This window comes from Terrihalobacillus insolitus, from assembly GCF_028416575.1.
In the GTDB taxonomy this organism is placed as follows: Bacteria; Bacillota; Bacilli; order Bacillales; family Amphibacillaceae; genus Terrihalobacillus; species Terrihalobacillus insolitus.
Genome location: NZ_JAMQKB010000007.1, coordinates 57,672 through 115,342, shown reverse-complemented (window position 1 = coordinate 115,342; position 57,671 = coordinate 57,672). Strand labels below are relative to the sequence as shown.

Sequence of the window (57,671 nt, the reverse complement as noted above, 5' to 3'; positions counted from 1 at the left end):
TAAATTTTTCAGATTGTCATCTAATTGTTTCGTTAAATTTACCGAAAAATCTTCCTCATTTGATCTTGTGGACCCCTTTCCTTTTTTCATACGAGATCTTAACAAGGCCATCATCCTCCGCTGATAATTAGTCCTTCTTTTGTTTCCCTATTCATGGTGCTTTTATACAGAAGGTGAGAAATGAACGCAGGAGAATTCTCACTCGAAAACGATAGAAAAATAAAAAGAACGAACTGTTATCTGATTAGCAGTTCGCTCTTTTACAATTGCCTATTTTAAATTTTTTACTTCTTCCCAATAATATACAAGTGTTTCCATTCCTTTGTTAAAATTGTCCAATAGAAAGCTTTCATTTGGCGAATGAAGTTTGTCCTCTGGTGTTCCAAAACCGAGTAATACAATTGGGATGTTATATATGGATTCAATCCACTCTACAACTGGAATCGAACCGCCCATGCGAACATATACCGTCTCTTTCCCAAACGCCCGACTATAGCTTTTAGCAGCCTTTTCGATTAACGGGTGATTCGGATCCACCTTGTACGCTTTTGCGGATAATGGTTCCCGCTTCATTTCAAGCGTAACACCTGATGGAACATGTTTTTGTAAATGATCGATGACCAATTGTTGGATATGGTTAGGATCTTGACCTGGCACAAGGCGACAGGTTAACTTTGCTGTCGCAGAAGAAGGAATGATCGTTTTCGTTCCTTCCCCTTGATAGCCACCATACACTCCATTAACCTCAAGGGTTGGGCGTGCCATCGTGTGTTCCTTTGCCGTATAACCTTTTTCTGAAACGGTTTCGGTAATTCCAGTTACCTTTTGATAATCTTCTCCTGGAACGTCTGCAATGAAACGACGCTCTTGTTCGGTTATGTCCTCTACCCCGTCATAAAAACCTTCCACAGTGACTTGTTCCTCTTCATTTTTTAACGAATGAAGAAGATGACTTAAGGAAATGATTGGATTGCGGACAGCACCGCCATACATACCTGAATGAAGGTCTCGGTTTGGCCCTTTCACCGTAAACTCTAGACCTGTAAATCCTTTTAGACCATACAAGATGGTGGGTTGGCCATCTGCTACCATACCTGAATCCGAAATAATAGCAAAATCAGCTTCAAACTGCTGTTTCTTTGTTTCCAAGATTTCGTATAGGTTTTCGCTACCGATCTCTTCCTCTCCCTCGATACAAACTTTTACATTGATGGGTAGTTTTCCTTCTGTCTTCATGTACGCCTCAAATACGGCCATATGCATAAAAACTTGCCCCTTATCATCACTTGCCCCACGAGCATATAGTCTTCCATCCCTCACTTCAGGCTGAAACGGTTCACTATCCCACAGTTCAAGTGGATCCGCTGGCTGTACGTCATAGTGCCCATAAAATAGTGCAGTAGGTGCTTGTTTCCCTGCACCATTATATTCCGCATAAACGAGCGGATGTCCTTTTGTCTGTTGTATTTCTACCTGATCAAAACCGATTTCATTTAAGTAGTCGGCAACAAAATTTGCAGCCTTCTTTACATCCTCTTTATGTATACTATTTGTACTAACACTTGGTATCGAAAGAAAAGCATTTAACTTTTCAATTAATGGATCCCGATTTTTTTCTAAGTATGTTAAAACGGATTTTGTCACTGCACGCACCCTTTCTTTTGATCGATCTTTTATCATTGTAGCATTATTTTCCTTCTAATTAAAACTGGAGCGTCTGCCTGTACGACTTTCGCATAGCTAATAAAAGACAGGGTGCTATATGTTCAGCCCCTGTCTTTTACTAGTTATGCCATTGCTTGCTTTAAATCTTCTATTAAATCTTCACTATCTTCAATCCCGACAGAGACTCGAATCAAGCCATCTGTTATGCCTAGCTCTTCCCTGCGATCTTTCGGTATCGAAGCGTGTGTCATTTTGGCCGGAACAGAGATTAAGCTTTCCACGGCTCCAAGGCTTTCTGCTAATGTAAAATAGTTTACCCGCTGGAGAACCTGTTCCGCTTTATCCGCACTTCCAACATCAAACGAGACCATCCCACCGAATCCAGTTGCCTGCTGTTTCGCGACATGATGACCTTGATGGGTTTCCAATCCTGGATAATAAATGTTACTTACCTGTGGATGATCTTGCAAAAATGCAACTAGATCCTTTGTATTTTGTTCAGTTGCCTCCATTCTTAAGCCAAGCGTCTTTATTCCACGTATTAATAGCCATGAATCCTGTGGCCCAAGCACTCCACCAACTGAATTCTGGATAAAATGCAAGTCATTAGCAAGTTCATCTGAATTCACAACAACGAGACCCGAGACAACATCACTGTGTCCACCAATGTACTTTGTTGCACTATGAAGTACAATGTCAGCTCCTAGATCAATCGGTTGCTGCCAATATGGTGTAGCAAACGTATTGTCTACTATTACATAAAGATTGTGTCTTTTCGCTATTTCAACCATTTTTTTTATATCTGTAATTTTTAATAGTGGATTTGTTGGTGTCTCAATATAAAGTGCCTTTGTGTTCGGCTTAATTGCTTGTTCTACTTTTTCTGGATCACTTGTATCAATAAAATCATGGTCTAGATTGAAACGATTTAGGACACTTGTCATCAGGCGGTATGTTCCACCATAAACATCATCCGTCATAACAACGTGATCACCAGAATCAAATAGCATCATGACAGATGTAATCGCAGTCATCCCAGAGCCAAAAGCAAATCCTGCTTTTCCATTTTCAAGTTCCGTGATCAGCGTTTCAAGTGCATGACGCGTTGGATTTCCTGTACGTGAATATTCGTATCCCCGGTGCTTACCAGCGCCGTCCTGTTTGTACGTACTAACCTGATAGATTGGCACAGACACAGCACCAGTGCGCTCATCACCAGTAATTCCAGCATGGATCATTTTTGTTTTAGCTTTCAATTATACTCCCCCCTCATAAATGCGTTTGCTTAAGTAGCGTTCACTACTGTCAGGAAAAACGGTCACAATGTTTGTCCCTTTTTGGGCCTGTTTCGCTTCTTCTAATGCTGCAAAAAAAGCTGCCCCAGATGAACTCCCCACAAGCAGTCCTTCCCGCTTGGCAAGTTCTTTCACATAATCAAAAGCAACCTCATCAGGGACAGTATGAATCGCATCAAAATAAGTTCGGTCCATGTAATCTGGCAAAAATTCCATCCCGATTCCTTCTGTTTTATGTGATCCTGATTCACCACCAGCAATAATCGACCCCTCAGGCTCAACAATCACTGTTTTAATTTGTGTATTTTTTTCTTTTAAATACTTTGCTGTACCCATGAACGTTCCGCCTGTACCTGCACCCGCAACAAACACACCAACATCACCTTTTAAATCGCCCCAAATTTCTGGTCCTAGCGTTTTGTAATAGGTGTTCGGGTTAGCAGGATTTGAAAACTGCTGTGGAGCGTAGCTATTCGGGATTTCCTTCAAAAGTTCTTCCGCTTTTTGAATGGCACCCTTCATACCGTCCTCTGTCGAAGTATGGACGATTTGTGCTCCTAATGCTTTCATTAGCTCCTGCTTTTCAATACTAAATTGCTTCGGAACACAAAAAATAACATTGAGGTTTTGATTTAACGCCGCAAGTGCTAAACCAATACCAGTATTCCCAGCGGTCGGCTCGATGATTGTCCCACCATTCGAAAGCTTACCTGTTGCAAGTGCATCCCGAACCAGTTCTTGACCGAGCCGATCTTTAATACTTCCCCCAGGGTTGTAGAATTCAAGTTTGGCGAATAGACGAACCCCCTCTGGTAGGGGGAACTGGGTTAATTCCATCAGTGGTGTATTTCCGATTAACTCTTTCACATTTCTAATAATAGGCATATTGGTTTCCTCTTATTCCGCAAAAACTTGGTGCCATTCATCTTTACCTTCAAGCATTTCTTTTGCTATTTCTTTTGCACCTTCTAAGCTATGATTTGCAGCCCAACCACACTGAACTTCATTACACGCAGGAACCTCATCCGCTTCTAGCACATCCTGTAATGTTTTTTCTAACGCCTCAACGATGTCATCATAGCTAGAGTTATTTAATATAGCCAAATAGAATCCTGTCTGGCAACCCATCGGACCAACATCAAGTACATTGTCTATATGATTTCGAATGTTTTCTGCCATCATATGCTCAATCGAATGTAATCCAGGCATATCCATATGTGCCTTGTTCGGTTGTTTAAAACGAATGTCATACTTATAAACTTTGTCTCCGCTTTGTCCAGTTGTCACACCAACTAATCGAACATAGGGTGCCTTCACCTTCGTATGATCAAGGTTAAAACTTTCTACGTTCATTTTTTTTGCCATTATCCATCCACTCCTTTAGCGGTTGTTCTCGACCTTCTACTATGCCGACATTTTGAACACGCATTTTATATTATGCTGTTTTTTCTGCTACCATTAACCAAACAAAATCATTCATTTGTTTAAACGTAACATAAAAACCGTTAGACTCAAAAAGATTACGCAATGTATCAATCGTTGGGTAATACTCTCTTTGTAAATCCTCGCTTAAGTTTTGATACCCATTTTTATCAGCAAGTTCTATTGCTGCTTGTTTTGCTTGTTGTGATTCAAAGGCAGTATCGGCAAAAACGATTCTTCCACCTGTTGGTAACAACTCATTAAAATTTTTTATAGCTACATTCTTTTCTTCGTCTGTAAGGTGGTGAAAGGCATAGGTGCTCGTCACAGTTGAAATCGGCACCCCAACTTCAGGAAAATGAAGAAAGTCCCCATTCTCAATCCTGAGATTGGGAAACTTTGCGGCAGCCAGTTTCCGCATCGCACTCGATGGTTCAATACCGATTACAGTTGCACCACGATCCAGTAATCGTTTTGATAGGTTTCCTGTACCTATGCCAAATTCCAAAACATTCCCTGTCGAATGGTTTGCAACCTCTGCTAAGATTGTATCATATTTATCAAAAACAGCTTTATACTCTGGATCATGCCCTGTTACACTTTCGTCATAAGAAGTTGCCCATTCTTCAAACAAATCAACAAACTCTCGACCCATTTATCATCAACTCCATTTTTTTAATTCATACTAATACACTATGTTTTATCGGATTTTATGATAATAAATATATCACAGGAAAGCAATAAATTCAATTTACACGGCGAGTTGTTTCTGTTGATTTTGCATATACACGGCGAGCCAGAAAAAAATACCTTTATTGCGGTTATGATGAACTTTTCTTTGACCAAATACACGGAATTGTCCTTCACACGGCTATGAATCACTTTTCTTTGACCAAATGCACCGGAAGTGTCCTTCATCATGGCTATGAACCACTTTTCTTTGGACAAATGCACCGGAAGTGTCCTTCATCTCGGCTATGAACCACTTTTCTTTGACCAAATGCACCGGAAGTGTCCTTCATCATGGCTATGAACCACTTTTCTTTGGACAAATGCACCGGAATTGTCCTTCATCTCGGCTATGAATCACTTTTCTTTGGACAAATGCACCGGAAGTGTCCTTCATCATGGCTATGAACCACTTTTCTTTGGACAAATGCACCGGAAGTGTCCTTCATCGCTTTTATGAGCCACTCTACACAAAAAAGTGAGCCTTAGCATTCTTTGCTAGGGCTCACTTTTTAAATACTATTCTGTTTCTGGAAAGATTCGTTCAACCATGTCGCCAAACTGTTGAAAAAAGCCTTCAACAGGATTGCCATTGTCTACGTCATTGACATAGTTATTCGTTAAATTAACGAAATCTGGATTTGTGGATACATATACGTTGTCAATGTCGTTATCCACAGCTTTTACAGCATCCGTAATTTGGGATTTTATTTTATCGCTGACATCATTATTTTGACCTGTGTTATTTTGCTGTGCGTCTGCATCCATTTCTGCTGCAACGTACGCATTATTTTCCGTTGTTAACACATACGCGTTATCTACGCCTTTGACGTTTTGGGTAATGCGTTCTGCTGCTCGATCAGAAACGTCATATTGTTGATTTCCTTGATTTTGCCCTTGCCCTTGCCTTTGGTCTTGATTCATTTGATTACCAGTGTTATTACCTGTATTTGTTCCATTACCGATGTTGTTTCCATTTCTACCATTACCGATATTGTTTCCATTTGTTCCATTACGGTCTTGCATATGCCCTTGATTGTTTTGCTGGTTATCTGTTAGTCCTCGTTGTTGATTGTTATCGTCGCCAGGAAAATCTGTTGTTCCATTGAATCGTGCTTGTTCTACATTATCGTTTAAATCATTTCCACCTTGACCAATTTCATCTGCGTTTTGACACCCTATAAGAGTAAGGGAAGCAGCAATAGTCAATCCAATTGTTTTCCACATCATTGATGTAACCTCCTTTTAGTTGTGGTTAGTTGTAGTATGTTTCATGATGAACAGTTTATACTAAAAAAAGGATGGATGAACCGTTCAAAAGTGGATGGTTTATCGACTTATTGAACAAGCATTTTTTTCCGTAAAGTTTTGGTACGATCTAAGAAAAGTTACCATTCATGACTATACTTTTTCGTTACACACTAAAAACAACTCCCTTGAAAGGGGTTGTTTATAAATGTATATTCCAGATTACGACAAAGCATTGTACTTTACACTATGGGGGCAATGGGACGATCTCTTAATCCTCATGGTACGTACAAATGATGATCTGTTATCAAAAAAAATTGAGGTTTTTCTTCACTCGTTTCACTACAAAAATGATGAACAGGCTGTAATGCACGCTCATGAGGAACTACTCCAATATATTGATCATGCTATGGCCTATACACCAGTAGCAACGATGGAGGTTTAAATGACTTGCATAGAAAAAACCGCCACAAATGGCGGTTTTTTCTATGCAAGTTATGGTCTTGGATAATTTTGAATGAGAGGATGAAGGTGAAGCTCATCTATTTGCATGTGCTTTGGTGCACTTGCCATGTATACAACGGCTTCCGCAATGTCTCCTACTTTTAACCAATCCGCTTTTTTTTCTTCCCCTTGTTTCGTATCGGCAAAATAAGTATCCACCATTCCAGGGTTAATCGTACCAACACGAATTCCATCTTTTCTCACCTCTTGTAGAAGTGAGCCCATAAATCCTTGTACAGCATATTTCGTGGAAGTGTAAAGAGTTCCCTTGTCAGCGATCGTATACCTCGCCACGTCAGAAGATACCGTAATAATCGTTCCAAACTGCTGTTTTTTCATAATCGGAAGAACAGCTTTTACACAAAGGAAAACTCCTTGGACATTTATCTCAAATGTATTTTTCCATTCTTCGACAGTGACATCCTCTACCTTTTTAAACATTCCAATTCCAGCATTGTTTATTAAAATGTCCACACGGCCGTATGCATTTTTTGTAGCTTCTACAACATGGTCAACTTCATTTTCCTTGGCAACATCTGAACGAAACGCAAGGATATTCCCTGACCCTTCTTTTTCTATTTCGTCCTTTGTTTTAAAAATATCCTCTGAACTTCCCAAGATGGCTAAACGAACCCCCTTAGAAGCGAGCTGTTTCGCAATTTCCTTTCCGATCCCTCGTGACGCACCCGTAATAATAGCAACTTGGTCATTTAACATCCTACCATCCTTTCTCGTTGTTATTTATTTGGCTTTACTTCCGTTTCAATGTTTCGATATGAAATTTCAAATAAATCTCTACGACGATCACGAAGTTGCCGCACCGTTCCCGATTTTCGCTGTCTTCTCAAAATTTCTAGATCTACATCCCCAACAACGACGGTTTCTACATTCGGGGTCGTTTCTCCGATAATTCCGTCACGAGCAAATTCGAAATCAGACGGGGTGAAAATAGCTGATTGGCCGTATTGAATATCCATGTTCTCTACTTGAGTTAAATTCCCAACCGTACCTGCAATGACGGTGTACACCTGATTTTCTACTGCACGCGCCTGTGCACAATAACGAACCCTTAAGTATCCTTGTCGATCATCCGTACAAAAAGGGACAAAAATAATATTGGCTCCTTGATCGACTGCGTATCTAGATAATTCAGGAAACTGGATGTCATAACATATTTGAATCGCTATTTTTCCGCAGTCTGTATCAAAAACCTTTACGGTGTCACCTGGCTGGATCCCCCACCATTTTCTCTCATTAGGGGTGACATGAATTTTGTACTGCTTTTCAATTGTTCCATCCCTTCTGAATAAATAAGCGATATTATAGACATGGTCATCCTCTTCAACAAAGTGGGATCCTCCTACAATATTTACGTTGTATTTGACAGCTAAATGCGTAAATAATTCAATGTAGTCCTCTGTGTATGCAGCAAGTAAACGAATGGACTTAGACGGCACCTTCTCTTCCAAAAAGGACATCAGCTGTGTCGTGAAGATCTCAGGAAAGACTGCAAAATCAGATCCAAAGTCATAGGCAACATCTACATAGTATTCCACTTGACGAGCAAATTCCTCAAACGATTCAATATTTTTCATCATATATTGGATCACCGTAATCCGAACGGGATAGGCTGTCTTAAAATGCCGCTTCGATTTTGCTCGATAATCGATATTATTCCATTCCATTAATGTAGCATATTTAGCCGACTGCTTGTCATCAGGCAAATAATTTGGGTTGATGCGCATTACGGTAAAACCATTCATAATTTGAAAGGTTAGTACAGGATCAAAAATATTCTTACTCATGACTTCTTCCACATATTCCCTGGGGCTCATTTTTCGTTGATATTGATAATAATTAGGAATACGACCACCAATAATAATACTTTTTAAATTCATTTCACGGGCAAGTTCTTTTCTCGCATCATATAGTCTTTTACCAATTTTCATCCCGCGAAACTCAGGGTCAACCATAACTTCAATGCCATACAAATTGTAACCTTCCGGGTCATGGTTTGTTATATAGCCCTCATCGGTAATATCATCCCATGTATGCTTATCATCGTATTCATCAAAGTTAACGATAAGACTTGAACAGCTTCCGATGATGACTCCATCATATTCTACACAAAACTGTCCCTCTGGAAACAACGCTATATGACTTTCGAGATGTTCTCGTTTCCATGGTTCCATGTTTGGAAAACATTGCGCTTGCAAATCCAATAATTGTTTAATGTCATTATGACCAATATTTCTTACCATTAGTTTCTTTTCAAATTGAGTTAAATCCAATTTAGACATTTATGATCCCTTCCAGCTTTGTTATTTCCTATTATTGTACTGTACCTTGCACTAATTGTTCAAATATCTAAAAAAGTGTATATAAAAACGCTTGGGTCTCTTTACCAAGCGTCTCGTTTTATTCTATTGGAATTTGTTGGATAATTGGATTAAACCGATCTTTTAAAGTTTCAGATATGGATCGTTCCTTCTTATTTTGTTGATTTTGATTTCCATTTTTATTTTTGTTCTTTTGATTTCCATTGTTATTCTTATTCTTATTCTTAAGTTTTTGATCCTTTATTTGTTTCTTAGCTTTTCCGTTTTTTCCTTGCTTCTTATCTTTGTTTACTTGTTTATTGTTTTTTTGCTTGTTATCGTTCCCATTATTGTTATTAGATTTATCTTTACCTGGACTGGATTTTTCTTGATCCTTCGATTTTCCATTATTTCCTTTATAGCTATTTTCGTTTGGCTTGTTATTCTTTTCTCTTTTCTGTTTTTCCTTTTTAGAAGCGTCTTGTTTTGACTTATAAAATGATTGAATAATTGCTTTATCTTCTTTATCTATTTTCTTCTTTGATTGATTTTTCTTTCCTTTTGTTTCCTCTTCCTCACTCAAAGAGGAGGCCATAATTTGATTCATAGATACCTTTTTCTCTTTTGCTTCTGTGCGGACTTCGCTCGGAATTTCAAATGTTGCAATCTGATAGTCGGTTTTATAATTACTTAAATACGTATCAATTACATCCGTAATCTTTCTGTTTTCTTTCGGCTTTACTAAGTAGCTAACACCTATCAATATGTTGTTCTCGAGATCCACAAATCCGTCCTGCTTACTCTTATCAATAATGGAAGCTGTTACTTGCTCAATAGAACGATTTTTCCAATCGGGAAGTTGATCTATAAGTGATTTGCCGTCATCATTAAGTGGAATGAGGTTTAACACTTTCATATCATCATTGACTTCTAATTCGACACTTGGATTGATATCAATATTGACATAGGCATACGCCTCATTTTTATCATACCACCCATATAGAGGGAAAATTATCAATAGGAAAACCAATGTTATCGCAATCATTCTAGGGTACTTTCTCGTGAAAAACGAAAAAGTATTTTCTTCTTTTGGCGTATAAAAAACTTCCATTCCAATTTCTCCGTTTGAAACTGGATTTGCTTTGTGAAAAGTACCGTCTTGCTCCATTACAACGGTATAACGTTGATTTTGTTTTACTACAACACCTTTTCTCAATCTCCCACCCCCTTTAAATAATCCTTAAGGTAGATGTACTCACCACCTAGAATGACAAAGATCGCTAGAATATATTTCCTGTTCCGCTCCAATGTTTTTTTGCTCACACTTACCTTTTCAATTAAAGCTTTAATCGGAATTTTTTTCTTTTTATACACAAAGTCACGCATCGATTCATCTTCATATAAAATTTTAGCTGTTCGGATCGCTGATTCTCTTGCATCCTGATGTTTCGGAGATATTTTGGTAAGTTCTTCAAAAGAAAGTTTGTACTCCTTTAGCTTTTGTTCAAGGTCTTTTATCTCCTCACTCCGGTGCCATGACTCTGATTGTACCTGATACAATTCCTTTGCAGCTTTAACTTCTAAAGGATTAACCGTCATATTATCTTCATCATAGACTTCATCTAATGAAGCTTGCGCTGGGTTTGTCTGCTCTTTTCGAATATAATCGATTACCTTTCTTTTCACAACTAAACTGGCAAAAGAAAGAAAAGTGCTTCCTTTATCATTTGAATAAGAAAACATTGCCTCGTTAAAAGCAATAAGTCCAACACTAAATTCATCATCCGTGTTAGGATCAATGTACCTCTTGCAAACTTGTGAAACACTTTTGGCGATAAAAGGTTGATATACTTTCAGTAAGTGATTTTGAATCGATTGATCTCCTTGCTGAACGAGTGCAATTTGTTTCTCAAGAGGTACCTCTTCCTCTTCGGTAGAACGGTTCTCCATCAACCTTTGCCACCTCCAGCTACAATAGTATTCGTACGGGACGATTGTTTTTTGGGTGTAACATATATGTAATCTTCCATTTTTATTTGTTTGATATAGAAATCACTTTCTCGCATTTTAATTCCCCTACTACTTATGATTAATAGGATAAGCATATCTGTTTCGGCGTAGGAAATCTAGCACAGGAATATTACATTTTATTTAAATTGTCTTATCAATACCACGATAGAGATAGCAAGCCCATCGATTTGTTTACGGGCTTGCTATCTTCTCATAGTAATAATCAATTGGGACGGCTAAACCCACCTTGCCCTGATCGGAATGGTTAAGGGTTGCAAAAATAACCCCTATAACTTCACCATCATCATTAATGACAGGGCTACCACTATTCCCACGATATACTGGTGCCTTTAGCATGATTACCTTCTTTTCCCAATCATCCAATTTTGTATATCCGACTACTTTTCCTTCGTTTGCAATTCCCGAAAATGCCAAAGGATTACCGATAAAATAAATATGCTCATTATTCGTAAAATTTGTCCTTTTAGCTAAAGTAAGCGCAGGGAAGGTGGCGTCATTTTTGACCACTTGTAATACGGCAAGATCGATATCTGGAAATGCATCAACAACCTCTACTTCATACAGTCCCTCTGTTGGAAATGCAACAAAAATACTTTTTTCATCCTCTATGACATGGTTATTCGTTAAAATGACACCATCCTCTGAAACCGAAAAACCAGTTCCCTTTTTACTCCCTGCTTCTACTACAACAACGGATTCCTTATATTCATCAATCACGTCTTGTGTCGAAAGCTTTGCGGAAGTGACTAAAAAATTCATTGCCGGTATGGAAAAAGTGCGTGGAATAATTGCAATGACATTGATGAGCATCGCAACCGCGATCAACCAAAATGCCCATTTTGGGAATGGGCGTTTCGGTTTATTGTTTTTGTTATGGTCAGCCTGAAGCATCACTTTCCGTTCTTGCTTCAGAATTTCAAGCATCTCTTCTTCATCTATTTCTTCGTATAAGTCCTCATCAATGATATCAGGTTTATGATCATCTGACTGCTTCATTCATTCACCCCAAATAAGAAAGTGGGATATCATCCAGGCGAGCAAAGTGACCTTTTTGCATCTAATACTTTTGAATAGATCCCCTGTTTGATGTTAAGTTAATCATGACTTGCTTTTGCTTTCATTGTACCATGATCAAGGAAAAAACCTGAACCGAATGTTGAGTCATGGACAATCAGCTTAGTTGTCATTCCCCAATTGACAACATGCTTCCACTTTCTTTGACAGATTCTCCGTGTTTTTTGGGTGAGTTTCTGATAAATCGATCCGAACGTACATCTTTCAACGCAGTAATCGTCATTTCCCGGGAAATATCTAGGTTGTTCATGGTGTGATTTGACATGAAATCAACCAATTTTAAAAAAACGAAACGTGTGCCCACCTAGTTCTTTTCACTATCCGCTTTCTTTCCACTCTTCTCTATTAACCTCTTGTTTTCTGTTTTGAATCATCAAAAACAACTCCTTTCCAAATTTAAAATGTTCTAAAACACTTACTCTTCATTTTTTGAAACAATACAAATTACTTTCTCAATCGATGGAAACAACCCACCAAACTGAACAATAACAATAATGATTATCGTGTATGGTCTTATAAACCGACCAACCAAAGAATCAATCTGCCTTAATACTACTGTCATGCTATTCACCAACTCTGCTTTTTTCGGTATTTACTATCCGCTCTCATTCCAATCTTCTATTAATGCATTCTCCACTTTTTTCATTTTTCATTCTCCTCTCATGTTTTTTATCTATTAAAAAAACGCATGTGCCCCCTGGGACACATGCGTTTTCAAACAATGAAAAAAGGCCACGGACAAGAAGTGTGACCTACCTATACCATATAATATTGATGCAAAAGTGCAATTCCATTTTTGACAAAAAGGAATTCACGAAATTATAAGAACTCGTAGGAGGTCACTTGATCTATGAAATTAGTTGGTTGCTTCACTGTTATGTTTTTCATAGATATGACCTCCTTTCATTTAATATGTTCTTAATTATATGCCAAAGGAAATGGATAGTCAACGATATTTTTCACATTTTTGAAATATTTACCTTATACAGTTACTCCATCTTCGTTTCATCCGTTTCTATGAACCTGTATTTAGTATTTAAAATGATCTGGGTGTTGTCCAATGCGTTTATTGATATTTATGCTGTCTATTTTTTGCACTTCTTCGTTGGTAAGTTCAAAGTCAAAAACGTCAGCATTTTCTTTTTGTCTTAAAGTATTAACCGATTTTGGTATCGTAATGATTTCACTTTGGACATTCCAACGTAGGATTACTTGAGCAGGAGTCTTATTATGTTTGTTTGCGATTTCGTTTAGTATTGGATCATCGAGATAGTTGGCACGTCCTAACGGAGACCATGCTTCCACTTTAATATTATGTTGTTTACAATAGTTGCGGGTTTCAACTTGAGTTAATTGCGGATGGAGTTCAATTTGGTTCGCCATCGGTTTTATCTCAGCATCTTCCATTAGACTTTCTAAATGATGAGGCAAAAAATTACTCACGCCAATAGCTCTTACTTTTCCGTCTTTATAAAGCTTCTCTAATGCTTTCCAAGTCTCCTTGTACTTGCCTGGAACCGGCCAATGGATCAAATACAAATCGACATAATCAAATTCCAATCTTTTAAGACTTCTCTCAAATGCCTGTAACGTTTCATCATAACCTTGCTCATCGTTCCAAACCTTCGTCGTTACAAAAATATCGTTCCTCGGTATGTCACTATCCTTAATCGCCTTCCCAACACCTTCTTCATTTTCATAAAAAGATGCTGTATCAATGTGGCGATATCCTAAAGCTAGTGCAGATGTAACGGAATCGTATACCTCTTGTTCTGGTATTTTGTACACACCTAGGCCAAAAACGGGTATCTCCACACCATTATGAAGTGTGGTGGTAGTTGTTAAGCTCATTTCTTTCTCTCCTCTCCTCTCTAATCTCATTTAACATTAGGGTATACTATATTGCTTAAACGAAAAAGGAATTCGCTCATAATGCATTTGTTGGCTGGACTTAGGACTTGGTAATAATTATAAGTTGACATCAATTGAACAATACTGGTAGGGTAAAAATAATTATAGCGCAAGCACAGTCTTATGTTATTTATGAATGTGAAAGGAGATTACTACATATGAGTGACCTTCATAATTTTGGATGGTATGCTGCACAATTAAAAAAACATTTGCCAAAAGAAGTATTTAAGCCTGCACCTTTCCGTCTTTTTGGAGGACTTGCCTATTTGCTTGTTGTGGTTGGGTGTTTCTTGGTGATTGGATTATTTGATCTTCACCCACTAGTCAACTTGCTTCTATCTATTCCAATTGGTTTAAGCTTTGCAGCATTAGGGTTTTTAGGTCATGAGATTTTACATGGAACGGTTATTCGAAAAGGATGGATCCGCAATTTACTTGGTGCTATTGCATTTTGGCCGTTAAGCACTAGTCCACAAATCTGGAGAAAGTGGCATAATGCAACACATCATGTTCATACACAACAGGATGAACATGATCCAGATTCATGGCCGACACTTGAGAGAATATCCAAAACGAAACTTTTTCGCTGGATCTACAAATTGCCTTTTTTTGTTCGGGCATTCACAAGCTTTGCATCTTTGACAGTCCAATTCACAGCCCACTCAATCAAAATGTTCTTAGTGTATATAAAGTCGTTTAACCTTAAGAAGCAGCCAACGGTATTCGTTCAAGCTGTATTGCCTTGGATAACATGGATTAGTCTTTTGTTTGTGATGGGTTTTGAAAAGTGGTTTTTTGCTTTTTTGCTTCCACTTTTGATCGCCAATTTCGTGGTAATGGCCTATATTTCAACGAATCACCGTCTCAACCCACTTGTTCCTGTTAACGATCCATTAGCAAACAGCCTTACGGTAACTGTACCAAAATGGGTGGATGTGTTGCATTTTAATTTTTCTTATCATACGGAACATCACATTTTCCCGTCGATGAGTTCAAAACACTATCCACTCGTAAAGAAACATATTAAAAATTTATGGCCTGATCGCTATCACGAAATGCCGATGGGTCAAGCTTTAAAGGCATTATGGAAAACACCAAGGGTATATTTTGAGCATAATGATCTTGTCGACCCATTAAAGGGCAAAGCGTTTGGATCATTAGGAAATGGATTAGATACACGCGACATTAAATCCAAAAAAATTAAACTTCCAACAATAAGCAAGCAAGATTAACACAATAGATATGCAAATCGTGATGAAAATAACTTGTTAACTAACATAAAAAAATAAAACGCATGGATCTAATCCATGCGTTTTATTTTTTAACCGTTATAGTAACCATGGTATTCTTTACTTTCCTCAACATCATCAGCGACAAGGCCGGATAGTACGTGAACTCGGAGAATAAATCCTTCCAGTCGATCTTCCTCGTTAATAACAGCTAACGGGAATTTGGATTCCAATGCCTTTGGAATTAAGTCACTTACATACTCTTCCCTACTAACTTTCGTAACATCACGATCAAGTACGTCTTCCAACGTTTTTTTCTGTTTAATTCCATCTATTGCTGCGTCGATCGTTACAATACCTTGTAAATGTCTACTTCGGTCGACTACGAACACACTAGAAATTCCATTTTCTCGCATCTCTTTTACAGCAACATGCAAGCCGTCTTTCAAAGATACCAATGCATTTGGTTTGATCATAACGTTTTCAGCTTGCAAAATTTTAGAACGATCAATATCTTTTATGAAATCTGTAATATAGTCGTTTGCTGGTTCCTCCAATATTTCCTCTGGTGTCCCCACTTGAACGACTTTTCCGTCCTTCATTACAGCGACACGGTCACCAATTTTAAACGCCTCATTTACATCGTGTGTAATGAAGACAATTGTTTTCTGCAACCGTTCCTGGATATCTAGAAGCTCAAGTTGCATTTCCCGACGAATCAGAGGATCTAGTGCACTAAATGGTTCATCCATTAAAAGAATATCAGGGTCATTAGCAAGTGCTCGTGCCAGACCAACCCTTTGCTGCATTCCACCTGATAGTTCTTCTGGATATTTATCTTCGTACCCTTTCAAACCAACAACTTCGATATTTTCTTGAGCGATTTGTTGTCTTTTTTCCTTAGATACCTCTTTAATTTCCAGTCCATATTCCACATTCCCCATAACAGTGCGGTGATTAAATAAACCAAAGTGTTGAAAGACCATCGCAATTTTATCTTGACGAAACTTTTTTAACTTAGTCGCATTATATTCAACAATATTTTCTCCATCAACATGGATACTACCATACGTAGGCTTGTTTAATAAATTGAAACAACGGATGAGTGTGGATTTACCACTACCAGAAAGACCCATAATTACAAATATTTCGCCTTCATTTATATCAAGAGAAGCGTCATACACTCCAACCGTATGTCCAGTTTTTTCTAAAATCTCACTTTTGGTCATGCCATCTTTGACCATAGGAACGATCGATTTAGGTTTTGGGCCAAAAATTTTGGATACGTGCTCAATTTTCATTTTAGTTGTCATTACTTAGCCCTCCTATGTTTCTGGAATTTATCAGCAACTCCACCTGTAACACGATCAATTATAATGGCCAAAAACACAATACTAATTCCCGCTTCAAAACCAAGTGCGATATCGATACGGTTAATGGATATTAATACTTGTTCACCCAATCCTTGTGCTCCTACCATCGATGCAATAACGACCATAGCCAACGCCATCATCGTCGTTTGGTTAACACCTGCCATAATCGTTGGTAATGCTTGTGGTAACTGTACCTTTATTAGCATTTGCCATCTGGAAGAACCAAACGATTGTGCTGATTCTATTACTTCTGGGTCTACGCCGCGTAACGCCAATTCCGTTAAGCGAATAACAGGTGGCAACGCATAAATCAATGTTGCAAAAATGGCTGAAACATTTCCCAATCCAAAGAAGAAAATCGCTGGAATTAAATACACGAAACTAGGCATTGTCTGCATTGCATCCAGTATTGGCCGCATAACAGTGGAAAATCTTTTACTAAATGCCATCCACACTCCAAGAGGAACACCAATGATTAAGGATATTAGCACCGCCGTCACTACGATCGAAATCGTCATCATCATTTCTTCCCATAGTCCAAATGTACCTACGAGAAAAATGAAAAATGCGTAAAGAACACCAGACCATACCGTTTTAAAATACCATCCTATTAGAAAAATCAATATAATAAATAGCCACCAAGGTAATACATTTAAAAATGCCTCGATACCGTTGATGGTACGTGAAGAAATGAAAAAGATTAGATCAAATAATCCTTCTAATGTCACGTCTAAAAAATCAACTAGATCTGAAACATATTGTCCTAAATTGCTTTCTATATCGGGAAAACCACCCATAGGAGACTGCACTAGCTGCAGCCTTTTCACCTCACTTTTACTTTAATTAGTTTTGAATACGCACTATAAAGAAAAGACGCAGTTTGCATGTCAAGAATAAAAATGACTTTTTGAACAACCTCTTTTAAAGAAAAGTAGCTGACCTTGCAAGCCAGCCAGCTACTTCAATACTTATTTTAAAGCATCTTTTACCTTAGAAGCGACATCCTCTGGTACCCACTCAGTCCAAACATCTTCGTTTTGTTGCATCCACCATTTAGCAGCCTCATCAGCAGAAGCATCATTTTCACTCATATAAGTAAGTGCTTGTTCTGTTAATGCACTGCTTGTTTCATAATTACTTAAGAAATCATATACCTCTGGTGCCTGTTCTTTAAAATCTTTATGAACAGCAACTACCACATCGTTTGGAGGAAATTCTGTACCTTTCGTTTCTTTCCAAGTATCTTCGTCATATTCTGGTTCTTCTAACAATGTCAAATCATACATTGCTGTTACAGCTGTTGGAGACCAATAGTAGCCAACCCAAGCATCTCCAGAATTATACGCATCAGCTAAAGAAGTTACAATAGCTGCATCAGAACCAGGCATAAAATTGTTCATCGTTTCATCTAGCCCGTAAGTTTCAAATTTTTGATCAATTGTTTCTGCAACAGCCCAACCACTTGGCGCATTAAGAATTCGGCCTCTACCTGGATCTTCTGGGTCTTCAAACAATTCTGGGTATTTTTTGAGGTCTTCTACTGTTTTTAAATCTGGAGCCAATGGATCGATCCCGCGTTCCTCATCGCCTTCAATAACATAAGTAGGTACATATAAACCTTGCGTATTATCATCAAAGTTTGTTGATACTTTTTCGAAATCGCCTGCTGCGGTTGCTTCTTCATAAACTTCTTTAATATTGTCTGTCCACACTTCCATGTAGACATTTACGTCGCCTTCACGTAAGCCTTGAATCGTAGCAGCAGTAGATCCCGGCTTTACTTCTGTATCATAACCATAGCCGTTTTCTATAATTGTTTGGGCTACACTGTTATGGAATCGAATACTATCCCAACCAGCATCTGCTAATGTAATGGTATCAATCGACTTTTCACCACTTCCACCTTCATTTCCCCCACCACATGCTGAAAGAACGACGACAAACAACAATGTAGATATTAATAATAATGCTTTCTTCATCATAATCATTTCCCCTTTTCAAGTTTTATTTAAGCATCACAGACATAAACCTCCATTTTACCTGCATTCCCCAAAGCAATCCAAAATAAAAAAATATCGAAATATGTTTTAATCGAGGACTTAAAAAATTACTGATTAAGAAACGAACGCAGAATAGAATGGATCTTACACACAGAGGGTTATTGTCGAATGTAATCTGAGTATGTTGACATCTCCCGTTCTTTTTTACAACGACACTCTTTATTTTACTAGATCGCTCGAGCATTCCCAACATGCTTATCTGCTGTTATTTCTTGATTATTTATTGTAATTTACTAAAAATTGCGTTTAATGCCTGTCTAACATTCTATTCGTCCAGTTTCCTTCAAATAAAGTAATATAACTCCTAATCTATCTCTAAGTGTTGTTTTCTATTGGTCTTATGTTATTCACTACTTTCATTTCTATACACAAATCCCTATTTAATTTTCACCCTTCAGTATATAAACACAGTACACTATTTACCAGTTGAAGGAATTCACTTTAATTTGGGTAGGCGCAATTCTATAAAAAAGAACGACACTAACCGCAAAATGATTGGATAAAGCGCGATTATTCCTACAATCTTTCCTCTGCTCCCAAATGTATTTGTCGTGAGCATCCATACGGATAAAGCCAACATGAGCAAAAAAGTAATTGTTCCAGCTGGACCGTTTATAGGTGTCCAGCTATTCCACGCTACTTCTGTTTCCTGTTCGATTTCTTGAAAACAAACATAATGAAACGGCTTAATTTGAAACCATTTGGACCCCACAACCAGCCTATCTCGATCCTCTATTTCATTGTAGCAATATTTACATAGTATACGACTCATTTTGTTTCCTCCTCGTATTCCTTTCCTTATTATAAACGACATCTCATGTTTCAATGAAAAATATTGTATTTCTGAAAAAATGATGTTATGTTATTATAGTTCACTAATCAAACTATTCATCTAACAAACCATTATGGAGAGGGGCGTTGAAATTTGGAACACCAAGAATTAAAGATTCTTATTGACCGATATACATCGGCAACGAATGAGGTCAATAGACGGATTACCCAAAGGATGAACGAACAGGTGCACCAGCAATTGACAACAGATCAATTCTCCACACTGCACTATATGTATAAACATCAACCTTGTACGAGCTCGGATATTTCCCATGAATTTTCGATCGGAAAAAGTGCTGTTACTGCTCAAATTAACCGACTCTTTGAACGAGGGTTCATCCGACGAAATCGGGATAACGAAGACCGTAGAATCGTCTATCTTTCCCTTACTAATGAAGGAAAAGAACTAATGGAACATGCGATATCCAAATTATACGATGTCCTTGGAGATATATTAACTCAATTTGATCAAGAAGAAGTTGAATCGTTCATTCAAAAGCTTGAAAAACTAGTCCAAATTTTAAAAGATAATGGAAATTGAAAGGAGCTTTAGCCCATGAGAAAAATTATACAACTCCGATGGCCCATCGCCATTTTATGGGTCATTGTCGCTGTTTCACTATTATTATTGTCTCCTAACCTTGCAGAACTTGTGCGAGAAAAAGGACAAATTGGTGTTCCAAACGGTTATCCATCAACACAAGCAGAGGAACTGCTTGACCGAATGGAATCGGACAACACAGGTAACACAACAAGTGGTGTGCTTGTATTTCATAACGATGATGGATTAACTGATGTTGAAAAAGAAGAAGTAAATAACGCTATAACGTTATTAAAAAATAATAAGGAAAAATTGGGATTATCGAATATATTAGCATACACGGACGACCCAGCTATTGAGGAACAAACGGTATCTGATGATGGAAAGACGATATTAGTTCCTACCGATATCTCCCTACAAGACCGAACGATTGCAGAATCCAGAGAAGATATTTATGCTGCTCTCGAATCCATTAAAGTAGATCATCTTCTAACAGGAGAAAGCTATATTTCCGAAGATATCATCATAAATTCGGAGGAAGGCTTAAAGAAAACAGAATACATCACGGTCGGATTTATCCTGCTCATTTTGTTTGTCGTTTTTCGATCCTTGATTGCGCCATTTGTTCCACTTTTAACAGTTGGGATCAGCTATCTTGCCGCACAAGGTATTGTTGCTATCTTGGCAGACACAGCGGATTTTCCTTTATCCACCTTCACCCAAATATTTATGGTTGCAATCATGTTTGGAATCGGAACCGATTACTGTATCCTGCTTATTAATCGATTCAAAGAGGAACTATCCAACCATGAAACAACAAAAGATGCCGTTTTAGCAACCTATAAATCAGGCGGAAAAACGGTCTTTTTTGCTGGGTTAGCGGTTTTGATTGGTTTTTCGACAATAGGATTGTCCACCTTTTCCTTGTACCAGTCAGCCGTAGCTGTTGCCGTTGGCGTCGCTGTTGTATTACTTGCACTTGTTACACTTGTACCTTTTTTCTTAGTTATTTTAGGAAAAAAGTTATTTTGGCCATTTGACAAAAATGTTGCCCATAGTGAAAGTAAGTTATGGGGCTCTGTCGGATCATTCGCTTTAACACGGCCACTTATTGCACTTGCGATTATAGCAGCAGTTGTATTGCCTAGTATTCTTTCTTATGATGGCAATAAGTCTTATAATTCATTGGAAGAAATCGGGGATGAATACGGGTCTGTAGAAGCATTTAATTGGATTTCAAATAGCTTTGGCCCTGGACAAACGATGCCCGCCACTGTTGTGTTTGATACGAGGGAAAAAATAGACTCCGTACAAGAGTTTGAAGCAATTGAAGCAATCTCGCAAAAACTTGCTCGTTTGGATGGTGTCGAACAAGTGAGAAGTGCGACACGCCCAGCTGGTGAAATATTGGAAGATTTTACGGTGACGAGCCAAACCAATCAGCTTGGAGAAGGTATTAGTGAAAGCACTGATGGAATAGATGAGATCCAAACTGGTTTAGCAGATGCTTCCGAACAATTGAACGCATCGCAGCCTCAATTGAAAGAGGCTGAAAATGGTGTGGATCAATTATTAACTGGTACACAACAAGCGAATAACGGGATAGGCGAAATGAAGACCGCCCTATCTGATATCCAAACTGGCATTGCCTCAAGCTCTAGTGGTGCAGGGCAGATTAAAGACAACCTTGAAACTATTCAAACGAAACTTCAAGAAACCATTAATGCTAATAATGAGCTCCTTGCAGGTTATCAAGGAGTAGAAAGTGGGTTAAAACCTTTGTTAAGTGGCTATCAGTTTATGCCACAGTTATTGTCTAGTGCTTTAGACAACTTAGAAGCTGCAGAGGATAATAATGCAGAGCTAGAACAAGATGAGGATTTTCAGGAGGCAAAAGCTCAAGTTTCAGCTGCAATAAATGGAAGCGAGGGCCAACCTGGTTTAAATGGATTGAATCAAAGTTTGGAAACACAAGTACTCCCAGGTCTCACAAAAGCGAATCAAGGCTTTCAACAGACAATTGATGGACAGGAACAGCTTGCCCAAGGGTTAGATGAACTCATTGCCGCCATTACCAAACTGGAAAACGGACTGAATCAAGCTGCAAATGGGCAACAACAAGTTGTGAACAGTATCCCTAGTTTGCAAGCTGGGCTTAATCAGTTATATGGTGGGCAGGAAGAACTTAAAACTGCCTTTAGTGACATGCAGAAACAACTGTCTCAGTTATCTAGTGGATTGACAGACAGTTCCGATGGCTTAAAACAAATTTCGACAGGGCTTTCTCAGGTAGAAGATTACCTCGGAGAATTCTCTAGTGAAGGCGAACTTACTTCTGTAAACATTCCACAAAAAGCACTAGAAAATGAAGCATTTCAGGAAGGAATCCAGCCTTATTTATCTGATGATGAGACCATTACAACATTCGATGTCGTATTAAGCTACAACCCGTACTCGACCGAGGCTGTTAACACGATTGATACGATTTCTGAAACGTTGACAGATGCACTTGACGACACACCATTTGATGACAGTAATTTTGCCATTGGCGGAATCAGCAGTACAAACAATGATCTGCAAAACATTTCAGATGCAGACTACACTCGTACTGTCTTCCTCATGCTAGGCGGTATATTCGTCATCTTGATTTTGTTGCTAAGATCGATCACGATGCCGATCTATTTAATTGGATCACTCGTATTGACCTATTTCACTTCAATGGGGATTGCAGAATTTATATTTGTGAATCTCTTAGGATACGATGGACTAAGCTGGGCCGTACCTTTCTTTGCTTTTGTTATTCTTGTAGCGTTGGGAATCGACTATAGCATTTTCTTGATGGACCGATTTAACGAGTATAATAAAATGGACATAAAGGAAGCACTGCTTAGCGCAATGAGAAACATGGGTACTGTTATTATTTCAGCAGCGATTATACTTGGTGGAACTTTTGCAGCAATGCTCCCATCAGGCGTGCTATCTTTACTAGAAATTGCAACAGTTGTCCTAACGGGGCTGTTCCTCTATGCGCTTATAATGCTACCACTATTTATTCCTGTAATGGTACGCATATTCGGAAAAGCCAATTGGTGGCCATTTAGTAGAAAAACAAAATAAAATGCATATCATAAAAACGAGCTTGGAATCCAAGCTCGTTTTTTTGTGTTATTTGCTCAAGCCATTGGTGATCCTCGTAATGTGTAATTTGCTCAGGTTAATGGTTATCTTCATAATGTGTTACTTGCTCAGGTTATGGTATATGATACACACCTGTAGAACATGATGTTGCACAATACTTAAGTTAATTCACGTAAAAAAGAATGGTTATTCATGAGGATCCCCTTATTTCTGACTTTCTTTTATAATTCTTATTACAGTTTCCTTTGCTTTGTTACTCTCATAGCTTTCCATCGCTTTTAGGATCGTGCCTTTTTCCTGTTTTAGTAGTAGTAATTCCTTTACAATCCGATCATCCTTCATATCCTCTTCTTCAAGTACACGGGCATATCCTTGTTTTTTAAAGGACTCTGCATTCACGATCTGATCTCCTCGACTCGCCTGACGTGACAAAGGAATGAGCAGCATTGGTTTTTTTAAAGCTAAAAATTCGAATATAGCATTGGAACCAGCTCTGGAAAGAACAAAATCAGTCGCAGCAAACAGGTGGTTCAGCTCGTCATTCACGTATTCAAACTGGGTATAGTCTTTCCTCGTAATCGATTCGTCTACATGTTTTTTACCGCAAATATGAATAATCTGATATGTATTCAACAATGTATCTAGATGATCTCTAATTGCTTCATTTAGTTTATGGGACCCTCCACTTCCACCCATTACAAGTAATACCGGTTTTTCTCCTGTCAATCCAGCAAACCTTAAACCTTTTGCTTTGTTACCTTGGAATAGCTGTTCACGGACAACTGCACCAACCCATTCAGCCTTTTTCTCAGGTAAATAGTGCATCGTTTCAGGAAAGGTTGCAAGCACCTTTTGTGCAAATGGAACCGCTAATATATTTGCAAGTCCTGGCGTATAATCGGATTCATGAATAACTGCTGGCACACGCCTCATCCATGATGCAATGAGCACTGGAACAGAAACAAAACCTCCTTTTGAAAAAATGACACTTGGCTTTCTTTTTCCAAGAATACGGTAGGCTTGAAGCACTCCTTTTGCTACTTTAAACGGATCTTTTATATTTTCTTTAGACAAGTATCTACGAAGTTTTCCAGTAGAGATTGGGTGATAGGTGACACCGTCTAGCTGCTCAATCAATTCCCGTTCGATTCCATTTTTAGAACCTATATAGTCTACTTTCCATCCATCTTTTCGAAACTCTGGAATGAGAGCTAAGTTCACGATGACGTGCCCAGCTGATCCCCCTCCAGTAAACAAAATGCGTTGTACTCTCATATTTATCGAACGTCCTTTCAAAAATCCCCATCTATATTAGTATGTAAAACTGTGATATAATCCTCTTTATATGCGTGTTCAAAAGGTCGACAAATCAGAAGCAAGCAGGTCGAGGCGGCGCAGTTTTGAGTATCGAAGCGTATGCTTTTAATACGTGAGAAACGGAAAAACAAGCCAACGAAGAGATGCGCCGCTTATCATTTGGTGACTTTTTGAACATCCTCTTTATGCTAGCTTAAATGATCGCAAAAAGGAAGATGTATACATGTACGAGACAAAGACAATAAAAGAAAAACTAAAACTATTTGCGGTCATCCTCATACCCATTCTAATCACACAATTAAGCATGTATGCTATGAATTTTTTTGACACGGTTATGTCAGGGAATGCTGGGACAGAGCAATTAGCAGGTGTTGCGATTGGTTCTAGTCTATGGGTTCCGATCTTTACAGGAATTAACGGTGTTTTACTTGCACTATCTCCTATTGTAGCGCAAATGGTTGGTGCAAAAAAAGAAAAAGAAATTCCCGAAACGGTTCGACAAGGGCTCCTCCTTTCGATAGCAATCGCTGTTGTTGTTGCCATTGTTGGTTTTTTTCTTCTAGATCCGATCTTGATAAGGATGGATTTAGAACAAGAAGTAAGACATGTGGCAAAGTATTATCTTATTGCCCTTGGGGTCGGCATTGTTCCGTTATTTGTATTTAACTTACTCCGCAGTTTTATGGACGCCCTTGGTCAAACTAGAATATCCATGTTCATTATATTAATAGCATTACCACTTAACATTTTATTTAATTATATATTCATTTTCGGGAAATTTGGTCTACCTGCTTTGGGTGGAATTGGTGCAGGGTTAGCTTCTGCTTTAACCTATTGGATTTCAAGTGGAATAGCGATTTGGATCGTTGTAAAAATTAGACCATTTTCTATCTATTCCATTTTCAAAGACTGGAAGCGTCCATCACTTTCTTACTGGTGGGAACAGCTTAGGATTGGGGTTCCAATGGGGTTTGCTATTTTCTTTGAAACCAGCATATTTGCGGCTGTAACATTAATGATGAGCGTGTATGATACAAATACGATTGCCGCACACCAGGCTGCCATTAATTTTGCCTCATTTTTATATATGATTCCACTTAGCATTGCAATGGCATTGACGATCGTTGTTGGTTTTGAGGTTGGGTCTAAGCGATATCGCCATGCACAGATTTACACGTATATGGGGATAACTATGGGAGTGGTCATTGCATTTTTGTGTGGTTTCATTCTCTATACCTTTGATGAAACCGTGGCTAGATTGTACACGAACAATCCTGAAGTCGTAAAACTCACAACTCAGTTCATTTTTTACGCCATCTTTTTTCAATTTGCCGATGCGATCGGTGCTCCTCTCCAGGGTGCACTTCGTGGATACAAGGACGTGAATATCACATTAATCATGGCACTCGTTTCCTACTGGATTATCGGACTTCCGAGTGGGTGGATTTTTGCTAACTATACGGACTTTGGACCATTTGGTTATTGGATGGGAATCATTTTCGGTTTAAGCGCTGGCGCCATTACCTTGTTCTTTCGATTGCTAGCATTGCAAAAGTATTATTTACGATTATGAGAAGTTGAGAAGTAAAACAAACAGCATGAAACGCTGTTTGTTTGAAAAAAAGTTTGATCAAAATGGATTCATTATTTGTAAAGTAGTATACAATTTTTCACAAAAGAGTTTGATCATTTTTTATCGTTTATCTTCAACAACCGAGATTATTTAACATTTATGAATCGCCGAAAATTCAACTTTATCCTGCTAATCTATGATAAAAACAATAGACTGGCTTCGCATGAGGGGTTTGGTTGCACTGTCGATCTACCGTTAGTCTTCGTTGGGAGACTTCCCAGGGAGGGAGGTGCTTGCAAATGGACATTGTTAGTGCGCTAACGCTCATGATATCCTTCGGGATGTTAGTAGCGTTTATCGTTTCTGATAAAAACCATAAAAAATAATCCCTCATGCACTTTAGCAGGTAAGTGAGGATTATTTCTCGAGCTACCCACCCCTCTTGACGGGGTTCGGTCTATTACGACCGTTCCATGTATCAGCATGGGCGATCTTTATTATTGTATGCACTTATCATCTTTCTATGTTAATTATACCACGAAATCAACGTTTGTACACATTTTTATCATTGTTATTTCAATGTTCATTTAAATCCATTTGCTTAACAAGAAAGCTTCTTATTTATGAAAAGCGCCCCTTTCTTCAATGTTAACTGGAATTCTTCACCTCACGCTGTTGATTCAATCATTTAAGTTGGATCAACAGCATGTCCACATACAGTCTGTACAAACAACCTCGTAAAATAATCCATTTTTAAAAGCGTGGACAACAACCCTCACTAAATGTTGAAAAATGACTATACATAGTATTGTAGCTAAATAACAGAAAGGAGGGGACACGTTGGCAGAAGGAGATTTAAAGGAAAGCTTAAACAAAATCTCAAATAGCTTAATTTCCATGCACGTTTCAAATTTATTTAACAAATATAATATTTCAAGGGAAAATAACAAACTAAGAGAATTATCTAACACTGAAAAAAGTCAAATTAAAGACGCTGTTAATGATTTAAGGAAGCAATCTGAAGCTTTTCTTGCTGATCCACAAAACCAAAACAACAACGGGGTGTCATCTGCACCACAAGATTTGCTTCAAAAGCTTCAACAAAAAACAAATAAGAATGCGAATCAATAATATTTTGAAGGAGGAAGATAAAATGGTTTCTCATCAGAATAACTCAAAAACTGTTAATCAATTATCAAACCAAATTTCTACTATTGATCAAAATTCAAGAGAGGCAATTTATGTCTTGAACTCAAATGAAGTGGAGGTAAATACGACAGATACGCAAGTTGCTGTATCGTTACAAGCAGCACTACAGGTTGCCATTGCAATTGTTGTCAACATTTCTATTGCTGACAGCTCCCGAGCCAAACAAGTTACGGAAGAATTGTTAGCATACTCACAAGTTGACCAGTCTAATAGACAATTAGTTGTAGTAGATGGTTCGGAAAATGTTACTGTAACTACGACAGACACGGATGTTGCAGCCTCCATCCAGGTTCTGTTACAAATTCTAATTGCACTTGTCGGACAATTAGATATCCTGTAAGATCTAGAGACCGCAACGTTAAAAAGACGAACACTTAACCAGGAATTAGTCATTCCGAGCAGACCCTCTTTCAAGGGTCTGCTTTATTTTATGTCAAACACTAAAAAAATGTCCCAAGTAACTTAAATTAACTTAGGACACCTTTAACTTTAGACAAAAGTCTCTTCATTTTTATTGTTAAAAAAATGTCTCATTGCATAAAAGACATCCGCTTTTTTTCGTAAAACAAAATAATTCAACCGATCATGCTCAATTTTCCGAAACACTTGCATTAAAGTAGAGTGACGGTTGTATTGGTTCACCTCTCCGTAGCCGAACATACTTGAAAACTCAAGCAATTCATTAATCAGTGTAGAGCAGCGATTGTTATCGGATGTTAGGTTATCTCCGTCAGAAAAATGAAAAGGATAAATATTATAACGTTCAGGAGAATATTTTTTATCAATTAATTCTAAAGCCATTCGATATGCCGATGAGCAAATGGTGCCTCCACTTTCTCCTTTTGAGAAAAAGGATTCTTCATCCACTACTTTTGCTTCGGTATGGTGCGCAATAAACTCGATGTCTACGGTTTCGTATTTGGAACGTAAAAACCGTGTCATCCAGAAGAAAAAACTTCGTGCCATATATTTTTCCCATAAACCCATACTTCCGCTTGTGTCCATCATCGCTAAAACGACCGCTTTAGATTCAGGTTTATCGATTTCGTCCCATGTTTTGTAACGCAAATCATCTGGATAGATTGGATTAAATGTCGCTTCCCCTTTTATTGCATTTCGTTTAAACGCCTCTAACATTGTGCGTTTTTTATCGATGTTACCTGTCAACCCAGTTTTTCTGATATCACGAAATTCAATATCTGTCGTAACAATGTTGTCTTTTTCTTTTTCCTCTAAATTAGGCAGTTCTAACTGTTCAAAAAAAGTTTCTTCTAATTCCTCAAAAGAAACTTCTGCTTCATAGTAATCTTGACCTGGTTGATCTCCCGCCCCTTCTCCTTTTCCAGGAGCTTTTTGTTTGGATCCATCTTTTGCAACAACGTCTCCGACTTGGCTGTCACCGTCACCTTGGCCAACATGCTTATTTTTATCTTGACTGTAACGAATTTTGTACTCATCTAGGGATCGGATCGGGATTCTTACTACATCCTTCCCCCTGGACATGATGATATTTTCTTCTGTAATTAAATCAGGTAGCCTTTTCTTTAAAACGTCCTGTACTTTGTCTTGATGCCGCTTTTGATCATCGTGCCCTTTTCTATGGAGGGACCAATCTTCTTCAGAAATCACAAAACTCTTTCTATCAGTCACATAATCCCCTCCTGCTTTTTATTCTATTCTATGCATGGGGATGTACTTTGATTAAACATTTTGAAAGATTCAATTAGTTGGACAGGTTGGTTTCATTAAGAAAAGGGCAGCAAAACTCCGCTGACCCTTTCTTTATCCTTCATCAAAATTCATTTGAATAAATTTTTCTGTTTTCGGGTTAACCAAAACATAAAGACTTGTTTTTTATTCGCTAATCCCATTTTAAAATTATACTGTACCCTTCCGTCCTTCCAATTCTTTTTTTCCTTCTACCTGTAAATGTTGATTTCTTTTATAAATTCCTGTTCCAGTGAACAAAATACCTAAAAGAACAAAAATACCGTACAAAAATGCCATATTCATTCCACCGATAGCTTCTCCAACAATAATACCCAAGGCACCAAACATTTTTCCGATTTGAAAAACAATCCCATTAAATGCCATGTATGCACCACGTCTTGAATCATCAACAATCTCCGCTAGAATGGATTGCCTCGTCGGAACATACATGAGTTCACCGATGGAAAAAATAAGTACCCCTAGGAATAGGAAACTAAAATTGTTCGAAAAAGCTAGGACAGCATAGCCAAGTCCGAACAGAACAAATCCTATATACATGATCGTCTGCTCCGACTTTCCTTTAATTAACCTTGAAGCAATGGCCGTAAATAAAACAATCATTAACGTATTTTCTACTGTTAGAAAACTCAACAATCGAACGCCATCAATTGTTATACTTAGATCTCCTAGGAAAGAAAAGGTTCTTGGAATGATTTCTTCCTCAAGTCTTACCGCTACGAAATTATTGCGCTGAAACTCAAGGGATAATATCGCAATCCCGCCAAATGTAAATAAGACGAACGGTAAATCTGTAATAACCGTTTGATAGCTTTTCAGTAATGGAATGATTCCATATTCTTTTTTCTCAACATTTTGTTTGATCTGATAGGTTTCTTGGATCAGTACTGCTGTCATCCATAATGTAACGACGCTCATCAAAACTAACCCGATTAATAACTCGAAGAAATGCGTTTTAAAGAACCATCCCCCAATAATTAACCCGAGCATCATCGACATATTTACTGCCCAATAGTTAACAGAATACATAAATGCTCTCGTTTCTTTTGTGCTTACATCAATCAACATCGCCTCGGCCGCAGGGTTGATGAATCCTGAAGCAACACTTATGACTAGCATCATACTAAATGTAGCTATTGCAGAGGTGAACATCGGGGAGTTGACCAGAAGCATCCCAATAAATGCAAGTAGTTTCATTGTTTCCCCTACTACCATTAACCGTTTCCTACCAAGTAAATCTGCTAAAAATCCGCCATACATCCCTGCCAGGAATTGGACAACTACATTTATTAACAAGAGAATGCCTGCTGCTGTTGCATTGATTTTCTCTGTAAAATAAATTGCCATGAACGGGAAAATCATCGACCCAATAATTCTACTTAAAAATGATGTATATATTCTTATTCTAATATTTTGATGCAACTGCTTAAACATTAATGTATCCCCCCATTCACCGTCTTACAACTATATCCAATTCCCGAACCAATTTCAACTAGAAAAACCCCACTGAAACTATTTCAGTGGGGTTTTTGGTGCAGTTTTATTAACCTTCTAACAATAAATCATATGGGTCTTCAAGCAATTGCTTGATACGTACTAAGAATTGAACTGCTTCTTTACCATCCACAATTCGGTGGTCATAGGACATTGCAATATACATCATCGGACGAATTTCAATAGAATCATCCGGCATTGCTACTGGACGTTTTTGGATCGAGTGCATACCCAATATACCAACCTGTGGTGTGTTTAGGATTGGTGTGGATAACAATGAGCCAAAGATTCCACCATTTGTAATCGTAAAAGAACCACCTTGCAGATCTGCCAATTGTAATTCTTTGTCACGTGCTTTTTTACCTAAACTGCTTATTTCCCTTTCTACTCCAGCAAAATCTAATCGGTCTGCATCACGAACAACTGGAACAACGAGTCCATCATCTGTTGATACTGCGATACCGATGTCATAGAACTTTTTCAGCACAATTTCGTTGTCTTGAATCTCTGCATTAATTAGCGGGAATTCTTTAAGCGCTGCTACAACAGCTTTTGTAAAGAATGACATAAAACCAAGCTTAACGCCATGTTTTTCTACAAACTTATCCTTGCGCTCCCCGCGAAGCTTCATCACTGCAGTCATGTCTACTTCGTTAAACGTCGTAAGCATCGCTGCCTTATGTTGTGCTTCGACAAGACGATTTGCAATTGTTTGACGGCGACGAGACATTTTCACTCGTTCGACAGGCTTATCAAATTCCGATTTTTCCGAGGAACCAGTCTCTTTTTTGTCAGCTTTTTTCGGTGTTTCTGTTTTTGGTTGGCCTCCACCCTTAGCTGTTGCTTCTACATCCTCTGGGCGAATTCGGCCTAGTGGATCACGAGGATACACTTCATTTAAATTAATTCCAAGTTCACGGGCACGTTTACGAGCAGCAGGAGACGCGACTATTTCATTCGTATCAACTTGTTTTTCGTCCACTTGTTCAGCAGCCTTAGGTTCAGTTGGTTCAGCAGCCTTAGGTTCAGTTGGTTCAGCAGGCTTTGAATCAGCTGGTTTCGCAGTTTCCGCAGTTGATTCTTCCTTCTTCTTTGCTGGAGCTTCTGTCGTTGAGCTAGCATCAGTACCACCAGCTTCTCCGTTTTCATCAACCTTTGCGATAATGTCACCAACCTCAACATCATCGCCTTCTTCTTTCACAAGCTCAGATATTACCCCTGCATAGTCAGAGTTTACCTCAACGTTTACTTTGTCTGTTTCCAGTTCTAGGATAGGATCACCTTTTTCGACCTTGTCCCCTTTTTTTACTAACCATTCAGCAATGGTACCTTCTGTAATGGATTCAGCTAATTCTGGAACTTTAATTTCCTTCACGAGAATCTCCTCCTTTAGACGGCGTTAAGACTTCATTCACAATACGTTGCTGTTCCGTTTTATGCACGATCGGTTCTCCCACTGCAGGTGATGAACGATCTGGTCTACCAGTATAATGTAGTTCTATATTGGTTCCTTCAACCAAATGGTATAGTGGTTCTTTCACAAAGTTCCAGCTACCCATATTTCTAGGTTCTTCTTGTACCCAAATAATTTCTTCCACATTCGGGCATCCTTTTAACACTTTTGCAATTTCTTTTTCAGGGAAAGGATAAATTTGTTCCAAACGAATAATGTTCAGCCAGTCAAATGTAACTTCAGATTTATCCATTGCCTCTTCTATATCAACCATTATTTTTCCGCTACCGATCACAATTCTTTTTGCTTTTTTACTCGTCTTAGGTAAACCCGGTTGAGTTCTAATGGTTTGAAACTTGCCTTCCGAAAATTCAGTTGCGTCTGATGCAACACGTTGATTCCGCAGTAGACTTTTTGGTGTCATGACAATAAGTGGGCGTGATTCTTCTCTGTCTGTCAATGCTGCCTGACGACGTAATAAGTGAAAATATTGAGCAGCTGACGTAACATTAGCAACAATCCAGTTGTTTTCAGCAGCAAGTGTAAGAAATCGTTCAAGCCTTGCACTAGAGTGTTCTGGCCCTTGCCCCTCATAACCATGTGGAAGAAGCATCACCATATTTGATTTTTCGCCCCATTTTGCTCGGCCAGCAGCAATAAATTGATCAAAAATTACCTGAGCAGAATTGGCGAAGTCACCAAATTGCGCTTCCCAAAGAACAAGTGCTTTCGGTGCTTCAATACTATATCCATACTCAAAGCCTAACACACCTGCTTCAGATAAAGGACTATTATGAATTGCAAACGATGCATTTGCCTGTTCCAGTCCATGCATCGGGCAATACTTTTCCCCTGTTTCTACATCATGAAGAACAATGTGACGATGTGCAAACGTACCGCGTTCGCTATCCTGACCTGTAAAACGTATCGGAATCCCGTCTTGAAGAATAGAAGCAAATGCCAATGCTTCTGCAGTTGCCCAATCTGCCTTGTTGCCATCATCGAGCGCTTTACCACGTTTTTGCAAAATCTTTTCTAGCTTTTTAAAACCATTAAAGCCTTCTGGTCGATTTAATAAGCCTTGATTTAATGCCCTTAAGGAATCCAGTGGAACAGCTGTTTCAATATTACTTAAACCGTTCAATAACGCCTTAGGAGCTGGCGCTGGTTCCTGTTCATCAGTTTGATTTTCAACCATCGTATTATAGATGTCACGCAGTTTTTGTTCGACATCTTTTTTCATATTCGAAAAATCTGCTTCCTCAATAGTACCTTCTGCTTGCAAACGCTTTGCATACACAGTTGCGGCAGTATCATGTTTATCAATTTCTTTGTACAAATGTGGCTGGGTAGCACGCGGCTCATCCATTTCGTTGTGACCATACCTGCGATAACCTACAAGATCGATAAGAAAATCCTTATGAAACTTTTGACGATATTCATAGGCTAGAACCATTGCTGACATGCAAGCCTCAGGATCATCTGCGTTCACGTGAATGATTGGAATTTCAAATCCTTTCGCCAAATCACTTGCATACCTAGTGGATCGTCCTTCGTCTTGATTTGTTGTGAAACCAATTAAGTTATTCGCTATTATATGAAGGGTCCCACCAGTACGGTAGCCATTTAAATCACTCAAGTTTAACGTTTCCGCGACTATACCCTCACCGATAAATGCTGCATCACCATGAATGAGTATACTAAATGCTCTATCCTGATGCTGTTCTGGATAACCAGGATTTGAACGATCATCTTGAGCGGCTCTTGTAAACCCTTCTACAACTGGATTCACGAACTCAAGGTGGGAAGGATTATGTGCAAGCGTAATCGTTGTGGGGGAAATCTCATTTTCCCCTAAGCTAGCACTTGCTCCAAAATGATACTTTACATCTCCTGTCCATCCATACGTAATACTCTTGGAACCTGGAGATGGAATTAATTCCTTATCCGAAGATGGGTGAAATTCCGAAAAAATCTTGTCAATAGGCTTACCTAATACATGCGCCAATACACTTAATCGGCCACGGTGAGCCATTCCCATTAAAATTTGTTCTGTCTTATCTTTAAAGGAGTTTTGGACTGCTTTATCTAACATTGGAATCATCATTTCCAATCCTTCGATCGAAAATCGCTTTTGACCAACAAAGGTCTTAGCTAAAAAATTCTCAAACCCCTCTACTTCCACAATTCGTGACAATAATTTTATCTTTTGCTCCACGTCTAGGTTTACTGCAAACGAACCCGAGTCAATTTTCTCATGAAGCCATTGCCGTTCATCATCATGATTCACATGATCGTATTCAAATGAAATTGTTCCAGAATAGTTTTGCTTTAAAAGATTTACGACGTCAAGTGCATTTTTAACTTTATTAGGAGGATCCTCCCAAACTAATGGAGCAGGGATCGCTTCTAAATCTTTATCCGTCAATCCATATGTTTTGGCATCTGTAAGATTTGAATTTCTGAACTTATCCCGACCTACAGGATAAATATCGGCCTCTAAATGCCCATAACGACGAATAGCCTCAACAAGTTTCAAAGCTGAGGTAAGTTTTTTCATATCGTTTTGATTTGCATTTTGTGCATCAGATTGTCCAGATCCCTCTGTTCTTGTTTGATTCAGCCATACTGGAGCACCGTGTTGATCGAATATCTCCTTTAATGATGGATCAACAGCATTGGTATCCTCCTTATACGTTTCATACTGCTCTTCTATATAACCCATGTTTGGACCATGAAAATTTCCCCAGAATCTTTCACTAGATTCTTTCTGTGCCACGTCTGATACCCCCATTAGAAGTTCACATTGTCAGTTGACCATCTACAATCTAAAACACCTATAGATCATTATAGAACTGACCGTTTTCTACATCAACTAATATACCCTATTTTGATAAGGGAAACAATCATTTACCTACTCCAAATTGAAAACGTTTTGAACTCATTGAAAAATCACTGTTACTTTATACGAAAGCTAGCCGTTCAAGTCCTATTTTCATTCATCATAAGCCATGGGATCTTTATGGTATCGATATCCATACAAAAGCCTTGGCCAATAAAGCCAAGGCTTTTTTCTATCGATTTAACAAACTTCCAACATATCGGAGTAATTCGTTTGCTGAACTCGACGTATATCCGTATTCGTCTACCAACGTTGCAATTACTTCATTCATTTTTTTCAACTGTTGTTCATCTGGCGTTTTTGTTGAAGTCGTAATTTTCACTATGTCTTTTAGGTCTGCAAAAAGTTTTTTTTGTATTGCTTCTCTTAGGCGTTCATGGGACTGGTAATCAAATTTCTTTCCTTTACGGGCATATGCGGAAATGCGAATTAATATTTCTTCGCGAAAAGCTTTTTTCGCATTTTCAGAAATTCCGATTTGTTCTTCTATCGAACGCATTAGCTTTTCGTCTGGCAGCATTTCATCACCAGTTAACGGGTCGTGAAGCTTTGTTTTGTTACAGAATGCCTCAACATTATCTAAATAATTGTCCATTAATGTTTTTGCGGATTCCTCGTATGAGTAAACAAATGCTTTCTGAACTTCTTTTTTAGCTAATTCGTCATATTCTTTTCTCGCAACAGAAATGAAATTCAAGTATTGTTCCTTATCCTCTTTTGTAATAGACGGGTGACTATCTAACCCATCTTTTAGGGAGCGCAGCACATCAAGAGCATTAATTGAAGTCATTTCCTTTTTGATGATCGTGGAAGAAATTCTGTTAATTACGTAACGGGGATCAATTCCGCTCATTCCTTCATCACTATACTCATTTTTCAATTCTTGTAAATCAGCGTCACTAAAACCTTCTACATTCTGACCATCATACAAATACATTTTCTTTAATAAACTAATGTTGGCGCGGTTGGATTCCTTGAGACGGGTTAAAATGGTGAACATTGCGGCAACTTTTAGAGTATGGGGGGCAATATGCACATCTTTGATATCACTTTCTCGAATCATTTTTTCATATATTCGTTCTTCTTGGCTAATACGTAAGTTATATGGAACGGGCATTACGATCATTCGCGAGTGTAGTGCTTCGTTCTTTTTGTTGGAAATAAAGGACTTGTATTCCGCTTCGTTTGTGTGAGCAATAATGAGTTCATCTGCAGATATTAGTGCAAATCTACCAGCTTTGAAATTTCCTTCTTGTGTGAGCGACAATAAGTGCCATAGAAACTTTTCATCACATTTCAACATTTCCTGAAATTCCATGATACCGCGATTCGCCTTGTTCAATTCTCCGTCGAATCGATAGGCACGAGGATCTGATTCTGATCCATATTCCGCTATTGTTGAAAAATCAATCGAACCTGTCAAATCTGCAATATCTTGTGACTTAGGATCGGAAGGACTAAATGTTCCAATCCCTGTTCGTTTGTCCTCGGAAAAAAATATCCGCTCCACTTCAACATCTTCAATTCTTCCACCGTATTCTTTCTCTAGGCGCATGCGGTTTAATGGGGACAAATTTCCTTCAATTCGGATACCGAAATCCTCTTCAAAGTCTGTACGCAAATGTTCAGGAATTAAGTGTAGTGGATCTTCATGCATTGGGCAGCCTTTTATAGCATAAACAGCACCCTCATCCGTGTACGTGTATTTTTCAAGACCTTTTTTCAGCAAAGTTACAAGTGTAGATTTCCCACCGCTGACAGGACCCATTAAAAGTAAAATTCTCTTTTTAACATCAAGTCTTCTAGCAGCTGGGTGAAAGTATTCCTCAACTAACCTTTCTAGCGCCTCTTCCAGTCCATAAAGCTCATGGTCAAAAAACTTGTAGTTCTTTCCTGTTTCATCTTCTTCAATGCCACCATGTTTAATCATGTTATAAACTCTAGAATGGGCGGACTGCGCCAAATAAGGACGTTCTTTTAATAGTTCCAAATAATCAGCTAAGGTACCCTCCCATTGTAGCTTTTCCTGTTCTTGACGAAAGCCTTGAACCTTCTGCAAAATATCCATCAGAACGACCTCCTGTGGTGAAATTAGAAAAAAGGGAATTAATACACTGTATGCCCTTTAGTGGTCGATGATGAATAACGTCTAAACGATATTGTCTTTTTGAAAATTAATGTGAATGTTAATGTAGGGTTGATATTCTTAAGATGAGAGGTAAAACGTGGAGTTGAAGAATAAACTAGGTATATGGATTTGTGAAATTTAAGAGGTTTATTATTCTAATCCATATACCCTTTTCAAACGAAAAATATCCTTTTCATTATTCCAAACTTTATGAGCAAGCAGTTCAATATTGTTCTCAAGCCTGTCCAGCTTTCCATTCATTTCACGTTGACCTTCTTCTAAGTTCTCAATTCTGCTTTCTAAGTTTTCAATTCTGTTCTCTATTTTTCCAATTCTGTTTTCTAAACTCCCAACAATATCTTTTACTTCTAACATTACAGTTAACAATTTATCAAAACGTTCATCTGTCACTTTTCTTTCCCCCTTTTCTTTTTATTATACCATGATAGAACTTAGAGTAAATTATTTTTGGCAATTTAATTATTTGATCAGATTTATTTCACATGAGAAGAAAAATTGGGTATAATAAAAAATAAAATAAGGCTTGGTACATAAAGGAGGGCACTCCCATGAAGTTAGCATTATTGTTAGGTGTTACAATCGTATTTCTCACCTCTATTTTCACTTCTGGATACGAAGTGAAACCAGGAAAACCAAAAAAGAAATAATTCTAAAACGTCAGCCGTAAGCAGCTGACGTTTTTATTTTTGTGTCTATCATCCCCATCTCCTCCGTATCGTTTCCAACCGCAGTACAAAAAGAGATCTCCATTATAAGGTTTCACTAAAAAGAACAAAAATGATTAAAAACAAAAAAGTACAGAAAACAAAGGAAAATTGAGAAAACAACCGTTTTTGTTCTATAAATAGAACAATACGGCTATAATTTAGGGTTTTTAAATTATATTTGTTCGTTATATAATCTGATTGTTAGTTCTTTAATAAGAACGGAATGTTTCGAATAACGAATAAGGAGGCTCAAAGATGAGAAGAAGCCGCCTATCCAGATTTAAAAAGAAGAAAAGGCTGAAAAGGCTACTAATCTTACAGATGATTGCCGTTTACTCCTTGGGGATCCTATTTATTATTCAAGTTACTTCCCCAACGAATGCGAACTTCAATGACATCGAGAGACTTTCCTTCCCGTTAACAGCATCCAACGGTTTTTACCCAGAGGGAGGATGGGATAAAAGTTCCCTTTCATTTATTCAGCAAGGTGTCAAATGCGAAGAAAATTCCATTTACGCTGTGATTCAAAACGGTGACGACTCCAGAGCAATGAAAGGTCCAGTTCCATATGAATTGTATTGGATAGAAAAAAGCAATCCAAAAAACGGTGAGATAGTTGCAGAGGGCTCCGTACCTGCGCTTGGTTCGGGCAAGGAATTCACCATTACTTACTTACCGGAGAAACTAGGAAATTACATGTTTAAAGCGTACCAGCGCCCAGAGCATCCTGGACAAGGAGAACTTTGGAGCGAACAAATCCAGTTTGACGGAAAAAGTTGTATAAAAGTACAAGAAAAGACACCAGCACTTCAACCACTTGAGACCGAAGAACCAACAAATACCACCGTAGAATCGAATCCAGAATCAGTTAACCAGTTAAATAAGAGTGATAACACATCAAAACAAAGTACACCACAAATCGAGTCAGAGAATACAACCCAAGATCCTGCAAAACAAACTGAAGATACAGACACAACGCAAGCGAAACAAACCGACCAACGTACACCACAAACCAACGAGCCAACAAATCAGGTCACCGAACAGTCACAATCAGAAGATAGTCAAGAAACAAATCAAAATTCAGACCAAACGAAAAGCAGTGACACAAACAATCAAGCAGAACAGCAAACACAGTCTGAACAAGGTGGTGACAGTTTCAATGAAAGCGACACTTAAGCATATGAGTAATCTTTTAACAGGCTTGTTATTCGCACTTCTTATAGTAATGGCATTTATCGTGATTTCAACGAAAGCTTCTAGTGGAGAACCAAGCTTTTTCGGTTATCAATTAAAGACCGTCATGTCTGGGTCAATGGCACCAACGTTTCAAACTGGTTCAGTCATTGCTGTAAATCTAACAGGTGAAACCACAAAATTTAAAAAAGGTGATGTTATCACATTTATGCAATCAAACAATCAATTAGTCACTCACCGAATTTATGAAGTTCGTGGCAGCGGGAAACAAATGCAATACATCACAAAAGGCGACAACAACGAAAACCCTGACTTCAATCCTGTTCTCTCGCAAAATGTTGTCGCAAAGTATAGTGGCTTTACGATTCCATATCTCGGTTATTTTATCGAATTTATAAAATCGCCAAAAGGTACTGCCCTCGTTTTATTCATTCCTGGTGTGCTCCTCTTACTCTATTCAGGATTCTCAATATGGAGCGCATTGAAAGTGCTTGATGCAAAAGCCAACAGACACTCTGCGGGGGCTAATGAACAAATCGAGCAAAAATGATAAAAGTTTGACATTCCTTATGGAAACATAAGGGTTCAAAAATATATAACATACCCAAAAGGGTGCAAAGCTAAAGGGAGGAATACGTAATGAGTATTAAAAAGAAGTTGGGTCTTGGGGTTGCATCAGCAGCTTTAGGGTTATCACTTGTGGGGGGAGGAACTTGGGCAGCGTTCAACGATGTCGAAACCTTAGATAACAGTTTCGCTGCTGGAACTTTGGATCTTGGATTAAGTGCAGGTAACACGGAACTTTTGAATTTTGATCTCAGCAATTTAAAACCAGGAGATCAAATGTTACGCTCATTCAAACTTTCAAACGATGGTTCATTGGCAATCAAGGAAGTATGGATGGATGTTGCACAATCTAACTTTCTCAATGGCACAAACGAATTCGTTGACGAGCATGGTCAAACAGATAACGATGCATTAGCATTCCTTGACCAATTCAAAGTGGAAATCTTGAGAACGGGTGTTGAAGGCGGCAACCTTGGTGCTCCATTTGATATTATTAATAGTGGTGATAATGTAACATTAAGAGACTTGGTTGAAGGTACTAACCTTCCAAGCGGTGGTGAATTTGAAACAGGTGCAAATGGTAATGTTACCAGAATTAACCTTGCACCTACAAATACACAATCACCTGATTACAACGGACTTCCAGCAGACCCAAGAGACTATGAAGTTGTGGAAATTAAAATTTCTATGATCGATGATCAAACAAGGATCACGGATACAGAATCACCTGCTTATAATGAATTTACACAAAACAAATATCAAGGCGACTCCATTGATCTTAACTTAGAATTTGAAGCAACTCAATGGGAAGGTTTGAATACGGAGCAAACTCAAAATAACGGCTATCTTGAAGTTAACGAAGAAGCAAATTCAAACTAATATTAAAAGGCGGGGATAGCCCGCCTTTTTTTAACATATGAGGTGATCCTTGTGAATAGGAATTTTATTTCCTTTTATTGCGTTATCATGTTAATACTGATTGTCTTTTTACCAGTTGGATCCATAGGAGCAGAAGGAAATACTCCTGAAATTGACCTTATCACTTCTCCATCTAACGTTGTATTAGATGTTCGTAATATGAAACCAGGTGATGTCACCTCTCGAATAATTACGATCAAAAATGGTGGAAATGTTGATTTCAATTATATGACAAAAGCGGAGTATACTAATGGTTCAAAGAAATTATATGATGAGCTATTGTTACAGGTCACGGATAATAAAGGTATACTTTATGATGGTTCGTTAAGTGGATTCACAGGGCTGGATGCTAGGGAACTCTTCCAATCGAGCGAAGAGCAATTGACATTTAATGTCGAGTTTCCGTTTGAATCAGGCAATGAATTTCAAGGTCTTGCAACGCAATTCCAACTTATTTTCCGTGTTGATACTGCCCCTGAAAGCGGAGGGGGTATAACACCAGATGGGAGTACGCCTACTGAGGATGCATCAGGCTTTGGTTCTGTGTTACCAAAGACCGGCGAAATCAATCCAATGATTTTTTACATGACTGGTTTGGTGATTGCCGTAACGGGAGCAGTGCTGTATCGTGAGCGAAATGCACTTTCACTCTGGCTGTTTAACAGGAGAAAGGGGCTATGAGAATTATCGCAGTCACTCTGGTTCTTTTGGGATTAACAACAATGATGTACCCGTTCTTGAACCGCGCGTATAGTTCTTTCCAGGAAATGAAATTGCTAGAACAATGGCAACTGATCTCCTTAAGTCAAGATGCACTGGAAGAAGAGACTGTTAAAACGCGTTCTCTTGGCTTAGAACAAATTCCCGCGGATCAGGAAAGGAAGTTCGTGAGCGCAGATTCTAAGGAATTTGCTACTAACGATGAACTAATAGGTACATTGTCTATTACTAAAATTGATTTGGAAATTCCTATTTTAAACGGTGCCAACCTTGACAATTTAAAAGTTGCTGCCGGTAGACTAGAAGGAACCCAACCGCTTGATGTCGCTACTGGAAACACAGGGATTGCCGCCCATCGTAGCTACACATATGGTAAACAATTTAATCGCTTAAATGAATTGGAAGCAGGCGATAAAATTGTTATTAACACGCAGAAACGCACGTATACATTCACTGTTTATGATACATTTATCGTCGAACCAACCGATGTCTCCGTATTAAAAAGAAAGGAAAAGGAACGGACGATCACACTGATCACGTGCGAACCGATGAAAAACCCTACCAAACGATTGATTGTTCAAGCAAGATTATAAAATGAGCCTCCCTTTATGTAAAAGGAGGCTTTCGCATTTTTTTAGAGGATGTTCAAAAAGTGACCAAATGATAAGCGGCGACTTTTTAAACACGCACTTTTATGGATTTTTTTGCGAGAAGGGGCTGTTACTTTTTTTAATTCGCCATCTATTAAATTCTAAAAATTCGCGGAATTGTTCTTTGCTTACGCCTGAATTCATAGCTTCACGAACAAGATTTTCCCATTCAGGATCCAGGTTGTTCGTTTCCACAGTATCTTGATCAATAAGAAGCGCTTCAATAGGTATATCTAAAACAGAAGCGACCTTTTCAAGAAATTGTATGGAGGGATTTGATTGGATATTGCGTTCAATAGAGCTGAGGTAAGATTTTGCCACACTAGCTCGTTCGGCAAGTTCGGATAATGATAGCCCCTTTTCTAAACGGTGTATTTTCACTCTTTCACCAATCACACGACATCCCTCATTTTTGTTATTTATACACGGCTACAACACCAGGAATATTTGCTTGCAATCCCTAACAATGCGATTGTCTCACCTTTACTTTTATTATACAAGGTTATGATCGTTCTGTAAAATGAACAGATACGGAAAAGGCAAAGCAAGTAGAAGTGACACGGTCAAAATAGTTACTTCTACTTGCTAGACTCTTGATTGGACGTTGATGCTTGCTGAAGATAGCTGTGGATTTCTTCAGGTGTCAATCCGATTTTTTTTGCAGTTAAGATTAAACCCACCCATTCCTTGTCAATTCTTTCCCCCGTTTCAATAACCATGCTTCTCCCCCTGCAAAATTTTGTTTCCAGGAAATCCAGCCGCCGTAGCCAGCACTTACCGCCGTAGACCTGTGATTTTGCGTCCCTGCTTTTCAGCGAGGTTTGCCTTTATCTGAAGGGTACTATATGGTTTCCTAAAAATAAGTATTATGCACTAGTACGTTTGGCTTATTTATCATACTACTAATTATGTGCATAGTCTGTCGTAATTTGTTCAAGTACCCACCTTTTTATCAACAAAATTCTATTCTATATCATTCAAGTTTACTTATAGTGCGTGTTCAAAATGTCGATTCATTAGAAGGTCAACTTAAGAACGCAACGTCCCTGTGTCAAACCCCTGATCAGCCTGTCGGGGGCAAGCAGATGCGTAGCAACGTTACTTGCGGAGTCAAATTCACTTCAAACATAGAAATCCTTGCTGCCTCAATGCTTCATATACAATAATAGCTGCTGTATTGGACAAATTTAAAGATCGTACATTGTCCGCCATGTGAATCCTTAAACATTTTTCTTCCTTTCCAATTAACAATTCTTTCGGTATGCCGTTTGTTTCCCGACCAAAAACAAAGAAGAGATCCATTAAATGATTGCTATAGTCATAATCCGTATAATACTTTGTACCAAAATTTTCTATATAATAAAAATCGCCATCAGGATATTGTGCATACACTTCTTCTAGGGAATCGTGGTACTGAACATTTACGTCCTGCCAGTAATCAAGTCCTGCTCGACGCAGCATTTTATCCTCTGTAGAAAAACCAAGTGGTCGAATTAAATGAAGCACACTATTTGTTGCCAAACAGGTGCGGGCAATATTCCCTGTATTAGCAGGGATTTCTGGTTGGTATAGTACAACGTGTATAGCCACTCTTTTCACCTCATATATGTAGTAACTTTGCTATTATAGCATATCTTATATTAGCGCAAACAAATCTCGATTTGTTTGCATTTTGCAAAAAGTGTCATTTCATTTGATATAGGATACTTTATTAACCTATCCGAAAAAATTTGTATAGTGTGTCCTCTGTGTATGCGGGTGAATCTTCATATGACCAATAACGATGCCTGCTATTCGTTGTGTGTGCATTAACTAGCGGCATTTCAGACTTATCCTTGGCAACAACGATCGTACTGTGATCAAATCGGCCATCTCCTTCAAAGTCATAGCAAATGACATCACCTGGTTGTAGTGTTTTAGGATCTTCTACCTCTTTACCTTTTAATCCTTGATTGGATCCACTCAAATACCACCGCAAAGAATGTGCCACTGCCCAACTATAGCTCCAATTTTCCTGCTGATACCACCATCCAGTTGATCGACTTGGTGCTCCTCTCATCGGAGCACCACCTGCATATAAGCATTGCGAAATATAATTAGTACAATCTACATCAAATTGCTTGTAATTAGGATTATAGCTATTCCACCAACGTTCTGCATACTGAACAGCTGCCCGTCGATCGTATTCAAATCGAGACTCAAAGCTCGCCTCTCTGTCAATAGGCTCTATAACTGGTACGTCGTCCACTTGTTCTTCGATTGGGAACACGTTATCTTCAATGAACTTCCCTTTATAAAACAGTGCTTCGTGTGTTCGTTCTTCTTGTTCATGATAATAATGATCGCCTTGTTTCACTAGAAAAGTAACACCTAGTTGATATTGGATTTTTGTTTCATGAACACCTACCTTCATTTTCCGAAACACGTCACCACTGCCCATTATTTTGGGCACGCGGTTCCCCCTTGTTTCATGAAGCTTTTTTTTATGTAAAATCCATGTGTCTGAACTGGAATCACGACTTTCTTCTAATAATCGCTGCCAATAGTACCCAATCTGATTGGACAAATCCATTTTTCTTCACCCCTTTCCTATAAATATATGAGATGAAGTCGGTAAAATGAAAAAAAGAATGGTTACCTAGCCTAATTGTTGATCGATATACTGTAATCAGATGGATATCGCTTTTAGGCGTGTACGACCTTCTTCAAGCATAGAAAATGCCCTTAGTGATTAACCTTTCACTAGGGCATTTTCTAATTTGAGCAAGTATTCTTTTTTATTCAACCCACCATTGTAGCCTACCAATGAACCATTGCTACCAATCACACGGTGACACGGCACAATTATAGCAATGGGGTTTTTGTTAATGGCTCCCCCTACTGCACGGACCGCTTTTGGCGATTGGATCTTATGTGCAACATCTTTATAGGACTGCGTTTCTCCATAAGGAATATGTGAAAAGAGAACATTCCACACTCTTTGTTGAAACGGGGTTCCATATAGATCAAAAGGAATTGAAAATGTTTTCCTTTGTTGATCAAAATACTCCCTTAATTGTGTATTAATAGGTTCTAGTCTTTCAGGATCCTGCTTAAACTCACCAAAAAGAAAATACCTCTTTTTCCATGGGATTAATGCGGATGACAAATCTCTCAAACTACCAAAATCTAACCGACAAAGACCTTCATCCGTTCTAATCATTGTCATTGTTCCTACAGGCGTTTCCAACTCATCATAATATAGAAAGGAACGTTTCGTCATAAACTACTCCTTTTTTCTTTTTTCCTATTTTTCTAGAAACAATTAGACAAAAAAAGATTTCAGACTATAATTTCTGCGCATTTGTCATATTAAGTCAATTTGGCAGTGATCTTTTTCATCGATATGGAGATCATTATTGTACTTTGATTGGTAACTCTAATTGCTGTCGGTTGAAGAGTTATAATAGTTGAGCCCTTTTTCCATCTCCAAAAGCACGTCTTCGTTATTTTCTCTCTTCTTGGCAGTCTGAACAGCCTTCACTGCAGCATTTGTTCCAATTTTCCCAAGTGCCCATGCTGCTGTACCACGAATAACAGGACGTGGATCATCATTCATCACATCGATCAAATCACCGACTGCACTCTCATCCTTATAATGTGCCAGTGCAATAATCGCATTGCGTTGAATCGGCTTTTTGCCACGCCATGAACCTGAGATATCCCCAAATTTTCCTTTGAATTCTCGGTTCGACATTTTTAATAAAGGCTTTAACTTTGGCTTCACCACCTCTGGATCAGGCTCCATCTCAGGATGTAAGTGGAAGTTCATATTACGGTTTTTCGGACATACGAGCTGGCACGTATCACAACCATATAATCGATTACCAATTTTTGATCGATATTGATCAGGTAGAAACCCTTTCGTTTGTGTTAAAAATGCGATACATTTTTGGGCATTCAGCTGCCCTCCTTGTACAAGTGCTCCTGTCGGACAGGCATCTATACATTTCGTACAATCTCCACAGCTATCTTCCACGGGTGAATCAGGAGGGAACGGAATATTGGTGATCATTTCTCCAAGGTAGACATAGGATCCAAATTCAGGTGTGATGATTGCACAGTTTTTTCCGCTGAAACCGATGCCTGCTCGCTCGGCAACAGCACGATCCGACAATTCCCCTGTATCGACCATGGACTTGTAGTGAAAGGCATATACCCTATCCCCAATAAAAGTAGCTAATTGCTCGAGCTTTTCCCTTAAAATGTGATGATAGTCTTTTCCCCATGAAGCTCTACAAAAAAGACCCCTTCGATCTGTTTTCGTACTTTTCGGTGCATCCTTCAGCCTTGACGGATAAGCAAGCGCAATCGAAATAATCGATTGGGCTTCTGGCAGCATTTTAGCTGGATTTGTGCGTTCTTCTAAACTTCCTTTTTCAAATCCAGATTTATAAGAAAGCTCCTCTTGTCGCTTTAACCTTGCTTTTAGTTCAGAGAATACATCAACAGACGCAAATCCTATTTTGTCTATTCCAATCTGTTTTCCATAGTCGATGATTTCTTGTTTAAGCTGCTCTACTTCCATTTTGCGCCTCCTTTCTCTGTTCAGAATGTACTAAAGTAACACGATCAAGAAGATAAGTCTTTTACTTTTGCGGTTCTCAAGCGATTTAAAGTTGCAGCAATTTCAAACCGCCTCGGCCTTGCCAAATCACCAGGATGTTGGCTCGGAAATCGCGCAAATGAACCTAATCCTTGTTGATCTATTTGCTCTTCTATTTCATCCAGAAGATCTGCCAATGCATACCCTTTTTTTAATGTGCCTTGTTGATCTAAAAAGCGAATCATTTCTGCAATCATCTGTGTTTGGGACGCATCAACTAATTGTTCTACGTATTGGAGTGATATATCTGTTCTCCCCATTAAAATAGTAGTTCTTCCTTTCGCTTGTACCTTCGTCTTTTTCCCCTTAGTTGTTTGAAAACTTTCTGGGTGAAACTGACGATTTGGTAGAACACCAAATGATTTTGTTTGTGAGACATCCCTTTGATACGATAATTTTTTAGTGATTTCTTTTGCTTTATCGGTGACGTTATGCGGTTCGTAGTTATCCATCATAATAACCTGGTCGGCTACATCGAAGTAATCTCCAGAACCACCCATAACCAAGATCGTGGAGACGTCTAAGTCTTTTTTCAGTTGATCAATCTTATCAATAAACGGTGTAATCGGTTCTTTTTCATTGGCAACGAGTTTCTGCATACGTTGGTCTCGAATCATAAAATTCGTCGCACTCGTATCTTCATCAATCAAAATCGTCGTTGCACCGACCTCAAGTGCTTCCACAACATTTGCTGCTTGTGAGGTACTTCCACTTGCATTCTCGGTTGTGAAATGATTTGTATCCTGTTTATGTGGTAAGTCGTTTATAAAGGGAGAAATGTTTACGGCTGTTACCTGTCTGCCATCCTCTGCTCTTACTTTTACAGCATTAGGATCTGTTAAGACAAATTCACGGCCATCCCCATGAATATGATGATACACGCCACGTTCGATCGCATTCAACAGGGTACTTTTTCCATGGTACCCCCCACCTACAATTAAGACAATTCCTTTTTCTAATGCCATCCCGGTAATGGGTTCGGTTCTATGCGGAATTGTAATGGATACCCTGTTTTCAGCAGGACTTTTAAAGGCTATCGCTTCTTCTAATGGACGATTACTTACACCACTTTCTCTCGGCAGGATGGCTCCATCTGCAATAAATGCTATCCAATTATTTTCTTTCATTTTCTGACGGATGGATTGCTGCTGGTCCGCAAGTTGTGCTGCTTTTTCTAGTGTTTCATCTTTAATTGAATAAATACTGTTTTCTAAAATCGATGGAAGTGCAGAAAAGAAAAGTTTTTCTGCTTCTTTACCATTAATTTTCCGGCCGTTTGCTGGCAATCCTATCGACAGGCAAACTGTTATATGTTCAGGATCAAGCGTAACCGCTGTCCGTTCTAGAATCTCTTGCCCTGGTGCATCTATTGCAATCATTCCGCTTTTTCCAGAACCCTTTGTATAAATGTTATTTTTATGAATGGCTAAAGCAACACTACGAGCTAATTTATCTTCAACGTAAACCTTGCGATATTTATCTTTTTTCCAATCTTTTTCTATTTTTCGATACGCATCTGGAACAATAATTCGAATCTTAGATGGCGATGCAAAAGGATCACCTTGAACGTAGTCAATTATAAGTTCGTATTGGTGAAACGAATACCTACCTTGTATCGATTTATATGCTTTATAACTTTTACCATCTATTTGCTGTAATTTCCTTTGTAGTACTTTCATTTTAACACCTCTCCATGCTTGGATTCCTTTTATAGAATACATCCTTTTTCGTAGCATTTTCAAGCGTTAGAAAATGGGCGCTTTCCTCCGTGTCCTTATGGCATGTTCCATGAAAACATAAAAAACGCAATGCTTCGTTACTTTTAAAACGAAACACTGCGTTGATACACGTATGTATGGAGCGGGTGAAGGGAATCGAACCCTCGACATCAGCTTGGAAGGCTGAGGTTTTACCACTAAACTACACCCGCACATTTATATAGCAAACATTGGTGAACGCTCATTATAAATTCCTGTTCCTGCATCTTCTAGATTATTCAGGGATGTATATGCTTCGGAACAACTCGTAGATGATTCGGTGGATGCTTTGCTCGTCACTAAACTACACCCGCACATTTATATAGCAAACATTGGTGAACGCTCATTATAAGTTCCTGTTCCTGCATCTTCTAGATTATTCAGTGGAAGTTTCTTTTGTTCGTTGATGACGATGTTTATTATTATAACAACCTAGTAAAATAGAAGCAATACCAAATTATCATTTTTTGTCGTTTTTTAAAAATAAAAATGTTTGATTCGAGTCCCAATTAAATAACAGCAACCTTTTTTACAAAAATACATATGATGAACCTGAATATTCTGATATAATAAAGCACATATTTTGAGATAGAATATGGACAGTGATAAGGAGGAGTATTGTTGTGACAGTGCATCGAAAAATACTAACGCAACACGGTTTTGTAGACAAAGATCTGTTAACCTATCCCTACGAAGAAAGAGGATTACAGTTTGGGGATGGTATTTATGAAGTAATTCGAATTTACCATGGGGATTACTATTTGCTGACAGAGCATGTAGAGAGGCTCTTCCGCTCTGCTGCAGCAATTAAATTAACCGTTCCCTATAACAAAGAGCAGGTTTATCATAAGCTAGCGGAGCTGTTAGAGATAAATGATGTGAAGGGTGATGCAAAGGTATATCTCCAAATCACGAGAGGATCAGCTGCCCGAGATCACGTCTTCCCTGATACAGAACCTAATTTTTATGCATATGTTCAAGACCTGCCTCGACCTTTGACAGAGTTAAAAAATGGTGTATCCGTTATTACGCAGGAGGACGAACGATGGCAAAATTGTTACATTAAAAGCTTGAACTTACTTCCAAATATTCTCGCTAAACAGGAAGCAAAGGAACAAAACTGTTTCGAGGCAATCCTACATCGGAAAGAAAAAGTAACAGAGTGTAGTTCTTCTAATGTCTATATTGTAAAAGACGGAAAAATTTACACGCATCCAGAAACGAACAACATTTTACACGGTTGTGTAAGATCTAAAGTAAAAACACTTGCTCAGAATCTAAACATTCCTCTTATTGAAGAGGCTTTTACACTGGAAGATTTACAAACAGCTGATGAGGTATTTTTAACAAGTAGTAATGCTGAAGTGATGCCAATTATTTCGATTGATCATAAACAAGTGCAGGATGGAAAACCAGGAACAAAAACTATTTCTTTACAAAAAGCATATGAACAGGATGCAAAAATCGAACAAGACGCTTCAATTTTCCAAGTCCAATAATGGCTACAACAACTGTTCTCCTACACTTTGGGAACAGTTGTTGTTTTGATTTATATCGGGCTTAGTATTTGTAGTAATGAAACGGCCTTACTACTGCTGTTCGCTTCTTTGACGAGCCCTCATTTTTTTACTGGTCCAATTCACAAGAAAAATACCACTAAAGATAAATACGCCGCCTAACATCACATACCATTGTATGCTTTCACCTAACATGATCCACCCTGAAAGCACACCAAAAAAAGGGGCCAAAAACAAGAAAGCACTTGTTTTACCTGGATCCCCAATTTGGAGGAGATAAAACCACCCTGCAAATTGGACAATGGATGCCATAATGGCGAGCCACATTAAAATGGAAAGCGAAGGTAGAGTCACATTAAAAAACGGATCTTCTAATAAAAAACTGCTCCCAAAAAGTATAAGACCCCCAAAAAGCATCTGATATGCGGTTAATACCCAAGTATCAAATGTTTGTCCCCACGTTTTTATTAATAAGGTTCCAATTGCCCACGACACAGCAGAAAGAAATCCTAAAATGGTGCCAACTTTAAAATTTATCTGTGCTCCAAAGGTAATAAAGACACCAATAAATCCGAGTAAAACACCAGCCCATTGATGGATTTTGTAGCGTAATTGTAAAAAAACAGTGCCGAAAATAACGACTAATAATGGATTCATAAACGTTAAGATAGACGATTCGCCAGCAGTGATCGTCCGTAGGCTAACAAAAATACTGCCCATAACGCCTGAAGTTTGAAACAAACCGATAATCCCTATTTGTAACCAATGACGCATTGTTTTTGGATGTTCTCTTTTCAAAAGCCATACAATACTTGCCATAAGCACACCAGCTATAGTAAATCGAAATGCAACCAATAAAAGGGGTGACACATAGGCCAAACCTATTTTCCCAATCGCAAACGAAGAACCCATTAACGCTGTGGTTAACACGACAAGAGCTGCATAAAGCACTCGATTCATAACTGTCCCACCTTATGATTCTATTAAAGTGCATGTTCAAAACCTCATTTAGTGTGTGTTCAAAAAGTCGGCAAATTAGAAGCAAGCAGGTCGAGGCGGCGTAGTTTTGAGTAACGGAACGTATGCTTTTAATACGTGAGTAACGGAAAAACAAGCCAACGAAGAGATGCGCCGCTTATCATTTGGCGACTTTTTGAACAACCTCATTTAGTGACTTCTTGAACATCCTCTGATAATAGTATTATCCTATCAGTATCTCCCCTTTTTTTCCTACTATTTTGTTTTGGGATTAGCAACACTCTGCTGTTGTCACAACTTTCAGATGTATATGCTTTACTTTAACTGATATGTGTTATTTCTCGATGGAGTAATACTTCAATTGGTTAAGTTCGTGTACAAAGGTCCTTTCTATTTTTAGAAAAACTCGGCACTCGCCTCGTCTTATAGCAAGTACCGAAGTTTTTCTTATACTTTAATCCTTCAAAACTTTATACTTTCTTAAAGTGCAAAACAAAAAGAGCTTGAAACCCAAGCTCTTTCTTTCGTATTACTCCTCATTTTCTTCGTCTTCACTTTCGTCATCTTGACCCTCGTCTGATTCAGAGTCACCATCCTCTTGATCATCTTGGGCTTCTATTTCTTCATCTTCACTTTCATTTTGATCTTGCTTTTTATCATCATCGCCCTTCCTACGAGCGACCGCTTGCTTCTTTGCTTCTTCTGCCTTTTTCTCATCTAGTTCTTCTTGTTGTTCTTTTGCTTTTTCACGAGCTTTTTCACGAGCTTTTTCTTGTTTTTCTAGCGCTTTTTCTTCTGCCTCTACTTGCTTTTTGTTAGCTTTGGATGTTGCCTCTTCTTGACGATCCTCATCTTCAACATCTACACTATTGTCTTCATCTTCACCAGAATCATCATCCGCATCTTCATCAGAGTCGTCATCCATATTTGGCACTGCTCGGCTTTGAACTTTTCCTTGTCTATTTGCCTTGCTTGAAGCGACAGCTAACCCATTCTTTTCTTCCTCTAACTCTTCTGTTTCTTCTACTAGTTCTTCCTCTAACTCGGCAATTTCCTCATCATATTCCTCTTGATCGATTTCTCCAGCAGCTAGTTTTTCTTCGGCTTCTTGTTTTTTCTGTTCTATCTTAACAAATCTCTCTTCTATCTTCTTTGCCAATTTTTCCTGCGCCTTCACTATATTCTTTGATAGAGCTTCTTTGGCAACTGGATTTGTCACCTGCTCTAAGGCTCTGGTCAATGATGCCATATTATCTGAAAATTTAGCTTCTAAAGCTGCTCTTACTTGATCCAAAGTGTCATCCGACGTTTCATCCGATACAGCTTCCCCATCATTTTCTAAAGATTCTTTTGTATCTCCTGCTTCGTAACGCTCAAGCGCATCTTCTTGCTGCTTAATCGCTCTTTCAAGCGTTTCCTCAGCAAGCTCATCTTCTCCGTTTGCAAGTAAAGCTTCTGCTTCTCTAATACGTTCATCCGCAAATTCAGCTAACAAAGCTGCATCCTTTACCTCATCAAACGTTAGAGCCAATTGAATATTTTCTTTTAACTTCTTAAAAAAATAAAAGAAATCACCTGGTAATGAAGACGGTTGTTCATTTAAATCATCTTTTGATTGTTCATCTGAAACTTGGTCATCATCCGCTATGGAGTCATCTACTTCTGTAGTTCCATCGTCTGTGACAACTTGGTCTTCTACACTTCCGTCAGATTCCGCATTTGCTTGACCAAGTCCAAATGCGAACAGAAAAAATGCAGCTACAACAACAATTAAAAGGACATTGTAGAACGGATTACGGGTCATCGTGCTTTTCGACATTAAAAAACCTCCCAAAACATTTTTTATTTTGTGGAAGAATTAGAATGAACTTATGTATAAAAGTCAATCTACATTCTTCAGCGGCCCAGCCACCTTAGTAAAACACCTTAGGTCTGAGGCTTTGCGTCTCTACTTTTCAATAGATTTGCCTTTTACAAATGCGAACAACTTAACCCTTGTCCCCACTGCAAATATACTTATATAAAATATACCACACTTAGACAAAAAGTGAACTATTTTTTGAAATTTTTTAGTTAAATAGAAAATGAACAATTAGGCATATTACCCATCCCGATTGAAATAGGGTCCATTGTTTTCAAACTTAATTGTTAACCATTAAATGTACTAGTTGACAATAGACGACCCACTCTGCTATTTTAATAGTTACAAGAGATTATGAGGGAGGAACACAGAATGAATAAGAAAAAATGGTCTGCCCTTGACTTAACAATGGGTGGCCTATTCGTTGCTTTAATGACTGTAGGTGCAAACATTACTTCCATTGCACCTTTTATGGTTGTTGGTGGAGTTCCAATTACGCTCCAAACGTTTTTTGCGATATTAGCTGGGCTTGTATTAGGAAGTAGGTTGGGAGCCTTCTCCATGTTTGTCTATATGGTACTTGGTTTGGCTGGTGCACCTATATTTGCTCAGTTTAAGGGCGGAGCATCGATCGCATTATCCCCAACCTTTGGATTTATTTTATCTTTTATTATTCTAGCTTACGTAATTGGAAAAATGGTAGAAGTAAACCGAGGCCTTCCCATGTATATTACAGCATCCATTATTGGACTCGTCATCAATTATGTAGTCGGAACCAACTGGATGTACGGCGCCTATATATGGTGGTTTGGTGGTGCTCCAGAAGGTTTTTCGTACCAGCTTGCATGGGCATGGATGATGGTTCCTCTACCTAAAGATATCATTTTAGCTGTACTAGCAGGTATCTTCGCTCATCGAATGGAGCGCACCATTCTTTCAAAAAGTCAATTTAGAATGCAAAAAGCTGCATAATGAACATCACGTTTTATGTTGAGGTCTGAAGCAGATGTAGATGAAATTGGATTAAGCTATCAATTTGGTATCATAGAAAGGCGGTTCTTTAGTGGAGGCCGCCCTTCTATGATGCATTACTATACTCCCTGTTCCATTCCATTAGGGTAATCATTCCCCTTATTGGTTCATTTTATTTCAGCTTGAAACACCACTATTCCGTTCCACTGTTGTCCTCATGTCGAATGATCATTTTCAGAAGGTTATTTGGCAAGTTCTTCTCGATCTGCTGCTGTTGGAGGTTCCTCTAACCAGCCTCGATTTATCGTAATATACAGACCTTCGTTTGCGTATTTCGCTATTTGTGCAGAAAGAAGAGCCATCTGTGCATGTATATCGTGACGCATCATTTTAGAAATGGCCATCCCATAATTTTGGATACCGATCGCATTGGCAAGAGATGTATGGTATAGCATAAGCTTGTCAGAAAATGGTGCGATTGTAGAATCCGTAACATGTTCATCCACCGCTTGTGGAACCGGTAAATTATCTTTCATTAAATAAGTACTTAACTGCTCCATTTGATTGGTTGCTACTTTTACTCCTTCTTTAAAGTATTTTTTAACTTTCTCAGAGGAAGCAACTTGACTAAAAGCTAACATCATTGCTTTTCCAAGTGTATTCGTGTTGATATTTATTTGTAAGTGTTTGATCTCAAGTGCTGTTAATGGCCTAGATTTCCCTGCAATTAATGATACGAATGAATCTTTATCAACGAAATCCACCTTCTTTGGGTAAGGAATAGTCGGCGAGGAAATATCTACTCCTTTCGAAAGTAATAGCTCACTACCCTTTATATAGATTTCAATTGTCTCATTAATCCGGCTTTTGAAATAATCAACAATATCCTGCCGATAAGAAGTGGAAAATGCGCTCCCATATGTTACTAAACCAGCTCTTGCCATTTCGGTAATATAAAAAACCATAAATAAATCACCAAAAAGGCGTGGCGCATCTTTTCTAATGTCCTGCTCTCCGAACCCTTCTGGTACTGGTATACCTTCTTTTTTATATATTTCCGCTATGATTCGAATATGTTTTTTGGATTTATCTAAAGCGAGCTGTATAAAATCCTTGACTTCATCATCCTCGACGACTTGAAGGTGGTGTTCAAACACACACGCATATAAGGAATCACCTAGATAATTAGCAAATAAATCGCCTAACTCTGATGAAACTAATTTTCTATTTTGCTGGTGTTCCTTCATTTTCTTTAAACCGATACCCTCATCTTTTGATGTATGTTTATCCACTACAAATACCTCCTTAAGACTTAGTACAATATGATTAGTATTTGTAGATTCCCTTGAAAATATTACCGATTTTAAAATCGTATGCCGTAACATTGGCTTCAAGCTGTAATTATTATGATTGTAACTGCCTTCTTTTTTTCAAATCGGGTAATATCCTTTTGATCATAATCATGCCGATCATACCAGAAATTAGTATAAGAACTGACATTGTCTCATTATTAAATATAGCTCCTAGTGAGACAAAAATGGAGCTTAACATCATCGATCCGTAAAAAACCATGCCGTAGACAGCCATATAGGAACTTCTTTTATCATCCGTTGGAATACTTGCCAAAAAGTCCTGTTGTATAGGTACTCTCATTAACTCTCCAACAGTGGCGATTGCCATAAAAATAAATAATAACCACACATTATTCACATAGCTAATCGCTACATAACCGATGGTAAACACAAAAATGGATGATAGAAAAGCACGTTCTTCCTTTAGTTTGGATACCCACCGTGTGATTAATACGGTTAGCAGAACAACAATAATGGTGTTTTCAGATTTCAAAAAACCTAACATCTCTACACCTGATACGTCAAAAAAGAAAAGAGATTGTGTTGGCATTTCTTGGTTTAATCGAATCCCGATATAATTTTCCATTTGATTTTCAATCGATTGAATGAACAATCCCGCCAGTACAAAATAAATAAATAGTTTGTCCCCCGCAACTTCTTTGTAACTTTTTAACATGTTGAAAATCACGCTTTTTTGTTTCATCGTTTCTTTTTTCATTAATGTTTCTTCGATGAAAATGATTACTAAAATATTTGCTAGAAAACTAGTAAATGAAAGTATAAGTAACAGTTCAAATAGGTAGTTTTCAAATGTCAAGGCACCTATAATGCCTCCAACTGCAAAAGCTAAATTAAAGCTCCAATAGATCAAGGAATATACTCCTTTACGTTCTGACGGCTTGGTGATATCGATCACCATTGCATCTGCTGCTGGCCCGTCTAAACCAAGTGATACACCTACTAACAATGCCATTAAAAAGGTTAATCCTGGAGAAGTGAGTATCGGTGAATTAGCAAGTGCCATAATAATAAAAGCAACCATTCGTATAATCCCAGCAATAACCATTAATTTCTTTCTGCCCGTTCTGTCTGCATAATACCCACCATATAGTCCGACGACAAGCCCAATGATAACGTTAACAAGCAATAGGATTCCTGTTAATTTTGATCCATAATATTCCGAAAAATAGATAGCCATAAATGGAAAAATGGCCCCAGCAACCAAATCAGAAAAGAAAATCTGGACGATCCTTATTTTTATATTCATGTGATAGTCTCTAAATCGGCTCAAAAGCTCCCCTCCTTTGTGCTGTTATAACAAGTTTCTTGTGAGTTTTAATAATCGTACATAAGTAAGTTCACACTAGATCGGGATTGTAACACAAACTTTGAATAAGAACTATCAAAATTTTACACGAAAGCAGTCCGAATAAAACACGGTCTAGAGAATGAGATTCCCTACAACTTAGTACTGTTTTACACCAGCCGAAAACTACCTTTTTTATAAACCCCATTTTCGACTTTCAGTGGTACAATGTAAGATACAATTCAATTCACTGATGAAATAATCGAGGAAGAAAGGTGTTTTTATGGATATTCAAAAACGAATCAGAGATTATGGAGTGAAAATTGGACGATTAGATACGGGACAATACAACGCTATAACAGATGTAGAAGGCGTTACGGTGGGGCATGTGACACTTAGCGACAAAGAGAAAGGGATCCAGACAGGTGTAACAGCCATCCTACCTCATCAAGGAAATTTATTCAAAGAAAAACTAATTGCTTCAAGCCACGTCATTAATGGATTCGGAAAAACAATCGGAACCATTCAAATGCAAGAATTAGGCACATTAGAGACTCCAATAATTTTAACAAATACGTTAAGTGTCGGAATAGCTGCGGATGCATTGATTGGCTACATGTTAGAACATAATCCTGAGATTGGCATAACAACTGGCACCGTTAATCCAATTGTAGGCGAATGTAATGACATGCTACTAAACGACATAAGAGGGAACCATATAAAAAAGGAACATGTTCTGCGAGCGCTCAAAAATACTTCAATTGAATGTAAAGAAGGAACGATTGGGGCAGGTACAGGAATGCTTTGCTATTCATTAAAAGGTGGAATTGGCACCGCATCCAGACGCTTGAAGATGGAACATGGCACATATACGATGGGGGTTTTAGTACTGTCAAATTTCGGGATCTTAAGTGACCTAAATATCAATGGAAAGGCTGTCGGACATGAGGTAAAAGACGCGATCCTCGAAACAGATGAAGCAAAAGATAAAGGCTCTATTATGATGATCGTTGCAACAGACCTTCCCGTTTCAGAGCGACAGCTAAACCGCATTTTAAAACGGACGGTAACTGGTTTATCCCGTACTGGTTCCATAATGACAAATGGTAGTGGTGAAATTGCCATTGGCTTTTCAACGGCTACAAAAATCCCTCATGATAAGCCGAATCAATGTCTATCCGTTTCCATGCTCCATGAGGAAGATATGGATTTAGCATTTCGAGCAGTTGGAGAAGCTACCGAAGAAGCTGTTTTGAACTCATTCGTAACCGCTACTCACGTTGTAGGCCGAGACGGAAACGAGAGACCTGCGTTTAAAGATTTAATTGATAAA

At 38.4% G+C, this 57,671-nt stretch carries 51 protein-coding genes, 1 tRNA gene and 2 riboswitches (2 of these 54 cut by a window edge); of the genes, 15 read left to right on the top strand and 37 right to left on the bottom strand.

Annotated features, from left to right (window positions below; genetic code table 11):
* The 7 genes from NC797_RS09045 to NC797_RS09015 all read right to left on the bottom strand — a co-directional run.
* Positions 1–114, bottom strand: partial view of a spore germination protein gene (locus NC797_RS09045; protein ID WP_417168699.1) — the 5' portion only. Its footprint begins 1,446 nt before the window's first position; the window shows 114 of its 1,560 coding nt (coding positions 1–114); the start codon lies at positions 112–114; its stop codon lies beyond the left edge, outside the window.
* A gap of 156 nt (positions 115–270) precedes the next feature.
* The gene (locus NC797_RS09040) at positions 271–1,680 is read right to left on the bottom strand and encodes a dipeptidase (protein ID WP_417168698.1); all 1,410 of its coding nucleotides are present in this window, start codon (positions 1,678–1,680) and stop codon (positions 271–273) included.
* Positions 1,681–1,787: 107 nt separating this feature from the next.
* The gene (locus tag NC797_RS09035; RefSeq protein WP_272436452.1) at positions 1,788–2,921 is read right to left on the bottom strand and encodes a bifunctional cystathionine gamma-lyase/homocysteine desulfhydrase; all 1,134 of its coding nucleotides are present in this window, start codon (positions 2,919–2,921) and stop codon (positions 1,788–1,790) included.
* Positions 2,922–3,845, bottom strand: a complete 924-nt coding sequence (locus NC797_RS09030; RefSeq protein ID WP_272436451.1) for a PLP-dependent cysteine synthase family protein — start codon at positions 3,843–3,845, stop codon at positions 2,922–2,924.
* A gap of 12 nt (positions 3,846–3,857) precedes the next feature.
* Positions 3,858–4,325 carry an S-ribosylhomocysteine lyase gene (locus NC797_RS09025; protein WP_272436450.1) on the bottom strand — a complete coding sequence of 156 codons (468 nt, stop codon included), beginning with the start codon at positions 4,323–4,325 and terminating at the stop codon, positions 3,858–3,860.
* A 70-nt stretch (positions 4,326–4,395) separates the two neighbouring features.
* Positions 4,396–5,037, bottom strand: a complete 642-nt coding sequence (locus tag NC797_RS09020) for a class I SAM-dependent DNA methyltransferase (RefSeq protein WP_272436449.1) — start codon at positions 5,035–5,037, stop codon at positions 4,396–4,398.
* 593 nt (positions 5,038–5,630) lie between these two features.
* Complete coding sequence (locus NC797_RS09015) at positions 5,631–6,341, bottom strand: YhcN/YlaJ family sporulation lipoprotein (RefSeq protein ID WP_272436448.1); 711 nt, start codon at positions 6,339–6,341, stop codon at positions 5,631–5,633.
* A gap of 226 nt (positions 6,342–6,567) precedes the next feature.
* Here NC797_RS09015 and NC797_RS09010 point away from each other — a divergent pair, with 226 nt between their 5' ends.
* A complete protein-coding gene (locus tag NC797_RS09010) occupies positions 6,568–6,804 on the top strand; it encodes a YhdB family protein (protein ID WP_272436447.1) in 237 nt (78 codons plus the stop codon).
* Positions 6,805–6,854: 50 nt separating this feature from the next.
* Here NC797_RS09010 and NC797_RS09005 read toward each other — a convergent pair whose 3' ends face one another.
* The 7 genes from NC797_RS09005 to NC797_RS08975 form a co-directional block, all read right to left on the bottom strand.
* Complete coding sequence (locus tag NC797_RS09005) at positions 6,855–7,580, bottom strand: SDR family oxidoreductase (protein WP_272436446.1); 726 nt, start codon at positions 7,578–7,580, stop codon at positions 6,855–6,857.
* A gap of 20 nt (positions 7,581–7,600) precedes the next feature.
* Positions 7,601–9,163 carry a bifunctional GNAT family N-acetyltransferase/carbon-nitrogen hydrolase family protein gene (locus NC797_RS09000; RefSeq protein ID WP_272436445.1) on the bottom strand — a complete coding sequence of 521 codons (1,563 nt, stop codon included), beginning with the start codon at positions 9,161–9,163 and terminating at the stop codon, positions 7,601–7,603.
* Between the two features lie 118 nt (positions 9,164–9,281).
* The gene (locus tag NC797_RS08995; protein ID WP_272436444.1) at positions 9,282–10,397 is read right to left on the bottom strand and encodes an anti-sigma-I factor RsgI family protein; all 1,116 of its coding nucleotides are present in this window, start codon (positions 10,395–10,397) and stop codon (positions 9,282–9,284) included.
* Complete coding sequence (gene sigI / locus NC797_RS08990) at positions 10,394–11,131, bottom strand: RNA polymerase sigma factor SigI (protein ID WP_272436510.1); 738 nt, start codon at positions 11,129–11,131, stop codon at positions 10,394–10,396. The genes NC797_RS08995 and sigI overlap by 4 nt, the downstream gene beginning before the upstream one ends.
* 252 nt (positions 11,132–11,383) lie before the next feature.
* Complete coding sequence (locus NC797_RS08985) at positions 11,384–12,208, bottom strand: S1 family peptidase (protein ID WP_272436443.1); 825 nt, start codon at positions 12,206–12,208, stop codon at positions 11,384–11,386.
* Between the two features lie 493 nt (positions 12,209–12,701).
* On the bottom strand, positions 12,702–12,848 hold the full coding sequence (locus tag NC797_RS08980) for a hypothetical protein (RefSeq protein ID WP_272436442.1): 147 nt from the start codon (positions 12,846–12,848) through the stop codon (positions 12,702–12,704).
* Between the two features lie 467 nt (positions 12,849–13,315).
* Positions 13,316–14,137, bottom strand: a complete 822-nt coding sequence (locus NC797_RS08975) for an aldo/keto reductase (protein WP_272436441.1) — start codon at positions 14,135–14,137, stop codon at positions 13,316–13,318.
* Between the two features lie 218 nt (positions 14,138–14,355).
* Here NC797_RS08975 and desB point away from each other — a divergent pair, with 218 nt between their 5' ends.
* Complete coding sequence (desB, locus tag NC797_RS08970) at positions 14,356–15,429, top strand: Delta(10) desaturase DesB (RefSeq protein WP_272436440.1); 1,074 nt, start codon at positions 14,356–14,358, stop codon at positions 15,427–15,429.
* Positions 15,430–15,518: 89 nt separating this feature from the next.
* Here the strand turns inward: desB and NC797_RS08965 are convergent, their stop codons facing one another.
* The 4 genes from NC797_RS08965 to NC797_RS08950 form a co-directional block, all read right to left on the bottom strand.
* Positions 15,519–16,739 (bottom strand): quaternary amine ABC transporter ATP-binding protein, encoded by a 1,221-nt coding sequence (locus tag NC797_RS08965; RefSeq protein ID WP_272436439.1) that lies wholly within the window; start codon positions 16,737–16,739, stop codon positions 15,519–15,521.
* On the bottom strand, positions 16,739–17,596 hold the full coding sequence (locus NC797_RS08960) for an ABC transporter permease (protein ID WP_272436509.1): 858 nt from the start codon (positions 17,594–17,596) through the stop codon (positions 16,739–16,741). Before NC797_RS08960 ends, NC797_RS08965 begins: the two co-directional genes overlap by 1 nt.
* A 171-nt stretch (positions 17,597–17,767) precedes the next feature.
* Positions 17,768–18,781: an ABC transporter substrate-binding protein gene (locus tag NC797_RS08955; protein ID WP_417168697.1), complete on the bottom strand. Its 1,014-nt coding sequence runs from the start codon at positions 18,779–18,781 to the stop codon at positions 17,768–17,770.
* A 514-nt stretch (positions 18,782–19,295) separates the two neighbouring features.
* A complete protein-coding gene (locus tag NC797_RS08950; RefSeq protein ID WP_272436438.1) occupies positions 19,296–19,631 on the bottom strand; it encodes a hypothetical protein in 336 nt (111 codons plus the stop codon).
* A 153-nt stretch (positions 19,632–19,784) separates the two neighbouring features.
* Between NC797_RS08950 and NC797_RS08945 the strand changes: the two genes are divergently transcribed.
* Both NC797_RS08945 and NC797_RS08940 read left to right on the top strand, forming a co-directional pair.
* Positions 19,785–20,231, top strand: a complete 447-nt coding sequence (locus tag NC797_RS08945; RefSeq protein WP_272436437.1) for a MarR family winged helix-turn-helix transcriptional regulator — start codon at positions 19,785–19,787, stop codon at positions 20,229–20,231.
* 15 nt (positions 20,232–20,246) lie between these two features.
* The gene (locus NC797_RS08940; RefSeq protein WP_272436436.1) at positions 20,247–23,348 is read left to right on the top strand and encodes an MMPL family transporter; all 3,102 of its coding nucleotides are present in this window, start codon (positions 20,247–20,249) and stop codon (positions 23,346–23,348) included.
* Between the two features lie 225 nt (positions 23,349–23,573).
* On the opposite strand, the gene NC797_RS08935 is transcribed toward NC797_RS08940, so the two are convergent.
* A complete protein-coding gene (locus tag NC797_RS08935) occupies positions 23,574–24,644 on the bottom strand; it encodes an undecaprenyldiphospho-muramoylpentapeptide beta-N-acetylglucosaminyltransferase (protein ID WP_272436435.1) in 1,071 nt (356 codons plus the stop codon).
* A 265-nt stretch (positions 24,645–24,909) separates the two neighbouring features.
* Between NC797_RS08935 and NC797_RS08930 the strand changes: the two genes are divergently transcribed.
* The 3 genes from NC797_RS08930 (at position 24,910) to NC797_RS08920 (ending at position 27,808) form a co-directional block, all read left to right on the top strand.
* Positions 24,910–26,259 (top strand): MATE family efflux transporter, encoded by a 1,350-nt coding sequence (locus NC797_RS08930; protein WP_272436434.1) that lies wholly within the window; start codon positions 24,910–24,912, stop codon positions 26,257–26,259.
* 840 nt (positions 26,260–27,099) lie between these two features.
* A complete protein-coding gene (locus NC797_RS08925) occupies positions 27,100–27,390 on the top strand; it encodes a hypothetical protein (RefSeq protein ID WP_272436433.1) in 291 nt (96 codons plus the stop codon).
* Positions 27,391–27,412: 22 nt separating this feature from the next.
* Entirely contained in the window at positions 27,413–27,808 is a 396-nt protein-coding gene (locus tag NC797_RS08920) for a spore coat protein (protein ID WP_272436432.1), read from the top strand.
* 149 nt (positions 27,809–27,957) lie between these two features.
* Here NC797_RS08920 and yhbH read toward each other — a convergent pair whose 3' ends face one another.
* From yhbH to NC797_RS08890, 6 genes are all read right to left on the bottom strand, one after another.
* The gene (yhbH, locus tag NC797_RS08915) at positions 27,958–29,118 is read right to left on the bottom strand and encodes a sporulation protein YhbH (protein WP_272436431.1); all 1,161 of its coding nucleotides are present in this window, start codon (positions 29,116–29,118) and stop codon (positions 27,958–27,960) included.
* A 228-nt stretch (positions 29,119–29,346) separates the two neighbouring features.
* On the bottom strand, positions 29,347–30,630 hold the full coding sequence (locus NC797_RS08910) for an MDR family MFS transporter (RefSeq protein ID WP_272436430.1): 1,284 nt from the start codon (positions 30,628–30,630) through the stop codon (positions 29,347–29,349).
* 109 nt (positions 30,631–30,739) lie between these two features.
* The gene (gene odhB, locus NC797_RS08905; protein ID WP_272436429.1) at positions 30,740–32,065 is read right to left on the bottom strand and encodes a 2-oxoglutarate dehydrogenase complex dihydrolipoyllysine-residue succinyltransferase; all 1,326 of its coding nucleotides are present in this window, start codon (positions 32,063–32,065) and stop codon (positions 30,740–30,742) included.
* Positions 32,052–34,937, bottom strand: a complete 2,886-nt coding sequence (locus tag NC797_RS08900) for a 2-oxoglutarate dehydrogenase E1 component (RefSeq protein ID WP_417168696.1) — start codon at positions 34,935–34,937, stop codon at positions 32,052–32,054. Before NC797_RS08900 ends, odhB begins: the two co-directional genes overlap by 14 nt.
* A gap of 280 nt (positions 34,938–35,217) precedes the next feature.
* Complete coding sequence (locus NC797_RS08895) at positions 35,218–37,113, bottom strand: PrkA family serine protein kinase (protein ID WP_272436427.1); 1,896 nt, start codon at positions 37,111–37,113, stop codon at positions 35,218–35,220.
* 210 nt (positions 37,114–37,323) lie between these two features.
* Positions 37,324–37,584, bottom strand: coding sequence for a hypothetical protein (locus tag NC797_RS08890; protein WP_272436426.1), 261 nt, complete (start codon positions 37,582–37,584; stop codon positions 37,324–37,326).
* Between the two features lie 572 nt (positions 37,585–38,156).
* Between NC797_RS08890 and tapA the strand changes: the two genes are divergently transcribed.
* The 5 genes from tapA (at position 38,157) to NC797_RS08865 (ending at position 41,893) form a co-directional block, all read left to right on the top strand.
* On the top strand, positions 38,157–39,077 hold the full coding sequence (tapA, locus tag NC797_RS08885; RefSeq protein WP_272436425.1) for an amyloid fiber anchoring/assembly protein TapA: 921 nt from the start codon (positions 38,157–38,159) through the stop codon (positions 39,075–39,077).
* On the top strand, positions 39,061–39,645 hold the full coding sequence (gene sipW, locus NC797_RS08880) for a signal peptidase I SipW (RefSeq protein WP_272436424.1): 585 nt from the start codon (positions 39,061–39,063) through the stop codon (positions 39,643–39,645). The genes tapA and sipW overlap by 17 nt, the downstream gene beginning before the upstream one ends.
* A gap of 89 nt (positions 39,646–39,734) precedes the next feature.
* Positions 39,735–40,541, top strand: coding sequence for a TasA family protein (locus NC797_RS08875; RefSeq protein ID WP_272436423.1), 807 nt, complete (start codon positions 39,735–39,737; stop codon positions 40,539–40,541).
* Between the two features lie 51 nt (positions 40,542–40,592).
* Complete coding sequence (locus tag NC797_RS08870; protein WP_272436422.1) at positions 40,593–41,261, top strand: LPXTG cell wall anchor domain-containing protein; 669 nt, start codon at positions 40,593–40,595, stop codon at positions 41,259–41,261.
* On the top strand, positions 41,258–41,893 hold the full coding sequence (locus NC797_RS08865; RefSeq protein WP_272436421.1) for a class D sortase: 636 nt from the start codon (positions 41,258–41,260) through the stop codon (positions 41,891–41,893). Before NC797_RS08870 ends, NC797_RS08865 begins: the two co-directional genes overlap by 4 nt.
* 99 nt (positions 41,894–41,992) lie before the next feature.
* Here the strand turns inward: NC797_RS08865 and NC797_RS08860 are convergent, their stop codons facing one another.
* From NC797_RS08860 to NC797_RS08825, 8 genes are all read right to left on the bottom strand, one after another.
* Complete coding sequence (locus NC797_RS08860; protein WP_272436420.1) at positions 41,993–42,346, bottom strand: helix-turn-helix domain-containing protein; 354 nt, start codon at positions 42,344–42,346, stop codon at positions 41,993–41,995.
* Positions 42,347–42,528: 182 nt separating this feature from the next.
* A complete protein-coding gene (locus tag NC797_RS08855; RefSeq protein ID WP_272436419.1) occupies positions 42,529–42,669 on the bottom strand; it encodes an anti-repressor SinI family protein in 141 nt (46 codons plus the stop codon).
* A gap of 26 nt (positions 42,670–42,695) precedes the next feature.
* Positions 42,696–42,786: riboswitch (cyclic di-GMP riboswitch) on the bottom strand.
* Between the two features lie 280 nt (positions 42,787–43,066).
* Positions 43,067–43,540, bottom strand: coding sequence for a tRNA (uridine(34)/cytosine(34)/5-carboxymethylaminomethyluridine(34)-2'-O)-methyltransferase TrmL (gene trmL / locus NC797_RS08850; protein WP_272436418.1), 474 nt, complete (start codon positions 43,538–43,540; stop codon positions 43,067–43,069).
* A 121-nt stretch (positions 43,541–43,661) separates the two neighbouring features.
* Positions 43,662–44,522, bottom strand: a complete 861-nt coding sequence (locus NC797_RS08845; protein WP_272436417.1) for an amidase domain-containing protein — start codon at positions 44,520–44,522, stop codon at positions 43,662–43,664.
* A 159-nt stretch (positions 44,523–44,681) separates the two neighbouring features.
* Positions 44,682–45,212, bottom strand: coding sequence for a methylated-DNA--[protein]-cysteine S-methyltransferase (locus NC797_RS08840; RefSeq protein WP_272436416.1), 531 nt, complete (start codon positions 45,210–45,212; stop codon positions 44,682–44,684).
* 156 nt (positions 45,213–45,368) lie between these two features.
* Entirely contained in the window at positions 45,369–46,517 is a 1,149-nt protein-coding gene (queG, locus tag NC797_RS08835) for a tRNA epoxyqueuosine(34) reductase QueG (protein ID WP_272436415.1), read from the bottom strand.
* A gap of 44 nt (positions 46,518–46,561) precedes the next feature.
* Positions 46,562–48,274, bottom strand: a complete 1,713-nt coding sequence (locus tag NC797_RS08830; protein WP_272436414.1) for an ABC-ATPase domain-containing protein — start codon at positions 48,272–48,274, stop codon at positions 46,562–46,564.
* Positions 48,275–48,451: 177 nt separating this feature from the next.
* Positions 48,452–48,525 (bottom strand) — tRNA-Gly (locus NC797_RS08825).
* Positions 48,526–48,975: 450 nt separating this feature from the next.
* On the opposite strand from NC797_RS08825, the gene dat reads away from it, so the two are divergent.
* Positions 48,976–49,851: a D-amino-acid transaminase gene (gene dat, locus NC797_RS08820; RefSeq protein ID WP_272436413.1), complete on the top strand. Its 876-nt coding sequence runs from the start codon at positions 48,976–48,978 to the stop codon at positions 49,849–49,851.
* A 90-nt stretch (positions 49,852–49,941) separates the two neighbouring features.
* On the opposite strand, the gene NC797_RS08815 is transcribed toward dat, so the two are convergent.
* Positions 49,942–50,829 carry a DMT family transporter gene (locus tag NC797_RS08815; protein ID WP_272436412.1) on the bottom strand — a complete coding sequence of 296 codons (888 nt, stop codon included), beginning with the start codon at positions 50,827–50,829 and terminating at the stop codon, positions 49,942–49,944.
* Between the two features lie 547 nt (positions 50,830–51,376).
* Positions 51,377–52,666 carry a DUF5667 domain-containing protein gene (locus NC797_RS08810; RefSeq protein ID WP_272436411.1) on the bottom strand — a complete coding sequence of 430 codons (1,290 nt, stop codon included), beginning with the start codon at positions 52,664–52,666 and terminating at the stop codon, positions 51,377–51,379.
* 76 nt (positions 52,667–52,742) lie between these two features.
* Positions 52,743–52,826: riboswitch (cyclic di-GMP riboswitch) on the bottom strand.
* Positions 52,827–53,080: 254 nt separating this feature from the next.
* On the opposite strand from NC797_RS08810, the gene NC797_RS08805 reads away from it, so the two are divergent.
* Positions 53,081–53,680 carry a biotin transporter BioY gene (locus NC797_RS08805; protein ID WP_272436410.1) on the top strand — a complete coding sequence of 200 codons (600 nt, stop codon included), beginning with the start codon at positions 53,081–53,083 and terminating at the stop codon, positions 53,678–53,680.
* A 242-nt stretch (positions 53,681–53,922) separates the two neighbouring features.
* Here NC797_RS08805 and NC797_RS08800 read toward each other — a convergent pair whose 3' ends face one another.
* Both NC797_RS08800 and NC797_RS08795 read right to left on the bottom strand, forming a co-directional pair.
* Complete coding sequence (locus NC797_RS08800) at positions 53,923–54,972, bottom strand: DUF3231 family protein (protein WP_272436409.1); 1,050 nt, start codon at positions 54,970–54,972, stop codon at positions 53,923–53,925.
* A 112-nt stretch (positions 54,973–55,084) separates the two neighbouring features.
* Positions 55,085–56,323: an MDR family MFS transporter gene (locus tag NC797_RS08795; protein ID WP_272436408.1), complete on the bottom strand. Its 1,239-nt coding sequence runs from the start codon at positions 56,321–56,323 to the stop codon at positions 55,085–55,087.
* 298 nt (positions 56,324–56,621) lie between these two features.
* Between NC797_RS08795 and NC797_RS08790 the strand changes: the two genes are divergently transcribed.
* Positions 56,622–57,671, top strand: partial view of a DmpA family aminopeptidase gene (locus NC797_RS08790; RefSeq protein ID WP_272436407.1) — the 5' portion only. It continues 21 nt past the right edge of the window; only the first 1,050 of its 1,071 coding nucleotides appear in the window; its start codon is at positions 56,622–56,624; its stop codon lies off the right edge, out of view.

Bases quoted from the DNA above. Each gene is read 5' to 3' on its own strand.
- NC797_RS08950 (WP_272436438.1), bottom strand. From the start codon at position 19,631: ATGAGTCGTATACTATGTAAATATTGCTACAATGAAATAGAGGATCGA.
- NC797_RS09020 (WP_272436449.1), bottom strand. From the start codon at position 5,037: ATGGGTCGAGAGTTTGTTGATTTGTTTGAAGAATGGGCAACTTCTTAT.
- NC797_RS08895 (WP_272436427.1), bottom strand. From the start codon at position 37,113: ATGGATATTTTGCAGAAGGTTCAAGGCTTTCGTCAAGAACAGGAAAAG.
- NC797_RS08985 (WP_272436443.1), bottom strand. From the start codon at position 12,208: ATGAAGCAGTCAGATGATCATAAACCTGATATCATTGATGAGGACTTA.
- queG (WP_272436415.1), bottom strand. From the start codon at position 46,517: ATGGAAGTAGAGCAGCTTAAACAAGAAATCATCGACTATGGAAAACAG.
- desB (WP_272436440.1), top strand. From the start codon at position 14,356: ATGAGTGACCTTCATAATTTTGGATGGTATGCTGCACAATTAAAAAAA.
- NC797_RS08875 (WP_272436423.1), top strand. From the start codon at position 39,735: ATGAGTATTAAAAAGAAGTTGGGTCTTGGGGTTGCATCAGCAGCTTTA.
- NC797_RS08920 (WP_272436432.1), top strand. From the start codon at position 27,413: ATGGTTTCTCATCAGAATAACTCAAAAACTGTTAATCAATTATCAAAC.
- NC797_RS08815 (WP_272436412.1), bottom strand. From the start codon at position 50,829: ATGAATCGAGTGCTTTATGCAGCTCTTGTCGTGTTAACCACAGCGTTA.
- NC797_RS08910 (WP_272436430.1), bottom strand. From the start codon at position 30,630: ATGTTTAAGCAGTTGCATCAAAATATTAGAATAAGAATATATACATCA.
- NC797_RS09000 (WP_272436445.1), bottom strand. From the start codon at position 9,163: ATGTCTAAATTGGATTTAACTCAATTTGAAAAGAAACTAATGGTAAGA.
- NC797_RS08960 (WP_272436509.1), bottom strand. From the start codon at position 17,596: ATGGGTGGTTTTCCCGATATAGAAAGCAATTTAGGACAATATGTTTCA.
- NC797_RS08935 (WP_272436435.1), bottom strand. From the start codon at position 24,644: ATGAGAGTACAACGCATTTTGTTTACTGGAGGGGGATCAGCTGGGCAC.
- NC797_RS08845 (WP_272436417.1), bottom strand. From the start codon at position 44,522: ATGGATTTGTCCAATCAGATTGGGTACTATTGGCAGCGATTATTAGAA.
- NC797_RS09025 (WP_272436450.1), bottom strand. From the start codon at position 4,325: ATGGCAAAAAAAATGAACGTAGAAAGTTTTAACCTTGATCATACGAAG.
- NC797_RS09040 (WP_417168698.1), bottom strand. From the start codon at position 1,680: ATGATAAAAGATCGATCAAAAGAAAGGGTGCGTGCAGTGACAAAATCC.
- NC797_RS08955 (WP_417168697.1), bottom strand. From the start codon at position 18,781: ATGATGAAGAAAGCATTATTATTAATATCTACATTGTTGTTTGTCGTC.
- NC797_RS08900 (WP_417168696.1), bottom strand. From the start codon at position 34,937: ATGGGGGTATCAGACGTGGCACAGAAAGAATCTAGTGAAAGATTCTGG.
- NC797_RS08810 (WP_272436411.1), bottom strand. From the start codon at position 52,666: ATGTCGAAAAGCACGATGACCCGTAATCCGTTCTACAATGTCCTTTTA.
- NC797_RS08940 (WP_272436436.1), top strand. From the start codon at position 20,247: ATGAGAAAAATTATACAACTCCGATGGCCCATCGCCATTTTATGGGTC.
- NC797_RS09005 (WP_272436446.1), bottom strand. From the start codon at position 7,580: ATGTTAAATGACCAAGTTGCTATTATTACGGGTGCGTCACGAGGGATC.
- NC797_RS08840 (WP_272436416.1), bottom strand. From the start codon at position 45,212: ATGACGAAACGTTCCTTTCTATATTATGATGAGTTGGAAACGCCTGTA.
- NC797_RS08865 (WP_272436421.1), top strand. From the start codon at position 41,258: ATGAGAATTATCGCAGTCACTCTGGTTCTTTTGGGATTAACAACAATG.
- NC797_RS09030 (WP_272436451.1), bottom strand. From the start codon at position 3,845: ATGCCTATTATTAGAAATGTGAAAGAGTTAATCGGAAATACACCACTG.
- NC797_RS08975 (WP_272436441.1), bottom strand. From the start codon at position 14,137: ATGAGCTTAACAACTACCACCACACTTCATAATGGTGTGGAGATACCC.
- NC797_RS08855 (WP_272436419.1), bottom strand. From the start codon at position 42,669: ATGGTTATTGAAACGGGGGAAAGAATTGACAAGGAATGGGTGGGTTTA.
- NC797_RS09015 (WP_272436448.1), bottom strand. From the start codon at position 6,341: ATGATGTGGAAAACAATTGGATTGACTATTGCTGCTTCCCTTACTCTT.
- sigI (WP_272436510.1), bottom strand. From the start codon at position 11,131: ATGGAGAACCGTTCTACCGAAGAGGAAGAGGTACCTCTTGAGAAACAA.
- NC797_RS08980 (WP_272436442.1), bottom strand. From the start codon at position 12,848: ATGACAGTAGTATTAAGGCAGATTGATTCTTTGGTTGGTCGGTTTATA.
- NC797_RS08930 (WP_272436434.1), top strand. From the start codon at position 24,910: ATGTACGAGACAAAGACAATAAAAGAAAAACTAAAACTATTTGCGGTC.
- NC797_RS08965 (WP_272436439.1), bottom strand. From the start codon at position 16,739: ATGACAACTAAAATGAAAATTGAGCACGTATCCAAAATTTTTGGCCCA.
- NC797_RS08830 (WP_272436414.1), bottom strand. From the start codon at position 48,274: ATGAAAGTACTACAAAGGAAATTACAGCAAATAGATGGTAAAAGTTAT.
- NC797_RS08805 (WP_272436410.1), top strand. From the start codon at position 53,081: ATGAATAAGAAAAAATGGTCTGCCCTTGACTTAACAATGGGTGGCCTA.
- NC797_RS09010 (WP_272436447.1), top strand. From the start codon at position 6,568: ATGTATATTCCAGATTACGACAAAGCATTGTACTTTACACTATGGGGG.
- tapA (WP_272436425.1), top strand. From the start codon at position 38,157: ATGAGAAGAAGCCGCCTATCCAGATTTAAAAAGAAGAAAAGGCTGAAA.
- sipW (WP_272436424.1), top strand. From the start codon at position 39,061: ATGAAAGCGACACTTAAGCATATGAGTAATCTTTTAACAGGCTTGTTA.